A 57671-nucleotide genomic window follows, 5' to 3' on the forward strand; every position below is an offset into this window, starting at 1 on the left:
GTGAAATCTGTTAAAAACACTAAAAACACCATAAAAAAGAATAAAGTCAACACGAAGTTCATAAAATAAAACTTCCCTTTGACCTTTATTCCATCAACTTTTTTGATTGAGGGGAAAATTCAATAATTTTTTTTACAGTTATATATCTAAATCCCGATAAATAGAGACTAAATGAATGTATAACACTATTTTTAATATATCTTCAAAGAAATCACGATTTAAAATGAATTTAGTAAAGGGATTGATTTTAAATACAAATTAATTCTGAAAGTTAAAAAAAGGACATAATGTTGTGTGTTATTTACTATAAATCGATCCCAAAAGGTCAAGGGCAAGTCTAGAGGCTACCTGTGATGTAATATTCCCTGCATCATAGAGCGGATTAACTTCTACAACATCAAATCCGATGATATTCCCTTTTACAGGCAAATTCTGCAATATTTCTCTCATTTGCAGGTAATTTAAACCTCCTGGCTCTGGAGTACCTGTTCCAGGCACTGCAGAGATATCAAGGGCATCAATATCAAGGGTTACATAGATATTTTCGGTTTCAGGTATTTTTCCGAGTGTCCATTGGATTCCATTTTTAAAGACATCGGAAGCAGTTATAATTTTGGAGTTGTATTTTTTGGCTTCGTCATAATTTGCTTTTCTATCGGTAAATCCACGAATCCCAATTTGTGTGATGTTATTAACTGTCTTAAGACCAGATGCGCGTTTAATTGGGCTTGCATGGGAAAATTTAACATTTGATACATTGTCTGTAAAATCGAGGTGAGTATCAAAATGAACTATGTCAAAGTCGACATCGAATGCTTCAAGAATTGGAAAAGTAATTGAATGATCACCGCCAAAACCTACAGGAAAAACATTGCTTTCTATAACTTTTTTGAAGGTATCATAGATCATCTTCATATTGGTGGCTGTGGATGTAGGTAGGATAGGTACATCTCCATAATCTATGAGAGTTACATCATGGAGAATATGCTTTTTTTGCTCTAGATCATAGGCACCTTCATCAGAATGCATGTAAATTCCATAATTTTGGGATGCAATACGGACTGCACGAGGTCCAAAGCGTGTTCCAGATCGATTTGTAGTGCCCTGGTCAAATGGGATTCCAATTAGAGCCACATCCACGTTTTTTAAGTTAGTTGTGTGCTGGAGTTTGTAGAATGTTGGAATTCCTGAATAGGGGAATTTATTTTCAATTTCTTTGGGATTCATCTTATTTCTCCAGCAATTTAACCACAAATGTATAATAAAATTAGTAAAATACGGATTTTAAATTTAATAAGGTAATTAAGGGGAATCAGGGATAAGATTGCAAAATTAGATTTTATTTTATGTGTTCTATAAAATGAATTCCATTTTCGTTGATTGCATATTTTTTATTCCTTTTAACCTCAACATCTATTAAACCCATATTCTCTAATTCTTGAAGGTACTGGTAAACTGTTGATTCAGAATATTTTTTCCTTTTACCTTTAGATTTAGAATATGAACGACTTAGGAGAGTTAGAAGATGGTTAAATGTAATGCCATTATTTTTACTTAAAACTTCAAGTATTCTTATCTTTGTACTACCAAAACGATGAGCAGGATTTACAGGAAGGAAAACAGGCCCACCTTCGTCTAAAACATATAACGGCGTGGATGCCTGGAATTGTGTTAAATAATAAGCTACGTAGAGATCAAGTTTATCTTCGCTAGCTATGAAATAGGGGTCTTCAACTTCTTCAAAAACATTTTTAATTTCGCCTACAACTTCATGGAAGTCGCCTTGTAAATTAATAACTTTATAACCATCTTTTTCTCTTTCAGCGTCTTTCGACAACATTATAACTTCATCGGCCTGAAAATCTTCCTTTTTAAGGATGTTTTGGATAATTTCAGGCCTTTTGATTGTTGTTATAAGACTTGGCATTTAAAACCTCCGTGTTTTTATTATATTATGATATTATGTTTTTTCATTAATATTAAATTTATAGTTTTTATTACTCATTGTGAATTCAGTCACCATAATAATGAACTCATATAAAAAAGTTTTTAGGCATATAACTAAAACAAAAAAATTTAGTAGAATTCGGTTGTTTAAAAATAGGAATTTATTTCTGGCATTTTTTAGATTAAAGAGATAATTTGAGATTTTTAAAGAGAATAATTTTTTTAAAGAGATTATATACACCCCAAACTTTGTAATGTGGCTTAAAATCACTTTTAAATGAAGATATGCCCAGACTTTAAATACAAATTGGCTTAAAAGCTTCATAAAACGGGCACCGTTATTATTCGGGTAATACAATCCTTCTTTTGTGAATATTATGGCTTTATCTATTGTATTCTCATTTGCTCAAGAATATAATCGATATTTTCAGAATGTCTTATTATTGTTGCAATGCCAGTCGTATAAAACACACTATAATGTAATATGTATTATTTAGTATTACTAAATATATAACATTTATTATTAACAGGGGGATCAGTTACAATAGAAATAATTTTATTTAAAAGGTATTTAATCACTGTAAAATAGGTAAAGAATGTAAAGAATTTATAAATACAGGAATAATTAATTGTCATAGCTCCCAAATTCAAATAATAATTTAAATTTTATTTATTAAACTGTAAATACAACTGAAAATTATAATAAAATTTAAATTTTAAAGAAAAAGAGTAAGTTTTACTTACCATGGTGGTGGTGTTTTTCAACGATTCTAATGCTAATTTCTAAAAAGTCGTCAACATCTACATCTGCAACCTCTAAAAGAACTTCGGTACAATTACATCTTTTTCTGTCCTTTTAACTATTGATTTGTAGCCTTTCATATGGTGCCGGTGGTATCTTCCGTGACGTCCTCGGTGATGGTTACAACCACAGTTTCTATCCTCACACATATAGAATCACATTCATTTTTAAGTTGCTCATGTCTGGAGTATTGTGCAAATATTATTGAATTACTAGGTAATTTTTGGTTAAATAAATGGATTTTTTTTTAAACAAGTTCAATTTAAATTAATCAGTATGGAAAAATTTTTTTATTTTTCCGATTGAAAAAAAAACTTTCAAATCCAAAGGTTCTCAAAATCTAGGATTTTGAGACCTGGAAAATAAAGCTTACAAACATGAAACTTACAAAAAACCACAGGTTTTTTGTTGCATCAAAATCGTAGATTTTGACAGTGTTTGTGCATTCGAAAATCAATGATTTTCGAAAGTTTTCCAAGGATTTGAATGCACAAAAATCTTAAAAAATCATAGATTTTTTATGTTTGAAAATCGCAGCTTTTCAACTGTAAAAAATTAAAAATTTTTTACATGCCTGCAAAAACCCGAGGTTTTTGCGGTCGAGGAAACAAGTTTCCTCCGATATAGAAAAATGAAATGCATTTTTCTCTAACTTTGATTTTTGTTAGCCTGCAGAACTTCAAAAAATCATAGGTTTTTTGAGCCTACAAAAACCAAAGGTTTTTGTGGCCGAGGAAATTTAATTTCCTCAGGCAAAGAAAATGTTGCACATTTTCTTAAGCTTCGTTCTGCGGCTGCAAAAACATAGTTTTTGCAAGCTTTGTTTTTTCAATATAACCTAAATGAAGTATAAACCATGCACATAATAATGGACAGGAGCGTTTTAGTTAAGGTGTATTATGCTGTTTAAAAAATAAATTTTTTTTGTAAAAATTTGTTAGATAGATTAACGGTTTTTGTTTTGGATTCTAACCTAATGGGCGGTTATTTTAACATATTTGCCAGATTAGTGCCCATTCCCTTATTTCGCCCCAATCTCGGTAATCGATACGTTTATTAGTATCTATCCCTTGTTTATCCAGTCTTTTTTTGATAATGAACCTGGTGGCTAATTTATACATTAAACCGTGGCTGGCATTTGGGTCATATATGCTTCCAAAAAGTCCTGTAGCTACAGGTTCACCCGATAAATATTTTAGAGCCACTTCATCCAGGTATTTTTCCTGTCCTTCTGTTATGGTTTCTTCCATGTTGGCGGCACTGCATGTGACAAAAAGTGCCACCTTTTTATCTGAAAGGGTAGATTTATTATCTTCCATGAATTTAAGCGGTCCTTTGGTCCATTTGCCTATTTTGATCCCACTTCCTATAATTACCATGTCATAAGGTGGAATATCGTAGTTTTTAATGCCCCCTAGAATCTACTAAATCAACTTCAATACCTTCCCTTTCTATAACTTTTCTTATTTCTTCTGCAATTTCGGCAGCTGTGCCGTATCTTGTCCCATAAACGATTAACACTTTCATTTTAATTACCTTGTAATATTATTCTTTATTTTTACAGGTCAGTAGCTGCTTCTCTATTTTTATTAGATTCAGTGTACCTATTTTTGTATGGTGGGGTTATCTTGCTGTAGAATATAACTGAGATTAAAATTCCTGTAACGGTTATTATTGCAAAGATAACAACCTGTCCGATTGCTGGACTTACTCCATTTTGTGCCATGAAGAATATCATGGAAAGCAGGGCAGTTCCCATAAGCGATGCTTTTATTAGGAGTATAGATACCAGAGCATATCCCCATTCTTTACCTTTTATAATTAATATGCCTGCAATTAGCATGGCAGGGAAAACCACTCCTATGTCCAGGGCTTGAATAACCAGTGTAGTGTAACTTTCCAGTGCGGCTGGACTAATACCTGTTAATAATGAATCAACTATCATTTTTATCCACATTAAGGCTACCATTGCTCCTGAAAATATTAGGAACGCACCTGCTATTTTGCTGGTCTTTCCATGGGTTATACTTTCCTTGATAGTTTTTACATTCAGTGATAACAGCCCATAAATGAAAGTGTACAGTGATAGAGAAAACAAAGCCACGTAAACCAGGAATAACTGATTATATGATGCTAAAAATGACATTGATGCGTAAGAATAAAGGAAGTAAAACAGAGTTCCCATCCAGATTAAATTGCCTTTAAGCGAATTCTTTTGGATTAAATAAAGAGATCCCATAAGTACTGGAATACCTATTATCAGTGTAATTAAGTCCTGGCCCATAGCTTGAGCTGTCATGGAAATTGTTTCGTGTTTATACAGTCCTTTCCAGAATAAGCCGGATAGAGTTGCTATGCCTGCAAGAACAGCGATAAAAATTGAATTTATATATACTACTTTTTTGTCCATTTTTTCCCTCCAAAGGTAATATATTACTTGTATAGGTAATATATTACCAAAGTATATAAAGGTTGTGGTTATGATTTAAATACTATAAATAAAGACTTTAAAATGAATATAAACATAAAATAAGAGGTATGGTATCTTATATTTATTGAAAATGCGCATATTTTTGTATTTTTTAGATTTAAAATTAAAATTTTAGTTAGAATTAAAAATCAAAAATATAATGCTCTCAACAGAGCATTATTTCCTTTATAACCCAATTAACTTTCTTGATGTATTGATCCTGTTAAATAACCACCTAAAGCAATTACACCAAGAATAACTGGATAGACAATAAGTCTTTCAGCTCCACCTGTACCAAATACCATAAAAGGGCTCGAGTCCTGCAGAATAATCACAAGCAGAATATCAATAAAGGCAACTGCACCAAGAATTATAAGAACATATTTGAGAAGTGAATCCCGTAAAATAGTGAAAGACGTCAACATGGCTAAGCTTCCAAAGATAAAGGATGTCATTGCAAAAATAACATGTGCATTTCCACTGTATCCTGGGAATATGCCTACTCCCATAGCCCCAATTCCAAGAATGCCCAAAAATGCAGGGAAAATTCTGCTCTGATATCGTTTATATATAAAGTAAGCAGCTATAAAAACCAGTAAACCTGCTATAAATACCGTTACATTGAAAATAGTTGCTGAAGGTTCATGTATGGGTAAATCAGCCAGGGAACTGAGATCATATTTTGCTGTATTATAGCCAGGATACAAAGTTTCAGCAACACTTACAAGTAACATAAACTGAATACCGCTAATAACCATTAATAAACCGGCTGTTTTTTGGTAACGAATTGATTTTGCTTCAGTTTTAGATATCATTTTTATGCTCCATTAACGTAATTACATCACGCGACACATTTTAGCTGTGACCTAGACCATATTGAAATTAAGTCAGCCCTGTCCTAGCAAAGCGTTTACAAATTCATTAGCCTTTTGATTGATGGTGTTTGTATCTACAAACTTCATTACATCATCTACCTGGTATATATTGGTATTATTCAAAGCTATTTCTTTTTTGATGAATGCAGTATTATTACTGTTTGCAGTTACTGATCCTGTGGTAAATATGCCAATTTTTGCTTCTTTAGGCGGAGTTATATCTGATAAATAGGACTGTAATGAACTTGCAGGTTGTCCAGCATAAACCGGCCCTCCAATAACAATAACGTTGTATCCTGCCGTGTTCATGACGTTTGAACTTTTGATCCCTGCTAAAGTGACTGTATACCCTTTTGACTGTAAATCACCCGCAATTACTGCGGCCGCGTTTTTCGCTGTTCCTGTAATTCCTGGATCGTAAACTACTAATGCTTTTCCAGCTGAGGTTCCGTTGGGATTTAAAGTTTGTGAACCTGTTGCTGTATAGCTCATAACATCTCCCATTACAAGACCTATAGATGCGAAAGCTATCAGAACGATTAAAACTATTCCTAGTCCAACATATTTTGCTACTTTCTTCTTTTCCATTTTGATCCCCTTTTTCTAATATGGTATGGAGTTGTAGCGATGCTCTATTTATAGTTCACTGGATTAAATTTTTAAAAATGATATAAATATTTTAAAACTTAGTAATGATGTTTAAAATTAATCACATGAACCATAGCTTTGGTTAAAATATTAAAAAATAGTTAAACAATTGTTATTTTAAAAATAAAAAGAGTTTAATTTTAAGATGTTACCTTAGAATTTCCATGAATCTGGAGCCTTTATCGTTGAGTGAGTATTTGTTACCTTCACTGTTAATTAAATCAGCGCTTTCAAGCTCATGCAAATACTGGTTGATGGTTAATTTTGAATATGTATCTTTCCTGCCCCTGGCTCCTGATTCTCTGGTTAAATGGCTTACAACGTCGTCAGGCTTGGACGGGTTATGGTCATGTAAATATTCCATTATCTGCTTTTTAACGTGAGTAAATGCATGTGAAGTACTCACTGGCAATAATATAAGTTTATTATTATCTAAAACGTAGAATGGAATTGTTTTTTGGAGTTGAGCTAGATAATAAGTCACATAAATGTCGAGTTCATTTTCGCCTGCAATGAAGCATGGCTCTGGGGCAAGGTTAAAAACACATTTAATATCCTGCAGTATTTCGAAGAAGTCTCCTTCTAAAAATTTGATAGTGTATCCCTCTCTTTCAACATTTAAGAGCCCGTGAATATCGCCTTTGGTTAAAATTATCACGTTTTCAGCTTCAATTTCTTTCTTTTTAAGAATAAAATGAATATCTTCAGGATCTTTAATTGTTGTTATAATATCTGGCATGGAAAACACCTCGCGTTTAATATTATGTTAACTTAATGTAATAAAATTATAGTTTTTATTACTACTTTAAACTGAATATATGAATATAATGGTCCGTTGCAAATTAAAAGGGAGTATAAGAGTTTAAAAGGAAGTGAATACATGTTTTAATAGTTTAATTAAGTTAACAGGCTAGAAACTGCCAAAATTTAAATCCAATTAAATAAACATGAATCCTCTAATAAGGAAGAAAAAGCCCAGAATTAGATATACTATAGTTGTAAAATAGTCACTGTAATTAATTATCCAGTTACGGGCAGGAGTTAATATTTTCCTTGCTTTACTTGCAAATATTAAATAAATAATGAACGATATTTCGGCCACTAAAAGTGTAATAATACCTAATATGATAACTGTTTCTGCAGCTAGCGCAAATCCTGGATTCGAAAGCCCAATAAGAGTGCCTGCCTGAAGTACAAGAATATCTGTAACGAAACTGGCCAGGAAAGCGATAAATCCAAAGTAGAAAAATTTTATGAAGGTTGAAGAATTCCTATCTTCTCGAAGTGAACTTATAAATCCAATAAGCCCCCCTTCTCGAGATTCTTCACGGATACAAATACTTTTCAACGCTATAATAACCAGAATACTGCCTAAAACAACTTCTGTTATGGCACCGATGTGGATTGTACCCAGGGCTACAGCAGAAAGGCCACTGCCAATATACATGCCTGAAAATGCCACAATAAGGAAAAATATAATCGCGCCAAACAAATAGGAGAATGAAGCTAAGCGCGGGCTTCTTGTGGGAGAAACAGTAGTTAATATTGTGGCTAAGATAACAGGGCTTACTGCTGCACCTAGGGCATAGGGTAGAATGCTGGCAATTAAGGAGTTCAGTTCAGGCATTAGTTATATTATGTTCTTTGATAGTAATAAATTTGTATGTTTTATTACTAAGGTGTAGGCATATGTCATGATCCGGATAAATTAAAATTAGTTGAATATGTTAATCTGGAATAAATACAAATGTGAGCATTATAAAATTTTAATCAAAAATAGAATTAGGCGCCGGCTCCTTTCCAACTTGTTAATTATATGGGGCACAGCGGGATGAATTATAAATAACTACTTTTAGAACAAGATTTGAGACATAAATTATTATAATCCAATTAATTTTTAAAATTAGATTAATATTTAGCTTATATGTAAAAATAAGTGTTTTAAAGTATTTAAAATATATAAAATTAGTTTTGGTTTCTTTCTAACTTGTTAGTTATATGGGACACAGCAAAGGAATATAAGCTAAAGAAGATCCATTTAAAATAAAATCATAATCCACTAATTGAGAATATCTATTAAAACTCAAAAATAGGCATGTAAAAATATCAGAAATAGACTTGATTGGGTATGTTTCCAACTTGTTAGTTATGTGGGACACAGTGGATTAAATGTATCAGATAATATTATAGTTTATGATCTAATTTTGAAAAATCAAGTAAATATTCATCTAAAATGTAAAATTAGACATTATAAAATTTTAATTAAAACTAGAATTAATTGTTGGTATGTTCCAACTTATTGTTTATATGGGACACAGCGAGATTTTTTGGTGTACAAATTTTAATAGATAAGTTTCTTTAAAATAAGAATTTGAAGCTATGACGGATTGTAATTCCGCTAATCTTTAAAACAAGATAAAAGTTTACTTAAAATATAAAATTAATGTATTAAATCATTATTAGAAAAAGAAATAATCAACTGCTGGCTTCTCTCCAACTTGTTAGTTATATGGGACACAGCGGGACTATTCTCCATCCATAATGTATCCTGCATTAAACTTTAATTTAAAGGTTTTTTCATAATATTGCTCTGCTCTAGGCGATATAGTACTAATTGACCTGTCAGTGAGTTTTCCTGAGCAGTAGTCATCTAGATTAGAGCGTAAATCAGGATTAAGTGATGCATTATTTTTAGTAAATGCAGTGTAAAGGCATATGGAGGATAGAATTACTTCTATTTTACAGTTACCGCAGAGATTTTTCATGGCCCTGTCCTGGTTCATGATGTATATGACCATTTCTTTGGCATCTATAATTGAGTAGGGATCCATTTTAATTAAACTGCCGATAATATCGATATATGAATGATATTTTTCTGTTCTTTGCTTTCTTTTCTTCTCGGCCTCATAGTTTCTGTCGTATTTTCCGTAAGATTTTTTTGAAAGCTGTTTAATGTGGTTCCAGGTTTTATATTCATCTTTAGATGGGTTGATAAAAGAAGGGTCTTTATATTTGTTGTCCTGGTTTAAATCAATGGAATCTCTAAAAGAAACGTAGCTCTGAGTTTTAGCTAATTCCGACACGTGTTTGGTATATCCGCATGCAATACATTTATAGGAATCACTGTATGGATTAAAACATGTTTTAATGCCGCATTTTGGGCATTTTGGGGCATTCCCCATGGTAGAGTACTGTTCGAAAGAGTCTAGCTCAAGTGTTTTGATCATGCTGTTAACGCTCCAAATACCATGCTTTTTTCAGTTAAGGTATAAGTAACTGGAATTATCCTTTTTCCATAATTTAGAAAAGGGGGATTATAATAGCTTAAATCAACTTATCTAGATTCAAATTATACATTTTCAGTTTAAAAAACTTTTGCACTTCCTATAAATGTAAATATATATTAGCTAGTGATACTTTCAAAAATGAAAAGACAGTATAAACACGATTAAAATAAAGTATCTGCTAAAATTATTTTTGCATAAATAAAATTATCTTAAAGTTTCAGCCTTTATAACCTTTACTTACAAATGCATTTCCCCGGAGCAAAAATCTCCATAATTTATCCCTGTATTCCTCAGCATAATCAATATTAACTCTGGGTGCAGTTATAACCTCTTCGTCACTCCTTAAACCAGTTTGATCTGTAATAAAAATTTCATCTTCACATAAATCAATTCCATTAAGAGAAGTATTGATATTCATGGCCTGGCAGAGCTTTGAGGGACCGTTAGTCAGATTTTTAAGATTACTTTTCCTGCTATCTGAAATATCAATTTTCCGCCGTTTTGCCATTAATTCCAGACCTTCCACAGGTTCTAATGCCCGGATAAGCACTGCTTGAGGTATTCCTTCTTTCTGCGTTACCACGTTAATGCAGTAATTATAACCGTGCAGCTGGTAAATATAGGCAAATCCTCCTGTTTTATACAGAGGGTCCATTCTCGGTGTATGCCTGCCTCTGTAAGAATGTGCACCTTTATCTTCGGGGCCAATATAAGCTTCTGTTTCTACAATTCTACCTTTAGTTATGTTTTCGGGAGTTATATGTACTAAAACACAGCCTAAGAGTTCTCTGGCCACAATCAACGTGTTTCTTTCATAAAATGATCTCTCAAGCTTCATTTACATCAGCTATTTATATTTCGTTTAAAAGAGAATAATGTAACGGATATTATTAATGGAAATGTTATTTAACATTTAAAATGGAGAATTTTTATGAATATAACTGAAATGTTTTCTGATTCGTATATCTCGTATCCTTTTTCTAATTCCAAGAGGATACTGGGATTGGGGCTTTTATTTTGTTCTGGCGTATTTCTAATTGTACCTGCGGTATTTGCAGGCGGGTACCTTATGAGGATAATTGAAAACACAATAGAAGGCAACTATGAGCTGCCCCCATTTGAAAACTGGAAAGGTATGTTTATTGATGGTTTGAAAGTCGCTGCAGTGGTAATATTTTTCATGTTACCGGGATTGATTTCTGAATTTGCATTGTTTGTGCTCGTAAAAATTGGATATGCAACTTTGAATCCGGGGCTCATGATCGGACTTTTTATGCTTACATCGTTGTTTTATACTTCAGCTTATATCTTAAGTATTACAGCAATACCCCGTATGGTTTATAAAAATCAATTAAGAGCAGCTTTTGATTTTAAAATGGTGTTCAAGGATATAAAATGCATTGGTTTGAAAAAATATGCCCTTTCATTAACAGGGCTTTCAATAATGGCTGCTTATTTAATATTGTTTGCTGGATTTCTCCACATGATATTTTACAGTGTAGGTGCAATGATTTCTCTTAATATATACATCACTGATTTTGCTGCTAATTTACTGATTTACCCTCTAATTATCGCATCTCAAGGGAGATTTATGGGATTAATCTATTTAGAAAGGTTCCAAGTACATGATTAAGTTTTTTTAGGTCATTTAACATATCACTATCTTTTTATATGCTTGAAAACAGCCATGAATTAGGTTATATCTTATATCTTATAACTTATAAGTTATAATGAAGAGAATGCTAATTGATAGTTAGATACAAATTGTTTTTATAATTTAAAAAGTAGAATAAGAAATTTTCAACCTTTTATCCTGTTATTTTATGAATTTTACCATTTATTCCTTCTTTCTTTCGTGTTATCTACGTTCTTCACATTCTCTATGTTTCATATCTCTTCGACTTTTTGTTATTGTATATTTTCCTACTCATTTTTTTGTATCTTGAGTCATGGCCAGCAATATTCTGTCGGAGTAGTGGATATCGTAGTATCTGAAATTGTCAAAAAAGGCTTTCAGATGTTTTCCACCTTTTTCAGTTATAACATACTCTTCAATTTCCTCAATTAAAAGTTCATGTTCTTTTAATGGATGTATGAGGATTTCAAACTGGCCTTCAAAGTCATAATATTCATTACAGGTTGCATTTAGTTCGCTGAGTACTGGAATGTAGTTATCTGGATGAAAAGCCCTTTTAAGGGATGCTACAATTTCAGGCTGTGTTTTTAGCTCTTCTGCCCATATTGCATATAATATCCAGTTTCTGAAGGCCATTAATTTATTCTCTTCCCAGCATTCTTCCAGTGGTAGTTTATATTCCTGTGAATAATCTTCTTCTTCACCTTTTTGAGCTGAAATAGCTTCCCTGAGCAATCCAACAGCATCTCTGAAAATACCTGCCCCTACAAATAAGCCTATAACTGCATCCACGAAGTAAACACCATATATAGCAAAAATAGCACCTATAATAACTGATGTACCAATGAATATATGGTTTTTAGAGTCCACAGACTGTGATATCAATGTCAAACTGTTGGAGACTTTTCCAACGAAACGCTGATAATAGAATAAAAAGACCGCTGCCAATATGGCTATTCCTTCAACAGCTATAACCAGAAATGGCAAAGTCATGGGTTCTGAAGTACCGGCTAATGTTCCTAAAATATGGGTAATGGAATCAAATAGAACGCTGATAGAAGCCACAAATAACCCTAAAATAACCAGAATAGTACTTAAATTCTCTTTGTGATATTTAATTCCTAGCCAAACTAAAATAGCTTCAATTGTGTCCATAGTGGCATCTGTACCGTCGGCAATTAGACCGACACTGCCGCTTATTAAACCACTGCCCAGTTTAAGCACTGCAAGGAAGGCATCTAAAAAAGTGGTGTTTTTGGCAGTACTGGACGGTGTTAATTCACCCTCTGCTGATGAAGCACTTTTCTCCATGTGCTCTCTGAATATTTTGGCATTTTTCAGACCTTCAGGGGTCAATTCATATTTGTTTGCATCGTTTAATTTAACCCAGTCTTTCTCAATCAGCTTTTTCATTTCCTCTTCAGGGGAACCTGTGGCTTTACTTGCTCTTCCGTCCTCTATTTTGGAGCGTATACTGGCAACTTTAAAGAACAAGTGTTGAGTTAACGGCTGGCCTTTACCAGGTAACTGCTGGTACCAGATCAGGGATAAAAATAAGATGGTTTTTTCCAATAGTTCCTCTTTACTTAATGGGCCGTCCTTTAAAAGTGCCATCATCAGGAATTTATCGAAACCTAATACTGGTTTTTCATCTTTCATATTATCGTCTCGGTCTTTTCATTGCAAATAATATTACCTTAAGTCTAATGACATGTTACTTGAATGTTTTTAAATATAATTTCATCTATAATTAGATATAGGTAGAATTATTAAAGTTAATTACTGATAATACCTGTGATTATCTGATGAATATGATTTGTATCAACTAAAATTTATAATTTTAAAATAGGAGTTTATAATAATGGAATATAGAGATTCTGATTTATTTATGCCAACTAGTCGGATTGAAACATTAGTAGATGGAATATTTGCCATTGCAATGACTATACTGGTTTTAAATTTGGCTGTTCCTTCTATTAACGGCCCGGTAACTAGTGCTTCCTTCCAAAGTGCTGTTTATTCTATATGGCCTGATGTTTTATCATTTGTCCTTAGTTTTGTCCTTTTAGGGGTGTTTTGGAACATACACCACCGTACTTTTCACCAGATAGAAAAGGTGGATAAAATTCTGCTCTGGATAAATATGATATGGCTGCTTTTCATCGTTCTTGTCCCATTTTCTAACACTTTAACTGGGGGAGATTACGGTCAATTTCCGCTGGCTCACTTCATTTTCAATTTAAACATGCTGGGAATTGCGGTATTTCTTTCTTTAAACTGGTTTTATGCTGTTAGAAGGGGGTTGATCCATAAAAAAGTAGATCCTGTCAGAATATCTATCTATAAATGGGTTTATATGTCATTTATACTCATTACTCTGCTAGCTATGGGGTTCTCTTTTATAATCCCTCATTGGAGTTCTATTGTGTATATTTTGATAATTCCCACAGAATATTTGATAGAAAGACAAATGAAGAGTTAGTTCTGTTAGGTTAAATAATATTATTTAACCAATTGTAATCTAATTCCGGACAGATAAAATAGATAATTATCATTCTTTTAATTTTTAGCATATCTATTCAATGGATTATATTTAAATGAAAAAATTGTAATTGAATGTTCTATATATAAATAAAATGATCCTATGCAAGCTAAATGGAAATTTAGATTGGGAATTTTATCCTGCATAATTGGCATGATTATACTATTAACCAGTTTATTAATTGGTAGATTTGTACCTGGCGGGCTTGTTTTACTGGCATTAGGGTTTATTCTGATATCAGAATCAAGAAAAGAATGAAAATATTTTAAATCTTCACATTTTAGTGGAAAGTTTAGGATTCTATTCAGTTAGTCTTTAAATTATATTTTCAATTTCTGAGTACCTGAAACAATCTACAACATGGTCATTAACCATTCCCACGGCCTGCATGAACGCGTAGCAAATGGTAGGTCCCACAAATTTGAAACCTCTTTTTTTCAAATCCTTGCTCATATTTTCAGATTCTGTGGTAAATGAGGGTAAATCTTCGGCATTTTCCCATTTATTTTGAATAGGTTTTTCGCCTACAAACTGCCAGATATACCTATCAAATGAGCCCCACTCTTGCTGAATATTTAAAACAGCCTTTGCATTGGTGACAGCAGACAAAATCTTACGGCGGTTGCGAATTATGCCGGGATTATCCATTAGTTCTTCAATCTTGTTATTGTTATAGCATGCCATCTTGGCAGGATCGAAATTATCAAATGCGTCACGGTAATTTTCTCGTTTTTTAAGCACAGTAATCCAGCTTAATCCAGCTTGCGCTCCTTCTAATACTAGAAACTCGAAAAGAAGACTATCCTTATGGACTGGACTGCCCCATTCCTGGTCATGATATTTCATAAGTAAAGGGTCTTTTTCAGCCCAGGGGCAGCGGATTTTCATGTTTATTATTTTTAATTTAGAGGTTCAAAAATTTTTTGAATTTTAGATTATATCCTGTTGTTGTAGAGTTTAATACTCATGACTCATGTCTAGACCTTGAACAGAGAATATTTGCATTATGTTATCTTTTAAAGCTTAAAAACATTTATAACAAACTTGTTTATTATATTAAAACAATAGAAATAGTTGTGATTTAAAATGTTTATTGGACATTTTGCTGCTGCTTTCCTGATAGGATATATGTTTTCAGGAGTTCCAATTATCATTCCTCTTCTTGGGGTTTCATTTCCAGACATTCTCTGGTCAATTTTGGTTATATCAGGTGTTGAAAAGGCCAAATTTGATAAAAATAAGCCGTTAATGTCGGATATTGTATTTGAAAGTTACCCTATATCCCATTCTCTGGTACTTACAAGTATTTTGGCATTGATAATAGGTTTAGTTCTTGCATTGTTTTTGAAAAATCCATTTATAGCAGTGATTTTTGTTATAGCTTCAATATCCCATTGGATCCTGGATGTTATGGTGCACATTAAAGATTTACCCGTGTTTGGATTTAGCAGTAATGATATTAAGTTTGGATTTGGATTGTGGAGAAGGGGGCCGCTAGCTTTTGTAGCTGAATATTTGTTTTATATAATTATAGCTACAATTACAGTTCCCATGCCTTATTTACTACTCATTTTATTTTTAGGAACAGTTTTTCATTTCATCAACATCAATGCATTTTTTGGATTTAAAAATGAAGACATTACAGGGGGATCTTCAAAGAGATATGCAATAGTAATTTTAGCTATCTTTGTTCTTTTTATACTGTTTTCTCAGATAATTTTAGGTTAAAATAGAAGGGTAATTTATTTAGAAGTATGAAAATCTCACGATTTTCATGTTGGGAAATTCGTAATTTCCTTAATCTTAAGGTGTTTTATTTAATGATATGGAACATAAACAGGCTTCCAGATGTTTTCATTAACTAATTCAATAATATCTCTATTTGGGTTAATTTTGGCAGTTCCATCTTCAATAGCTTTCTTAACCACTGCTACTGCGATTTTTTTGCTCACTTCCTGCAATCTTGAGACTTCAGGAAGTAATCTGGAGTGGTGATCATCTTGCAGGTTAACAGAATTGCTCAGTTCTTTAACCGCTGCATCAATCATTCCTGATGTCACTCTTTTTGCATGAGCACATATTATTCCTAGGCCCAGCCCTGGAAATATCAATGCATTATTACATTGGGCCACTGATATGGACTTACCATTTAATATAACATCCGCGTAAGGACTTCCCGTGGCTACAAGGGCATTTCCATCTGTCCAGCGGAGTATATTTTCAGGAGTTGCCTCTGCCATTATGGGAGGGTTGGAAAGCGGGAAAATGATAGGATATTCCACACCCGAAGCCATGGCTTTAATTACTTCTATATCAAAGGCACTATTCACTGCACTGGTACCAATAAGGATAGTGGGCTTTACATTGCAAGCTACATCCAAAAGAGATGTAGTTTTGCTCTTTTTATCCCAGTTTTGAGATTCTTCCTGTGGTCTGGCATATGAAGCTTTGAAATAATCGAGGTTTTCTCTATCATTTGTTACAAGCCCTTGACTGTCCATAAGCCAGAACTTTGAACGGGCCTCTTCAGAACTCAGCCCTTCTTTTATCATCCATTCACAGATCCTGTCTGCAATACCGCAGCCAGCTGTTCCAGCACCGAAAATCACTATTCTGTGATCTGATAGTTTGGTATGGGTTAACTTTGAAGCATTGATGATAGCAGCCATGGCAACGGCGCCAGTACCCTGTATGTCATCATTAAATGTGCATATCTTATCCTGATACTGGTCCAGGTTGCATCGAGCTTTTGTCTTTCCGAAATCTTCCCATTGGAGAAACACATCTGAAAATTTTTGTTTGATGGCTTTTACTACCTTACTTACAAATTGATCGTATTCTTCTCCCTGGATCCTGGAATGACGCCAGCCTATATAAAGAGGGTCACGAAGTAACTGGGGATTATTGGTTCCAACATCAATCATCACTGGAAGCATTTTTTTGGGATTAATGCCGGCACATAGGGTGTAAATTACAATTTTAGCTACTGAAATTCCGATTCCATTGGCTCCCTGGTCGCCTATTCCAAGTATTTGTTCAGAATCAGTTAGAACTATCAGATCAATATCGTTGCTTAGATTATTCAGGATCTCGTCAATATTGTCCTGATCAGGATAAGAAATATAAATACCGCGGGGTGTTCTAAATTCACTACTGTAATGCTGGATAGCTAGCCCTGCAGTTGGGGTGTAAATTATGGGCATCATCTCTTCAATATACTCTGAGATAAGCCTGAAAAAGAGGGTTTCATTGGTATTGTAAAGATTATTCAAAAATATATTCTTCTGAAGGTCATTTGTCTGCAGAGAATATTGATGATAAGCTCTTTGCATCTGATCCTCTATAGTTTCTATAACCGGCGGCAGCAGGCCCTTTAAGAAAAATTTTTTTCGTTCTGTATCACTAAAAGCAGTGCCCTTATTTAATTGAGCTGATCTTAGGAGTTGAATACCTTTAAGATCAGTTTCGATGTATTTGATTCCATTTTTTTCCATATTTTCAGCTATAAATCTAACTAAAAACCCTCCCTTTTTAGGAAATATTGTTACATATAATATTAATATTATTTAATAATATCATATATATTTTATGGGTTTATGTTGGTCTGTTCTTCCTAGTTTCCTAATTTAGAGTCCTAATTTATTTTAAGGATATATGTGGCTGAAATTAAATGTAATATTGTTATAAATAGTTTTTAATGGAAAATAAATTAATTTTTACTAAAAACGTTTTAACATACTCCTTGCTTAGGCGTTAAACCAATTATTAATTTTTATTTTCAAGTAATAGATATAACAGCTGCTGTTCTAATTATTTCTTATCTTTTCAACAGCTTCTTCTACGCTACATCTTACATATTTATTTTCATCTTCTAAAACTAGAGTTAAAGGTTTTATGGCCCTTTTATCTCCTATTTCTCCCAGACTCCAAACAGCGTTATTCCTGACAATAAACTCTTTATCTTTCAATGCTTCAATTAAAGGTTTTACCGCCTTTTTGTCTCTGGAAATGCCCAGGTATTTAGCTGCTTTCCATCTGATATTCATATCTCTATTTTTTAAAGCATTGATTATTATTGGTAACGCATCTTTATTTTTAATAGTAAATACATTTTCCAGGGCGAGTGCTCGTTTAATTGGATTGTTCCCATTCAAATTTTTAATTAAAGAATTAAAATCAGCTGATTCTTTATTATGTGATTTATAAAGTTCTATATCGTGGGATGAATTTTTCAGGATTTGAATTTCCATATTTCTTTTATACTCGTTATAACAGGAAGTACAGAAATAACTGTAATTTCCTTCCGGAATGAATTCTTTTCCACATTTGATACACTCTTTAGATAATGTATTTATGCATGATGGGCAAATAAAAGAATTTTCGTCTTCAAAAACGAATTCTGTGTTGCAGCATTCGCAGGTGCGAATTCTTTCTGCACAATCTGGACAGTATTTTAATTTATAGAGCTGGGAAATAGGAAAAGGGTTATTGCATTCAATACACGTACCATAAGGCTTGTTTTTTGCAGATTTAATCACATCTGCGCAATATTTACAGTATTTATGGTCGTAAATTTCCCAGGGAGCTATAATTTTACCACATATAATACATCTATTAAAGGATATATTTTCCATTACTTCAAAATTAGATTCATTTTCATATTTTTCTAGTTCACAAACCGTCACATCTGAACTTAAACTGACTCTATCGTATAGATCATGCTCTCCTTTCATTTAACTCACATTCCCGCAATTTTGCCTCATATAATATTTTTAGTTAATACTGTGATATGAATAATATAACTTTTAAATTTTCCTATATATTAATAATAACTTATTAACAGATTATAGCTAAAAAAAAGACTAAAAGACACTTTAAATATAATATTTAATCTAATAACATTTTAAAAATATTATAAAATATTATTCATTTTATTTAATCCATAAAATAGAATATTAAACTTAATTATATATTTTTAAATGTCTATAATTAGTAAAAGTACAAAATAAATAATATTTGCCTTTAATTTTAAATTATTAATTAATTAACATGTATTTAGATTTTCATAAGTTAAAATTAACTTTTAATTTGTATTAAAAGGTACTTTTAAGCAGGTTATCTACAAATTTGAGAAATGATCTGAAATATCTAAATTCTAAACTAGATCTATGGATATTTTAAGGGATTACTCAAAATTTAATTTTTTTTAAAGAGCATAATTAAATTCCTCCTGACAATTATAGTCTGACAGGAATTCTTCTTTTCTTTAAATATTCCTTGACAGAACCTACAGAATACTCTTTAAAGTGAAAGATACTGGCAGCTAAAGCGGCATCTGCTTTGCCTTGTGTAAACGCATCGTAAATATGTTCTGGATTACCTACACCACCCGATGCAATGACTGGAATATTTACAGCCTCACTTATGGCTTTGTTAAGATAATTATCGTACCCATCTTTGGTTCCATCGCGGTCCATGGATGTTAACAGGATTTCACCGGCTCCACGTTCTTCGCATTCAATAGCCCATGCAATTGCATCGATTCCAGTGAATTCGCGCCCTCCATATATGCTGCAGTCAAACCAGCAGTAACCTTTATCTGTTTCAACTGTGATCTTATCTTCACTTTCTTTTGGGTTTTCAACGTAGCGGCGCTTTGCATCTATCCCGATTACACATGCCTGTGAACCTACAACTTTTGAAGCTTCGTTAATAAGATCTGGATTGTGAATAGCGGCAGTATTTGTAGAACATTTGTCAGCACCGGCTTTTAGCATGTTAACATAGTCTTCTGGCTTTCTTATCCCCCCGCCCACACAAATGGGGACGAATACATTTTCTGTGGTGGCTTTAATAACATCAGTCATGGTCTCTCGACGTTCGTGAGATGCAGTAATATCTAAAAATACAATTTCATCTGCACCTTCTTCATAGTAACGAGTTGCAAGGTCTACAGGTTCTCCAGCATAGCGGATCTGTTTAAATTCAACACCTTTCACAACACGCCCGTGCGGCACGTTTAAATCACAGTCAAGGCATGGTATAATTCTTTTTGCAAGCATTAATTTACCTCTTTTATTTATTTTTAAGGTTATTTGGTGTAATTCGTCTTATTTTTTAATTCCTGATAAAATATTATTTTTATTAATTTAATTGGTTATGTGGTAATTTATATTCTGCGGTATACAAAAATTAATTTTTAAGCTTAAAAATCTTTATTTTAATTTTAAAATCTGTAAATTTATTTATTTTACTGAATAAGCCAACATTTTAGTTAAATAAGGTAATAAATTTCAGCTGAACTTTGCTAAATTAGTAATACTATTTAATAAGAAGCTAATATTTATATAGGTTAAAATTCAAGGAATAACGGTGGTAATATGATATTAGAAAATTTTAAGAGAGAGTCGCTGATACCATTGCCTGTATCATTTATTTCTACAGTTAGTGAAGATGGCGTTAGAAACATAGCACCTTATTCATGTGTAATGCCTATTTTACGCCCATTTGATCTGGTGTGTGTAGCTTCAGCGAAAATGAGAGATACATTTGTTAACATTAAAAGTACAGAAGAATTTGTTATTAACATGCCTGGTGCCAATATGGCTGATAAAGTGATGCCAACGGCTATGCATGTTCCTTTTGATGTTAATGAATTTGAACTGGCAGATTTAAAAGAAAAACCTTCCACAAAAGTTCAAGCACCTGGAATTGATGGATGTTATGCATGGATGGAATGTAAACTGCACAGCATGCATGAAGAAGAGTATAATGGTGTCCCTTATTTGCTTATTATGGGTAAAGTAGTACATCTGGAGATAGATGATGATGTTTACAACCCTGAAGATGGTTCATGGGATCTAGAAAAGGCTAAACCATTAATGATGACTGAATCGGACAGGGGAATGCATTTCTGCACTGTTAAGAGCATCGATAAATTCGAACCTTATGGGGCTATGTTTGAAGATGGTAAAGACCCATTATCCTGGATGTATGAGAAAAAAGAGGTACCGGATACAGGTAAATGAATGGGAAGTATTGTCATGCCAAAGATAGTTATTAGTGGAAGAGGCGGCTGCGGAAAAAGTACTTTAGTGACTTTAATGGCCAAAGAGCTTAAAGAACAGGGAAAAACAGTTTTAGTAATAGATTCAGATGAATCTAATTTGGGGTTGGCGGCAATGATTGGAGTTAAACCAGCAGAAAAGACTCTTATGGACTATTTGGGGGGTAAACCTGCTGTAATGGATAAGTTGATGGCCCAGATTAGGGGAGAAGAAAACGAGCGGGCAGAGTTTTTCATGGAAAATTCTGGCTTGAGTAGTTTATCACCCGAATTTGTGAACTGGAATGGGTCCCTGGCTTTAATGCAGATAGGAAAAATTGAGCACACCCTTGAAGGGTGTGCATGCCCTATGGGGGCTATAGCACGGGATTTCCTGAACCACCTGACGGTAGAAGAAGACCAATGGGTTTTAATAGATACTGAAGCTGGAGTAGAACATTTTGGAAGGGGAATAGTGGAAGGTGCAGATTCAGTTTTGATGGTGGTTGATCCTTCTAACGATGCTGTTTTATTGACTGAAAAGGCAGCCGAGTTAACTGAAGAAGCAGGAAAAAATTTTGGTGCTGTTTTAAATAAAGTTGATGAGAAAACAAGGCTAATTTTAGAAGAGATGCTGGCTGCAAAAAACATAATGATTAAAGGTATTTTACCTTATTCGTCTACCCTTGCCCAGATAAACCTTCAAGGTGAATCTTTAGATATGCCTTCTGCCATAGAAGAGCTGGATAAGCTGATAACTGTCATTACGTAACTTATGGTGCATAGGACTTAAATGTTCTTTAACTGTTATACCTGTTCTTCTATTTTTTTACTTAATCGGCAAATTTATAAAGTAGCCGGGAATATATTCTTTTTTCAATAATCTAAAAAATAAAAGTATTACAGGTGATAATATGGGAGAGTCAATACAGATATTACCATTTTCAGAAGTAACTAAGTTTCATGGTCATGTTTGTCCAGGGACAGCTATAGGGTACCGTGCATCAGAAATAGCCATAAAAGAGCTTGGTTCAGATAGAGCAATAGATGAAGAGTTCCTTGCTATCGTGGAAAACGACAGCTGCAGTGTTGATGCAATACAGGTTGTAACAGGATGTACCATTGGTAAAGGAAATTTAATATTTAAAGATCATGGAAAAAATGTGTATTCATTTGTAAACAGGAAAACGGGGGATACTTTGCGTCTGTCTTTAAAGATGAGTATAGATGAAATGGACCCTGAATTTGCTGAAATTAGAGAAAAAGCTTTTTCTGGATCTGCCAGTGAAGAAGAAAAATCAAAATTTGAAGAAAAAAAGGATAAAGCATCTTTTGATATCCTTGACATGCCAGATGCGAAATTATTCAAAATAGAACATGTAAAGATTGAAATTCCTGAAGAAGCCAGAATATTCCAGTCAGTTAAATGTGCTAAATGCGGTGAAATGGTAGCAGAGCACAGGGCACGAGTAGAAAATGGTAAAATCGTGTGTATCCCATGTTTCAATGATTATTCAAGGACTTAAATCTCTTTTTTTCTTTTTTTATCAATTAACGTTCATTAGATACTGCAAATTTGTTAATAACATTGGTAGTGGCATGAAAGTAAAAGATGAAGTTCATTAAAATATTTAAAATTTTTACTTCAGTTTAATACTCATTTTTAAAAATATTACTTAAATTAGATTTTTTGCTCTTTTAGTATTACAAAATAGAGTTTTTTGAGTATTACATTTTTAAGTTCTGCTTATAAATGTGTTATTATTATAATCTAAATTATTACCTTTGAAAGGCCTCTTTATAAATGTATTATTACTTAGATCGAAAGTATTATAACTTGTTTTGTTTAACTTATACAAAATGGAGGTGATTTTATAAATTCAAAGGTGATAGCATGTATTATTGCGATTGTAGTATTATTAAGTGCTACATTGATCTATGCTTTAGGTTCAGGTAATTTAAGTTCAAGTAGTGGAAATACTGTTTCTATAACTGATGTTGCAGGTAGGACTGTTCAGGTCCCTGTACAGGTAAATAAAGTTATAGGGACAGGGTGTTCAGCTAGAGAAATAGTGTACCTGAATGCCAGTGATAAACTGGTTGGAATAGAACAGATAGAGACTAATTCAACAGGGGGATGGGGAACTCAGCTGCCGTACACCATTGCGCATCCTGAACTGATGAAGTTACCTGTGGTTGGAAATGCAAAGACTGATACTGTAAATTATGAAAAAATAGCAGAACTCAAGCCAGATGTGGTATTTGCTGGAACTGCAGAACAAGCGGATGAAATTCAATCTAAAACCGGTATTCCGACTCTTGTTGCATATGTAGGTGCAGTTGGAACATCTGATCAGATGAATTCGTATAAAGAATCTTTAAAAATGATGGGAAAAGTTTTAGGTAAGGAAGATAGGGCAGAAGAACTTACTAGTTACATTGATTCCACCCAGGAAGACCTTGCAAAACGTACTAGTAATATCAATAGTAATAAAACAGTTTATCTTGCAGGGCAGGCTTTCTATGGAACTCATGGTATTACATCTACAAACCCATACTACCCGCCGTTTGTAATGTTAAATGCTTCAAATGTTGCAGGTGGAATTAACAATACAAATGCTACTATCCACGCTATTCAAATAGATAAAGAGCAGTTGATAAATTGGAACCCTGATTTTATCTTCGTTGAAGGAGGCAGTATAGCTACAATTGAAAATGATACCGCTAAAAATATTGAGTATCAGAACATTACTGCCATTAAGAACGGAGATACTTATGGAGTGTTAACTTACTGTCTGTACAGTTATAATAAGGATGAAATGTTTGCCAATGCTTATTATATTGGAAAAGTGCTTTATCCTGAACAGTTTAAGGACGTAGATCCAGAGAAAAAAGCTGCTGAGATATTTACCGAGTTCGATTGTGGAAATGGTGAATCAGTTTACAGTACATTAAAAACGCAGTATGGTGGTTTTAAACAACTGAATCTTTAATTTACTCCTTTATTTTTTATTTTAAAAAGGTGATAACATGAATATTACAGAACGCCCGGGAATATCGTTGGAAGGACTGCAGAGCACTATTGAAGATGCTGCTAATGGTTTAAAAGTATTTAGCATCTTAAAAACTTCGATAGAGATGGGAATTTTTGATATTTTAAATAGGGATACAACATGCAGGCAGCTTTCTGAAAAACTTGAAATTGATCCAGTACTGACATATTATCTCTTGGAAATACTTGTTAAATTAGGGATGGTAGAGAAAGTAGGGGAAAATTATAAAAACACGCCTGTTTCAGAAACATATTTGAATTCTGAATCAGATTATAAGCGGATTAACTGTATATTATCTATGGAAGAACCGCTTAATCTTTGGAATAGCTTAAACCATACCTTAAAAGGTAAAACAGCAAAAAAAGATGAGAACTTTTTCCAGTTCATTATACAGGTAATGGCTGAGGATGCCTTATGTGGTGAACTGCAGGACACAGTTGAACTGGTGGCAGGTTATGATGAATTTAAGAATGCAGAGACTTTACTTGACCTTGCAGGGGGTCATGGAATGTATTCAATCGCGTTTGACCAGTTAAATCCTGATCTGCAGTGTTACGTGTTTGACTTCCCTGATGTTTTGGAAGAAACCAGGAAGTTTATTGAGAAATATGATTCCAGTGTTCAGGCTATACCTGGAAATTTTTACACCGATGATTTTGGCGGGAGTTACGATGTTATATTCTCATCGTACAATCCTGGAGGTAAAAATCCCAAAATCGCTGAAAAAGTTTACAATTCGTTAAATCATGGAGGATTATTTGTAACTAAGCAGTATTTCCCTGAAGCTGGCCCAGATTCGCTGGAAGATCTTTTAGATAATATGGAGTGGAACTTCACCAACTTTGAGAAATCCAATAAAGCAAATGAAAGGTTCACATTTAAAGATGATTTGACATTTGAAAAATATCTTTTATTTTTAGAAGATCTTGGATTTTCTATAGTGGATGTACATCGTATAGACCATTTTAACACGTCTTTTGGAAATAAAGCACAGGATAAAATGGTAATAGCTAAGAAAGTGAGTTAATCTTGATAATTCAACCATATGGGAGCGTATTTAAAAAACCATCTAAGATGATGGTTACAGTTTTTTTATTTTGCTGCTCTTGGTGTATGTTCTAATTTTAAATGTGAATCCGTGATCATGTATTACAAAATGCCCCTTTTTGAGTATTACATTTTTAAGCTCTGTTTATAAGCGTGTTATTATCATTTCGTTAAGTATTACTTTGAAAGAGTTCCTTTATAAATGTATTATTACTTAGATCGAAAGTATTATAACTGATTTTGTTTAATCTATACAAAACGGAGGCGATTTTACAAATTCAAAGTTGATAGTGGGTATTACTATTATTGCAGTAGCATTAGAATGGGCTGCTGATCTATACGTCAGTTAGTGTAAGTTCAAGTAGTGGAAGTACAATTTTCGTAACTGATGTTGCAGGTAGAATAATTTGGCTTTACTTAAGTAAATAAAGGCTTAGAGATATGTTCTGGAGATAATATACTTGAATGCAAATGATAACCTGATGAAATATTCACAAGTTCGATATTTGGTAATGATGTATCAATATACAGAGGTTGAAGGAAAATTATGGCAGATTCAAACAGTTAAATCTTTAATAAATTCTTTTTTTTTTAGTTTAGTGGGGTGAAGGAGATGAATATTACAGAACGTCCAGATGTTTCAGCAGAGGACCTACATGGAATTATTGAAAACACGTTAAACGGCTTAAAAATATACAACGTCCTGAAAACTTCCATAGAACTGGGAGTTTTTGACATTCTAGAACAGGAAATGACTTACACGCAGCTTTCTGAAAAACTTGGAATTAAACCAGTGATGGCAAATTACCTTTTAGAAATACTTTTAAACCTGAAACTGGTAGGAAAGTCGGGAGAGCTCTATAAAAATACGAGATCCTCCCAGCTATATTTAAACTCAAAATCTAGTTACAATAGGATTAGATGCATATCTGCTTTAAAAGAGAATGTTAATCTATGGAATAATTTATCTAACAGCATAAAAGGGAATATAACAAGAAAAGAAGAGGTTATTTTCCCTCTAGTTGTACAGAGAATGGCTGATGACTGCTTATGCGGTGAACTGCAGGATACAGTTGAACTGGTGGCGGGTTACGATGAATTTAAGAATGCAAAAACATTACTTGACCTTGCAGGAGGTCATGGAATGTATCCTATTGCATTTAGCCAGGTGAATCCCGACTTGCAGTGTTATGTCTTTGACCTTCCGGATGTTTTGGAAGAAACCATGAACTTTATTGAGAAATATGATTCCAGTGTTCAGACTATTCCTGGAAACTTTTATGTCGATGATTTTGGCGGGAGTTACGATGTTATATTCTCATCGTACAATCCTGGGGGTAAAAACCCTGAAATCGCTGAAAAAGTTTACAACTCTCTGAACATGGGCGGACTATTTGTAAATAAACAGTATTTCCCTGAAAACAACCCTAGTTCTTTAGAGGATGTTCTGGATGATATGGAATGGAACTTCACAAATTTTGAAAAGTCCCATAAAACAGGCAGAAAATTCACCTTTAAAGGAGATCTGCTCTTTGATGAATACCTGAAATTTTTGGAAGACCTTGGATTTTCAGTGGTGGATGTTCACCTAATAACGCGTTTTAACACTCCTTTTGGAAGAATTTCAAGGGATAAAATTGTAATAGCTAAAAAAGTGAGATAAATTGAGCTTTAAAGATAAAACAGTTACAGACTATAAGTCATATATACGGAATAAAACATATATAGGGGTTTTTTTAGTTATAGCCCTAGTTATAGCAGTAATCTGCTCCATTAAAGTAGGTGCTGCAAATTTATCCGTATATGACATAATCAATGCATTAATTAACAGGCAGGCAGACGGAGCTTTGATCATTTGGAACATCCGTATTCCAAGGATTCTGGCAGCTATAATTGCGGGCTGCTGCATGGGTATTGAAGGATGTATAATGCAAAGTGTACTTCGAAACCCTTTAGCCAGCCCTTATACAATGGGAATTACGCAGGGTGCGGCTTTTGGGGCAGCATTTGCAATTATAGTTTTGGGAGCTGGAGCTTTAAGCAGTACGCAGGCGGATGCTGTTATTATAAATAATCCATACCTTACAGTTTTTGCAGCATTTTTAGGAGCGATGGGTGGTGTTAGTGTAATTCTTTTGCTGGCCAAAGCGCGGGGCGTAACATCTGAAGTGATGATACTTGCAGGAATGGCCATGACTTATCTATTTCTTGCAGGAATACATTTCTTACAATATTTTGCATCTGACACTCAGGTTGCAGCTACTGTATTCTGGACATTTGGAGATGTTGGAAAGGCAATGTGGAACGACGTCTGGATCATGTTCGTGCTTCTGATACCTGCTTTAGTATATTTTATGTATCATGCATGGGATTACAACAGCCTTGAAAGTGGAGAAGAGACTGCAAAAGGATTAGGTGTCAATACCGAGCGTATAAGGCTGCATGGAATGCTGATCTCTTCATTTACATCGGCAGTAGTGGTGGCGTTTCTAGGAGTTATTGGTTTTGTGAGCTTAATAGCTCCACATATTATGAGGAGGATCATTGGAAATGATCACCGGTTTTTAATCCCAACATCGGCTATTCTCGGTGCTTTAATACTTTTAGTATCCGATACTGTTGCAAGGGTTATATTATCTCCAATTGTGTTACCAGTAGGTATTATAACTTCATTTTTAGGGGCACCGTTGTTCTTTTACATAATAATGAAAATGAGGCGATAAAATGGTTCTTTCAGTAGATAAAGTTGAATTTTCTTATGGGAATGCAACAGTACTCAAAGATGTAAACTTTAAGGTTAAAAAAGGCGATTTCGTTTCAATACTGGGAGTTAACGGCTCTGGAAAATCTACCTTGATGAGATGTATAAACAGAATTTTGAAGTTTAAAGACGGTATGATCTTCGTTGAAGATAGGGATATAAAAAAAATGAAAGACATCGAAATTGCAAGAAAAATTGGTTATGTACCTCAAAGTTCAGAAACAGGCTTTGTCACCGTTTTTGACGCAGTTTTACTTGGTAGAAAACCTTACATAAAATGGGATGTTTCCAGGAAGGACATAGAATTAACAGAGAAAATACTGAAGGTCATGAACCTCGAAGAATACGCACTCAGGTACATAAATGAACTGAGCGGTGGAGAACTTCAGAAAGTTGTTATAGCACGTGCATTAGTTCAGGAACCTCAGATTTTACTTTTAGATGAGCCTACCAGTGACCTTGACTTAAAAAATCAGTTAGAAGTGATGAGAATTATAAGGGAAGTATCAGATACCCACAATATCGCTTCAATTGTGGTTATGCATGATATAAACCTTGCTTTAAGATATTCTGATAAATTTATAATATTAAAAGAGGGGCAGGTGTTCACTACTGGGGGAAAAGAGGTTATAACCTCCGAAATTATAAAAGAAACTTATGGGGTTGATGTGCATGTTAAAAACTTTGAAGGTGTTCCAATGATCATCCCAAAATCCCAATAAGTCAACTTCAATATCTCTTTAATTTAGGGGGGATAATATTCTATTCAATTTGAGATTTAATGAATGAGAAATACTATGAAAAGTGAAAGTTTAGGGCGTGGAAAGTTTTATATCATTGGAACTGGTCCACTTGGACTAATATGGCCACATTGCAGGCTTTAAACACAATTAAACAAATCAATGTCATTGTAGTTCCAGATGAAGATGTAGAACTATTTGCAGAATACATAGGGAAAAAGCCAGTTTTTTAACCCATGGGAATGATTTTGGGACTATAATGGGAAACATTTTTTAGAATTGAGTAAAGATGAATTAGAGAAATTTCGTGTGGAACGGTTTGATTTGAGAGATGAATGGGTGAACGTAATCAAGGAGATTTTGGTCCAGGAAAGGATGTTGCACTGCTTGATTCGGACAATACTTGTTTGGCCCAAACCATTGGTATGTAGAACAGTTTCATCAGGAGAATATCATTATTATCCCGGGTATGGGATGTGAGGCGGCAGGTTTAACAGCCCTGGAAAAAAGTATAATCCCTCATATGACATCCGTTTTGTAATGCAGGCGGTTCCACTTTATATGATGGATTGGGATCAGATATTAAAAGATGTGAGTCAGTATCCAGTTAGCATGGTTACATATATGACTTTGAGTATCCGAAGAAGCTATTTGAAAGCCTTAAAATGTTTGTTCTGTTGATATGCCATGTGCTGTTGTATATTGGGCAGGATATCCTGATAAACAGCGTGTCATAAGGGAACTGTGGCAGATATGGAGCAAAAGCTTTCAAAAGAGAATGAAGATCATATGGGTATTTTATTTATAGGGTGTTTTCTTGACGGAAAACCTTATGAAGCAGCTATGAAACAACAGTAATTGAGATTTACGACTAATGAGAGAAATTACTGGTTAAAATGAAATATGAGAATTTTATCTTCTTTGATTTTAAACTACTAATTTTAATTAACTTTAACTTTTTATAGTGAATGACATGTGAAAATTCATAGAATTTTCACGGTTACGGAACTTCGTTCCGTAAACATAACTTTTAAACTTATAAATTTTAGATAACTTGATCAAATTTACATTTGTATTCAAAAATGTGAAAATGTTTTGATTGCCCTAAAATTTTTGTTTCATGGGTTTTGTTTCTCTACGAAAATTTAAAATTTTGACAACCGTCAAAAGATTTACGATTTTTTTGGGCTACAAAAATGAAGCTGACAAAATTCTTTGAGCTTTGACAGTTTGGTTAAATTTACTTCCTTAAATTCAAAGCGCATGAACAATTTATTATATGTTTAGTCAAATATTTGGTTATTCACCATAAAACGTAATTTAAGTTGGATTTTGAGATCATCTATTAATATCAATTTTAATCAAAAATTTTTTATATCTATTAATTCAATTTTAGTTTAATTTTATTCAAACAATGTTGAATTAAGTGGTGGCGATATTATTAATCAAAAAGTAATTATAAGTGTTATTATAGGGATTTTGTGCCTTGGATATATTTTATATTTTTTTTCAGGATTGGGAGAAGCAAATTCGAGTAAAGGTACAGTTTCGATAACAGATGCAGCAGGTAGGACAATTCAAGTTCCAGTCCAAGTCAATAGGGTAATAGGAGTAGGCACTTCAAATAGAAATATAGTGTATTTGAATGCCAGTGATAAACTGGTTGGAATAGAACAGGTTGAAACCAATTCAACAAGTGGCTGGGGAAATCAATTACCTTATATAATTGCACATCCTGAATTAATGAGCCTTCCTGTTATTGGTGATGCACGTAAAAATGAAGTAAATTATGAAAAAATAATAGAACTTAAGCCAGACGTGATATTTGCCGGAAATTCACAACAAGCAGATGTTATACAGAATAAAACAGGTATTCCAACAATTGTTGTATATGTGGGCGCGGTTGAAACATCTGAACAAATGGATACTTACAAAAAGACTTTAAAAATAATGGGTAAAGTGTTAGGTAAGGAAGAAAGGGCAAAAAAACTTGTTAATTACATTAATTCATGTGAATCAGATCTTGACAACCGAACCAAAAATGTTTCCAGCAATAAAACTGTTTATGTTGGCGGACAAGTTTACTATGGTGCGCATGATATCACGTCTACAAATCCTTATTATCCTCCATTTGTATTATTAAACGCCTCAAATGTTGCAAGTGTTGTCAATACTGCTGCAAATACTACTTCACATGCTCAAATTGATAGAGAACAGCTGATAAAATGGAATCCTGATATGATCTTCATTGAATCTGGAAGCTTAACTTCAGTGATGAATGATACCAGCGAACATTCGGAGTATAATGATCTTAAAGCTATACAAAACGGAAATGTATATGAAGTAATATCCTGCTGTTATGATAAGGATATAATGTTTGTAGATGCATATTACATTGGAAAAATTCTTTATCCTGAGCAGTTTAAAGATGTGGATCCTGAGGCGAAGGCTAATGAAATATTTGAAGAGTTTAGTGGTGGATCTGGTGGATCGGTTTACAGTACTATGAAAGTACATTATGGAGAATTCAAGAAGCTGAATTTTTAATATATTTTTTTTAATTTTTCAGGTGATAAAAAATGAACTTTAAAGACAGGCCAAACATTTCGTCGGAAGAACTACATGACATTGTTGAAAATGCATTATATGGTTTAAAAAGATTTAATCTTTTAAAAACTTCCATAGAACTTGAAATTTTTAACAATTTAAACCAAAAAATGACATGCAAACAGATCTCTGAAAAACTTGGAATTGAACATGTGTTAGTTTACTACCTTCTGGAGGCACTGGTAAAACTTGGATTATTGCAAAAATTAGGGGAATTTTATAAAAATACATTAATATCTGAAATATATCTAAACTCAGAGTCGGAGCATAATCAGAATAATTGTATGTTATTTTTAAAAAATAAAGCTGATTTATGGAATAATTTAGAATATGCATTGAAAAGAGAATTATATCCCGAAAGTAATGTTTCATATCCTTTTCTTATACAGGCAGTAGCAGAAGATTGTCTATCTGGTGAGTTACAGGATACAGTTGAAATAGTGACAGGTTATGATGAATTTATAAGTTCAAATACTCTGCTTGATTTAGGTGGAGGTCATGGACTGTATTCTATAGCATTGAGTCAGATGAATCCTGACCTGCAGTGCTATGTCTTTGACCTCCCTGATGTTTTAGAGGAAACCAAGAAATTTATCAAAAAGTATGATTCCAGTGTCCAGACTATTCCTGGAAACTTTTACACTGATAATTTTGGCGGAACTTACGATGTCATCTTTTCATCTTATAATCCCGGGGGTAAAAATCCTGAAATTGCTGAAAAAGTTTATAATTCACTGAATATAAGTGGACTATTTATAAACAAACAGTATTTTCTGGAAAAAAAGGAAGCTACATTAGAAGATGATTTAGATAGCTTGGAATGGAACTTTACCAACTTTGATAAAACAATGAATGGTAAAACAAGGTTTAGTTTTAAAGAAGATCTATCATTTGAGGATTATTTAAGATTTTTAAAACAACTAGGATTTACTATAATTGATATTCACAATATAAACCATTTCAGTTCACCATTTGGACCTAAAGCAGTGAATAAACTTATAGTAGCTAAAAAAATAAGTTAATAATTCAATATGCACAAGTACCTCTTGAAATTAGGTTAAAGTTAATATTTTATAAAAAGGTATTCATATATTTCCTGAACTTTGAATATATGTTAGTAAATATCCTTTTTCCTTTATTTTTTGAGATTAAAATTACAATAAATTTATAATGAATGAAGTTATAAGCTATAATGTACCATTTTTATTTTGATCATAATTTGAAAATTATTTAAATGGGCCTGTAGTCTAGCCAGGAATATGACGTGGGACTTCGGATCCCAAGGTCGGGGGTTCAAATCCCCCCAGGTCCGCTAAAGCACTCAAAAATGCGAAGCATTTTTGGTGCTCACAAAATTTTCAATTTTGTGGCAGTGAAATTAAAAATTTTCACATGCCCCGAAAATCTCTGATTTTCGAGGGTTTTTTAAAAAATCTTTAATCCAAAATCCTACAAAATCTTCGATTTTGTGGCCCGAAAAATTTTCAATTTTTTGACGGCCTCGCAAAAAACTGCGTTTTTTGCTCCGGAAATCCAAAATCAAGACGAATTCTAATTTTAATCAACATTTAATTCAATAAATTCATTTGAATTCCTTAATTAAATTCCAAAATGATTTCAAAACAAGTGGATTTGCCTCGCATTCGCTCGGAGATCGAGAATCACTACAAATTCTATTAAGTCCTCTAAAGGTTTCAATACTATTTAATCATGCCTGCAGGACATTGCTATGGCTCTGAAAAGTAGAATTAATCCATTATAAATCTCTCTAAAATTATTCAATCCAACAAATTCTAATTTCAAATTTTTTTCATTATCCCTTTAATTTTACTCCACAATTTGGAACATGGTAATACTTATATGCTTAAAATATACATTTAAAACCAAGTAATGAGTAGTAGGGGGTTCAAAAATAGATCTTCAAGAAATAGTTTTAGATTCGTTGAAATTTCCTTTTTCTAACGTAGGGAGAGCAGTAGGATTACTTCTTCTTTTTTTAGGCAGTATTCTTATTATTCCTATAATCCTGGCTTTAGGATATATCTTTAGAATAATAGAGCACACCATCAATGGTTCTAATGAACTTCCGCCGCTTGGTGAATGGGGGAATATGTTCGTGGATGGTATAAAATATTTAGTAGCGACTGCAATCTACCTTATAGTTCCTAATATCTTGACATTTGTACTATTCAAGGGAATGCTAGCCTCAATTTATGCTGGAGATTCCCAAATTAGCCTGCTACTGGTAAGCGTTGTTGGGCTGATATTTGTTTTACCATTTGATTTAGTATACATTATGGCTTTAGGTAATATGGTCCATGAAGATAGATTTGAGGCGGCATTTGATTTCAGTAAAATATTTGAGTTAATTGGAAAAATGGGGTGGCCAAAATATGCCTTATATATCATCGTATTTGCTATAATTGGGTTTATATTGGGCATAATATCCAATTTAGGCACATTCATGCACATTTCCTTTGGATTAGGATGGGCTGCAGGTATACTTATTTCTTTATTAGTTCAAGTTTATCTGGTTATGTACCAAGGCAGATATATTGGGCTTATATGCCGTAAAGGGAACCTTATGGCAAAAGGTGACGGAGAAGTTGAAGGCAACTTTGAAGTTGAGGAAAATAAGGGCACTGAAGCAGGTTAAGTACAAAATAATCCCAAAATATTTTTTTATTTTTGTCTGCGAAATTATTAAATGTTAATCAATCAATAATTATTACTACTTCTGGTTTATTTACATATGAAAATAGTACAAATTACTCTTTAACCGCGTGATAAAGAATAATTTGAGTTTATAAATAACTAAATAGCATATAAACTATTATAATTTCATTTTTTTATTGAATATACCTTTAATCAGTTGTTATTTTTAAAATAGGCTTTAGAGGTGATAGAATTAGTTTTGTTGAAGTTGCTAAAATGGATGAAGTACCTGAAGGAAGCATGAAACATGTTGAGGAAGGGGATACTGAAATTCTTTTAGTAAATGTTGAGGGAAAAATTTATGCTGTAAGCGACAGGTGTGGCCATATGAATGCGAGGCTTTCCATGGGTAGACTGCAGGGGACTACTGTCATATGTCCATTGCATGCGTCTCAATTTGACGTTACCACTGGAAAGAATATTAAAGAGCCCGTCCTTACATCAATTCCTGGAGAGGAAAAAGTTCCGGCACTCAAGAAATATTCAGAACGTCTGGAAAAAATTATTGCACCTGTAAAAACTTATGATCTACCTACCTTCCAGGTAAAAATTGAGGGTGAGAATATACTGGTTAATATTCACTGAACACTCAATTTAGATAGTTTTAGATGTTAAGGGCTTTAAATCAGTAATTATCTAAAATATCGAAAATGACAAGTCTGATAAGTCATGTTAATCTTAATATAAAGTTATACGTCAACATTCAGTATCTTTCATTTTGCAGAGACTCCATTAAGTTTATAATGAAACATAAAACACTTTAAATCTACCAATATGGCATTATTAGCTTATAAATTTTAATTTATCATTTTTTTAAGGCGTAAATTCAGTTTTATTTAAAAAGAAGGAGATAGAATGTCAGATGGAATACCTGGAAAAGCAAAAAGCTTCTGGATAGATAGTACTCCTGAGACTAATTTTTCCAAACTGGAAAATGGACTTAAAATAGATGTCGCTGTACTTGGCGGGGGTATAGCGGGCCTTACAACTGCAATAATGCTTAAAGAGGCAGGTAAATCAGTTGCAGTAATTGAAGCGAGGCGTATAGTGGAAGATATAACTGCCACCACTACTGCAAAGATCAGTGCACACGCATTTTTTTACAGCACGATGCTGGATAATTTAGGCAAAGAAAAGACCCAAATGTTTGCTGAAGCTAATTTAAAAGCTGTAGAATCTGTTTCTAATTTAGTATCTAAATATGGTATAGATTGTGATTTCCACAGGACTCCTTGTTATATTTACACGGAAGCTGAAGAGGAGGGAGGTATATATAAATCTGAAGCAGAAGTAGCGCATGAGCTTGGACTTCCAGTATCATATGTTGAAAATATTTCTTTCGCGCCCAATGCAAAAGCAGGCGTAGTCTACCAAAACCAGGCAGAATTTCATCCACGTAAATATCTTCTTGGGCTGTCAAAAGAAATAGCAGGCGAAGGAAGTTACATATTTGAAAATACAAGAGTTCTTAAGATAAAAGAAGGGACTCCTTATGAAATTGAAACTAATAACGGCTCCATTAAAGCAGATAATGTTGTAATGGCCACTCATTTCCCGATATATGATCCAGATAATCTTTACACTCAGTTAAAAATAACAAGGTCATATATAATGGCATATTATGCTAGAAAAACATTACCTGATGGGATGTACGTGTGTCTCAACCCGTTTCACACATATCGATCAATTCCAACTGATAGAGGTAAAATGATTATGATTGCAGGTGAACACCAAATTGTTGGGACTCCTATTGATACCAGAAAGTGTTATAATCGGTTAGAAGAATATGCGGAGGATAATTGGGAAATTGAATCGATTGAATATCACTGGTCTAATCAGGATAATGCCGCTCCTGACGGACTGCCTATTATTGGAGAAACTTCTAAGCCTGGAGTTTATGTTGCAACTGCTTTTGGAGGTTGGGGAATGACTCACGCTACGACTGCGGCTTACTTAATTACAGATCTTATAACTGGCAAAGAAAATCATTTAGTAGAGTTATTTGATCCATTACGATTTAAAAATTCAAAACCAGTTGTATCTTCTGATGATGAAAAATTAGAAATCTCCAGGAAGTTCCAGAAAAATGAAATACTATGGCCATCAAACAGTGGAGTCCTTGATTTATCCAGGGATGAGGCTCGTGTGATGGGCAAAGGGAAAGAGAAATTTTCGATATATCTCGATGAAAAAGGGCATATGCATCGTTTACAGGCAGTTTGTAACCATAGGGGATGCACTCTAGTTTGGAACACCGCAGAAAAAACATGGGACTGCCCATGTCACGGGTCCCGTTATAATTACTATGGGCGGGTTATACATGGCCCGGCATTGGTAGACCTTAAAAAATATCCGGAAAATAGATAAATTAAGTTAATTTAAAAGAATTTTTCATTTTAAGCAGTGTTTTTTAATTCCTGTTCTTAATTTTATATAACCCTGAAAAGCAGTTCAGATGCGCGATAGGTTTAATTGACAATTTACAAAATAAACAATACCCAGTTAAGGCATAAAACTTTTAAAATAAATATCTAGAAAAATCTATTTCTTAAATTCCTCTTTAAACTGATTATAAGCTGTTTTAAAGTCGTTTAATCTTTCTCTAAGTAATTTTTCCTCTTCAATAAGCTTTTCTTCAGGTAATTCTGGGTTCATATATTTGGCAATGCCTATTTTCATGATATTTTTAGGGATCTCGTAGTTTATTTCATATTCAAAATTAGAAGTGAAATTAATATCTATGTATTTCGCCATTTTACTGCTTAAATGGGAGTATTCTTCTTTGCTAATTTCTGCATCTTCCATTTTTACTTGTCGACATATAGAACCTGAAATTCTATCTATCACCGTTTCATCACTGACTGTTTCTAACATTAAAATCACCAGTTCATAATTGGTTTTTGTAACAGATAAACTTTGATAAAAACTATTTTTGTTATGGAAATGGGTAAATATCCAACTGTTAAAGGTGATTTAATTGTCAATATGTATTTACAGTAATGTTTAATAAAAACGGCCTGTAGAAGACTCTAGAAAAAATTAAATTTTTTTTTATTTGGATATATGGATTATATTAAATCTAACAGATATTCCACAAATTTCAGAATTTTTACAAAGCTAAAAAACAGTTGATTACAAATTAACTTTAAAAACGATTACGTTGTTTTACCAATTTACCTGAAATCCTTTTTTGCCTCTGAAGATAAGTTCATTATAAAATAGTTTTTAAATTACAACTTAATTGCAACGGCTTTTTATCAATTTATACTTGAAAATAAACAGTATATTTAATACTAGTTTGATATGTGTATCTATTTGATAATTTTGGATGTTATCATCATTTATAATATATTAAAGCTTTCAATTATTTTTTATCAGGACATAGGGGCGTGGATTATGGATTTGGATTATAACAGATCATATTAAAAATCAATTACATAATACAAACCAGAAATATTTTCTCAACTTGGAATATTTAAAATTGAAATATTTTTAAAGGAGGTTTGTTATGGCATTGAATTTAGGAGATCTCCACATTAGAAGTCCTGCTTTTGGTTCCCTGGAGCGTATTCCAGAACGTTATGTATATGATGGGGATAATATTTCTCCTCCAGTAGACTGGAGCGGTGCTCCACCAGACACAAAAGAATTTGCATTAATTTGCCATGATCCAGATGCTCCACTTCCTTATGGATTTACCCATTGGGTTGTATATGGTATACCTGCAGATATCGCAGGTATTGGTGAAGGTGAAGGAAAAAAGGCCTTCACAGAAGGCACCACGGGATATGGGGAACAGGGGTGGGGAGGTCCAGCTCCGCCTCCAGGACACGGACCCCATCATTATTACTTCTGGTTATATGCTCTTGACACGGTTCTTAACTTAAAACCGGGATTAACTCGTGAACAGCTGTTAGATGCTATCGCTGACCATGTCACTGTACAGGCTCGCCTCGTTGGAATTTACGAGTTGTAAATGTGTTTATTAAATGGGATAAAATGAATGAAGAACTTCCTCAAGGATTTGTGGCAACTAATGTCCAAGCTGTTGGATACAGTGATCTAGATGAGAGACCCGCCTTTAAAATGTCAATAGGGGAACATGATGGGCGGTGGTATCTTTATACTGGGCATTTCTGGCATTCTGGATGGAGTATTATAGATGTTACAGATCCAACAGAGCCTAAATTGGTTAAGTTCATTTCAGGTCCAGAAAATACTTTTACTCTTCAAATGGAAGTATCAGATAACATAATGATCACTGCACTGGAGAAGATATTTCCGAACTTTGGAGGAAATCCTAATGAGCCCTTTGATGAAGGTGTACTCATATGGGATATCAGTGATCCTGTTAATCCAAGAAAATTAGGGCAATTTCGCACCGGAGGAACTGGTACCCATCGGAATTTTTATTCGGGAGGTAATTATGTACATTTAGCGGCAGGAATGCCAGGATATAATGGAAACATTTATGTGATCATTAATATCAATGATCCCGCTCAACCAGTCGAAGATGGAAGGTGGTGGGTGCCGGGACAGCATACAGCGAGTGGAGAAAAGCCACATAAGCCTTATATATCATTACACGGCCCCCCATATGTAGTGGATAACCGGGCATACTTACCTTATGGATCGGAGGGCATGATTATACTTGATATCAGTGACGTATCTAAACCTGTGGAAGTAAGCCGTTTGAGTTTTAGTCCACCATTCCACTCGCAGTTCGGCATACACAGTGTGCTTCCTTTACCTGAAAAAGGGCTTGCATATGTTAATTCGGAGGATACGTCATATGGTAAAGGGCCGTTACACCATGCATCAATTGTGGATATTTCAGACTTATCAAATCCGATGTTGCTGTCATTGTTTCCTGAACCAATTCCACCTGCAAATGCACTATACCGCGATTTTTTCCAAAAAGGAGGGTGGTCAGGCCCGCATAACATTAATATATTGCAGCACAACAAGGATGTGCAAAAACAGGGTAAATTATTTTATATTGCCCATTTCAATGCTGGTTTGAGGGTCTATAATGTCAAAGATCCACGTTTGCCAGTTGAGGTTGGATATTTTATGCCTCCTGAGCCAAGAAAACGTTATGGTCCAATGCCTGAGGGGGAACTGGTCACACAAACTGAAGATGTACTGGTTGACAGGCGGGGCTTTATTTATATTACAGATAAAAATCAGGGGTTATGGATTTTAAAATATGAAAAATAAGTTATCTAAAATGTAAAGAATGGATTGGTAAAGGTTTAGCTAGTATTCTTCCTCAAAATTGTCAGTAATTAGCCATTCTTCCTCCAGGGCAATAGCTTCTTTAAATGATCGTGGGACAAGTGCCTTATAAAGTGGATTGTTAAACAGCATTTTAATATTCCTGTCTAAAATATAAGTTGCACAGAAATCATCTTCTGCTCTCATTCCTCGCCCATAAGCTTGAATAAGAGTCATAATGGTCTTATAAGCATACCATTTGGGGTCATGTTTCTTCCTGCTGTTTACCTGTTTATCTCCAAGATAAGGGAATGGTATTTTATAAATCACCTGAAACTGACATTTTTCGTAGGGAAGGTCTACACCTTCACTCATTGATGGGCTTACAAGTACCATTGCTTTATCTGTTTTTTCGAACTGCTGCAGTTTCATTTCTCTATTTATGTAAGTGTGACCCATTAACCGTGGATCTTTTAGATTAGCCATTATATATTTCTGACATTTATAATTATGTGTGTGAATCAACCCTTTTTCATGTTTGTGATGATCCATAATCTTTTTAAGGATTGGAAGTGTTTTAGGTGCTGTGAATTTAATTGATCTCTGGGACATGTTCCCGACGGGTTTTATATAAACCGGCCGTCCTGATGCTGGAAAATTACTTTTGATTTTAAGGGGATAGGCCTCTTTATAGTCAATTCCGAGCCATTTGCAGAATAAACGGTGATCCAGGATAGTTGCACTCATAAAAAGGCAAATATCTGCATGTTTAAACAGCATATTCTGTGCATATAAATCAATTTTCAATGGTTTAAAGGACACTCCACCAGGAGTAGGATCTACAACCCAGTTTTCAGCGTGTTCTTCTAGATTAGTTAAGAGTTCGCGCAGTCTAAAACGGGTACTGACTATCCTATCGCCCTTATTTTTGGGAAGTTTTTTAGTATTGATTTCTTTGTAGGCATCATGGAGAATTTCAACGAAAAGTATCCACTCTTCGGGGTCTTCAAAATTCAGCATTTGAGGAGGTATTGTTTTTTTAATATCCTTTTCAAGACTTTGATTCAGTAAATTAACCTCTAACCTGCGCATGAGTTTATCTTCGATGTTGTGGGCTTCATCAAGCACCATGAAATTCCTTTTGGGGAAATGCCTTACATAGTTGAGCTCAAGGAGTGCATAATCATAATTCATCAGGGTTATGTCGCTGTTTGCGGCATCTGCTTTCTGCTGCCAGTAGCTGCATTTGTCCATGGATTTGAAGTAGTATGGAAATCCGCCTGCATCTTCAAATGCAAAATGAGCTTCATCACCTTCAGTTTTGGTTACACCAAAGTCACAGGAAAATTTCTGTGATCTGGGGGTTGTCTGGCACATTCCATTATCACAGCTTATCTCTAAATCTCCAGATTTGCATGAAAAATTGCCTCTTCCTTTAACTAGAGGATAGCTGAATTCATTCGCGTACTGACTTTGGAGCTGTTTTGTCATGGTGAGGATATAAGATGGTTCATACATCCTTGCAAGTGTGGTTGCTATCGCTGATTTTCCAGTTCCAGTCCCTGCTTCAAGGATTATATATTTGTATCCTTCCTCGATTGCACTATCAATTTTTGATATTATCTCCAGCTGCCCTTCCCTTGGTTCTTCAAATGGAAAATTATTTAATATTCTATTTTTTACACCGGGATTTTCCAGTTTAAGATTAGCCATGTGATCTCTTGGAATTCCTGTTGATTTATTTTCCTTTAATTTCTTTGTAGAGCAAATGCATCGCTGTTTTATCATCTTACATTCACTGCAAAAAAAGCCATTATCCATAATCATTTATATTTGGGTAATGCTATAAATAGATAAACCGCTCGAAAATTCAAAGAATTTTCGGGGCCTGAAAATCAAAGCTGACAAAGCTTTGTTTTGTTTGCGTCAAAATCTTCGATTTTGGCAGATTTTCGAGGCCTATTAGTATTATAAAGAAAACCCAGTCTTTATTACTAAAAAGTAAAATAACTAACTATAAACAGTTTTTATCTTAAGAAACTGAAATAAAATTGAAAACACGTAGAATAACATTAATTTATCACGAGGCTTAATATGAAAAAAGGCAAATTTATAGGCATAGGTGTAGGGCCTGGAGACCCTGATCTTTTAACAGTTAAGGCGGTAAAGACACTGAATGAAGTTGATGTAATATGCGCGCCTAAATCTTCAAAATCAAAGCCAAGTGTGGCATTATCAATTATAGATCCAGTTTTAAATGACCGCAAAAGTGAGTATGAAACTTTAGAACCTCTTTTTCCAATGATTGAAAATAAAAAAGAGCTTCAAAAGTACTGGGCCGATGCCGCACAGGTTATAATTGAGAAATTGAATGAGGGACTGGATGTTGCATTTATAACATTAGGGGACCCTTCTGTTTACAGTACTTTCTCTTACGTATTCAAGATAATTGAAGGCATGGACTTTGAAACCATGGTGATTCCAGGTATCACATCGTTTACGGGGTGCGCAGCAAGTGCAAAAATGCAGCTTGCAGAAAAAGATGAAATCATGGTTATAGTACCAAAGGTAGACGAAAGATTATCCCAGATTATGGCATGTGGAGATACATTTGTTATAATGAAAACATCAAGACATTCTGATATGCTTGAAGATATTATAAATCAGGATAAAAGGGATAAAGAAATAATATCGGTTCAAAACTGCAGCATGAATGATGAGAAGATATTCGATGGTTTTGTAGAGGATAAGAAGTATTTATCAACCACTATTGTTAAATTTAAAAATAAGAAGTAGTGTATGATTTCACTATTTTACGATGTCAAACTTTTATAATGGGGATTTCCAAGTTCCTTTTCTTTTATTACAAAACAGCAGTAGTCATCGCCTTTAGCGTAGCATTTGACTTCATCAGCGTTAACTTCATGGCCGAAGTGTTTTGAAAAAATCGCTTCCAGTATTCCTGAATCAAATGCACACGCAGATCTTCCAATCTGGGGTAAATCTTCACATTCAAAGCAGTCGTAGGCATTTATAACTATGGGTTCCGTACTTTCAATTTTAACCCGCCCTAATTTATTTCTTTCCCAAAATTCTGCAATATTTTTAACGAATTCTTCTGTATCTGCCGATTTTAAATCATTATAAACTGTTTCCCCAACTTTTATACCTGCTTGGTGCAGTAAAGGATCTATATTTATGCCTTCTTTTAATAGGGCAACCCTGATGGTTCGAAACATTAATCTGAAGAATTCAAAGGGATCCTTGTAATCGGAAACTCCTGCAAAGTAATGTTCTGCACCTTCTTCAAGCTCTTTTATAGAAGATACATCTCCTAGGTGGCGTGATTTAATATAAAATATTTTTCTCCGGCGGTCTTCTGGATCTGGCCTGTAATCAATTATTCCGTCATCTACCAGGGCTTGAAGATGTTCTGAAACTGTTGATTTGGATTTACCTGTGTGCTCTACAATGCGGTCAAAACTCATTTCACTTTTCTCAAGTAGAGATAATATTTGAGCTTTCATAGGGCTTTTAATGACATTTATTCCCTCTTCAGTTGAGAATAGTTTCACGCCCGTGTTTTTCTGTTTCTTCTGATTTTTTTTAGCCATTACCAATCACATTTAGTGAATATGATTTTCATTATATATAACTAGTTCGGGTATATCAATACGTTCGGGAAAAACCAAACAGAAAAACTTATATAGAATTAGTTCGCATAGTACCATACAGTCAGAATAAAACCAAACTATAATATTAAAACGGAGGACAAAAATATGAAAGCAGAGTCAATAAAAATTAAGGAAGGAGTATACTGGGTTGGAGTATTAGACTGGGATTTAAGAACATATCATGGTTACACACTTGATGGGACCAGTTATAATGCTTACATGGTCTTTGGGGAAGATAAAGCAGCTTTAATAGATAATTCTTACCCTGGAACATTCCCTGAGTTAATAGCACGTGTTGAAGACGCTTGCAAGAAAGAAGGTAGAGAATTTAAAGTTGATGTGATAGTGCAGAACCACGTTGAAAAAGATCACAGTGGAGTCTTAACAGACCTGCATAAAAAATTCCCGGAAGCACCTGTTTACTGTACTGAAATTGCAGTTGAAGGGCTTAAAAAACACTTCCCTGGTGTTTCAGATGTTAATTTCGTCACAGTAGGAACTGGCGATGCTCTAGACTTAGGAGGAAAGACTCTTGCTTTCTTAGATGCATTTTTATTACACTGGCCTGACAGCATGTTTACACTGTATGCAGAAGAAGGTATTTTGTTCCCTAACGACGCATTCGGACAGCACTTATGCTTCCCACAGCTTTACGATAATGAAATACCAGATTACGTGCTTATGGATGCTACTAAAAAGTTTTATGCCAATTTAATAACTCCAATATCAAAACTGGTACTTAAAAAATTCCAGGAAGTCACAGATTTAGGTCTTCTGGAACAAATCAAAATGATAGCCCCTGCACACGGGCAGATATGGACAGATCCAATGAAAGTAATAGGTGCATACAGCGACTGGGCCACTGGAAAGTGCGAAGACAAAATAACTATTATATACGACACCATGCACTATTCAACCCAGCAAATGGCCCACGCTATGGCAAATGGGGTTATGAGTGAAGGAGTAGATGTAAAAGTATATTACCTCCACGAAGATGAAAGGAGCGAAATTGTGAAAGATATTCTCGACAGTAAAGCGATAGCTCTGGGAGCCCCAACAATTTATGATGAACCGTTCCCAAGTGTAGGAGATTTAATATTTTACCTCCGCGGTCTTAAGTTCAACAGAACAGGTAGAGAACGCCTTGCTGTGACATTTGGATCAATGGGTGGTGAAGGTGGAGCACCTGAAAAATTAGCTGAAGAGCTTAAAAACTGCGGATTCGATGTAAAAGATCAATATGAAGTGTACTATGTACCTGATGCAGACGAACTGGAAAAATGCTTCCAGACAGGTAAAAAACTTGCTCAGGAGATAAAAGGGCTTTAATAAATCGAAATAGAGGAGATTAAAATGGAAATAATAAACGAACACGAAATTGGAATTTGTAAAAACACAGATATAGAAGAAGCAGTTCAGGCCAATTTTAACGGGGAATGCCAGGAAGTAGGAATGTACCTCGCTATGGCCCGCCAGGCACAAAGAGACGGTCTTCCAGAAGTAGGCGAAGTCTTAACAAGAATTGCACTGGATGAAGCTAACCATGCTTCTCATTTTGCAGAACTTGGAGGAATTATTAAGTCATCACTTAAAGAAAACATTGAAATGATGTTAAATGGGGAAACAATGGCTAACAATGAAAAGAAAGCCGCAGCTAAAAAAGCTAAAGAGTGTGATATAGATCCTGCACATGATTTCTTTGATGAAAGCTCAAGGGATGAAGGACGTCACGCTAAAATGTTAGAGGGAATTTTAGAAAGATATTTTAAATAAACTATGTGCTTTATCATCAATTCCCTCATGCCAAGATTTGGGAGAGACTCTTAAAGATCACCTATCTCTCCCACTTGAATTAACTTTATGGAGAGACATTAAATGATATTAACCTACCAACCTTCATCTGAGTTCTCTCCTCTGCTTAATTCATTGAAAGATTAAGTTGAGAGTATATTGTCTTGACTTAATCTTTATCACCTAATTAAAGTTATGGAGAGATATTAATGAGGACAATACCGCCTCCGTTCCTTGTTCCTGTCTCTCCTTACACAATTTCAAATTTATGGGGAGAATAACAAATGAGATTACCGCCTCTGTCTTATTCCCTCCTTTCTCCAAACAGGTGACAAAATGGTTTACAAATGTGATGTATGTAATTATATTTGTGATCCAAATAATGGAGACCCTGAAAATGGAATTAAAGCAGGAACTGATTTAAAAAATCTTCCTTCAAACTGGGTCTGCCCTATATGCGGTATAGAAAAAGATTATTTTTATTTACTGAAAAATGAAGACACATGTTATCCTGAAAGAAGCAGGATTTTATCTATGGCAAATCATGTTTTTGCTCACTAATTAAAAGCAGGGGTATAATATATGGATGAGTTTTAAAACATGATTTAGGTAATATTATAAACTAATTTAGAAATTTTTAGATTTTCTTATGATTAACTATTTTTAACTAAAATTTTTCATCTTTTTTTAATATGATAAAATCTTATTAATTATTTTCAAACAAAACTTGTCGGATTATATAAATCAGCAAATTTCCTTTGGTCGGATTTGCTTTTAATATCCTATATTTTTAGTAGTATCTGGTTAATTATCAAAAAGGGGCTTTAAACAATTACATTTAAAAGATGAATAAAATGTTAGTTGACTATATTAAGTTGAAAATCATAATTCATCTCGGAAGTTAAAGAATTATAGGGGATAACAATGGTTCAAAATAATGTTTTAATGTTATTTGATATTGACGGTACATTGGTTCAGGGAGCCAAATGTCATTATCAGGCTTATATAGAAGGAGTTAAGAAGTTTTACGGTATGGAAGAGTATGTGCACAGTGTAAACGCCGCGGGTAAAAGTGATAAATTAATTTTGCGTGAAATATTAGCATTAGGAGGCTTAACTACAGATGAAATTCAGAAAGATTTCCAGAGCTGTTTGGATTTCATGACGGATTATTACCTGAAAAATGTGCAGTATGAGAATATACATGTATTTGATGGGACTATAGAACTTCTAGATGAGCTTCAACGCAAAAATGTACTTTTAGGGTTAGTAACAGGGAATTTAGAACCTATAGCTTACGCTAAACTTGGAAGAGCAGGTTTAAATGGTTACTTTTCATTTGGAGGCTTTGGAAGTGACAATGCGGACCGTTCTTTAATGGTTAAAAAGGCTCTAAGCATTGCAAAAAACCAGCTTGGATTTAATGGTGATAAAATATTTGTTGTGGGAGATACTCCTCGTGATGTAGAGGCAGCTAAAGCGTATAACCTTAAGACTATAGCAGTAGCTACTGGAATGTACAGTGTTAAAGAATTAAAAGATTGCGGGGCAGATTACGTTGTAGAAAACTTTAAAAACAGGGATAAAATCCTGGAAATTCTTTATGAATGATATAATAATCGACCCTTTTAATTTTTAAAGCATTTTATTAAATGCTATTTTTTTAACAGTTTTATAATCTATTTGTTAAATAAATTCTAAGCTTATTTTTTTTTAGATGTATAAAAGGAAATGTTTAAATGGAAGCTTGAGAATTTATATTTGTCTATAAAATTAATTTAATTAATAAAATAGTGTGCTTGGGTTTACACCTTAACTTAGGAGGTTAGTCCTTTGAATTCTAAAGAAATAGTTAAACCAGTGCTAAATGTAAAAATAAACATTCCTTTATCAGATAAAGTAGAAGATCCATCTATCATTGATCCTACAGGAAAATTAAATATAGTATTCAGCGAGAATTTAGATATGAATACCGTTTCAGATGGAATAAAACTTTATAAAGTTGAATCTAATGGGAAAGAAATAGAAGAAGATATTGTAATAAGTTCTGATGAAAATTCACCTCCTGTTCTTTGTATCAGTAAATCTGATAATGCAGACTTTACGGAAGGTGAGGAATATAAACTTCACATAACTGATGAACTAAAGTCTGTAAGTGGGACATCTTTAGAAGAAGAATTTACAAATTACTTTGCTGTAGATTACTCATTTAATCTGGATTCAAAGGGTATTTCGGATCTAAATAATCAAAGAACGTTGATATTATGTATAAGTGATCTCCATATGGGTGCAAATGACAGCTATGCTGAAATTAACAGAAACAGAGAGGCCCTGGTTAAGTTCTTAGATCAAGTTAGAACTTCACCAAATGTCAAAGAACTGGTTATAGCCGGCGATTTCATAGATGAATGGTTTATTCCAATGAATATGGATACATTTAATGGAAAAACACAGAGGGACTTTGTAAAAGCGGTGGCTGTTAACAACAAACCTGTAATAGATGCTTTTAATTGCATAATAACAGATGGTAAAATAAAAGTAACATACGTACCTGGAAATCATGATTTATTGATAAATTCCGAAGATATTCAAAGTATAATGCCAGGAATACATGAAGCCCGTGATGTTAAAGGTTTGGGAGCATATACTCCTGTAGATTTCCCAGAAATAGTCATTGAACATGGACATAGATATAATTTCTATTGCGCACCTGATTTTTCAAACAGATCTATAACCAAAACAGATTCCATACTGCCTCCAGGATATATCTTTACAAGAATGGCAACAAGTTCAGTTATTCAGGGCCGCCCTAAAAGAGATGATCCATTACCAGTTGTTAGTAAAAATGAACTTGGAGAAGTTCAATATCTTTATTTCCTCTACTGGAATGTCTGGAAAGACCTTATTACGGATTTCCCTGTAAAAGAAGGGCTCGATGAAAATGTCATAAACACAAATATAGATGGATTTACTGGTTTTTATTCCATAAGTGATGTATTACCATATCAAGACCCAGATAATGGTTATATTGATGTTAAATTACATAATGGAGTTATTGAAGGTTGGGATGAAAGGCAAACTAATAATTTAGTCCCTGTTAAAATACCTACAGCAGAGGCAGTTTTGAAAGGAGATTTAGCCAGTCATCTTGATGATCAATCAGCTGTCCAGTACTTTAATAACCCTGATTCTGATAAGCGAATTGTTGTATTTGGACATTCCCATGAGGCACGTGTCATAACATCTTTCAATGAAAAACAGGAAAAGAATGTCTATATAAATTCAGGTACATGGATAGATAAGAATGAGTGTACCATGACATTTGCTGTTATTATACCTCCAAAAAGTGAAGATTCAGTTCCAGCATATGCTGGTCTTTATCAATATTCTCAAAGTGGAGATATTAAAAAATTAGGTTCTGAGGTGCTTACAAATTTGAAATAGTCTTTATTGATTATTTATTTTTGTCTATAACAAAGCAGCAGTATTTATCGCCCATAGCATAGCATTTTGTTTCAGTAACAGCTCGTTTATCGTTATAATAAGACGAAAAAAGAGATTCTAATATTCCTGCATCGAATGCACATGCAGGTCTTCCAAGATAAGGTAAATGCCTGCATTCATAGCATTCACTGACGTTAATTATCAATGGTTCAAGATTTTTAACTTCAACATTACCTAGATAGTGGGTTTCCCAGAACTGGGCGATATTTCCGAGGAATTTGCTCATTTCAGGGTCAGCTACTCTTTCATATAGTGCTTTTCCTACTTTGATTCCTGCATCGTGAAGTATGGGGTCAATGTTAATGCCCTGGTTTATTAGGCCTACACGTATAGTCTTAAACATTAATCTGAAAAATTCGAATGGATCTCCGTCGCTTAAAACATAGCTGGAGACGTAACTCTCTAAATTGTCTTCCTGTTTTTTATCTCGTGCCAATTCGCCGATATATTCTGATTTTATAAAAAATATCTTTTTACGTGCATCTTGAGGATCAGGCTTTGAACCGATTATTCCATCATCTACCAGTTTTTTGAGGTGTACTGATACCGTTGATTTGGCCTTTCCAGATGAAGTTACTATCTGATCAAAGCTTAACTCTCCTTTTCTAAGCATTGATAATATTTTAGACTTTACGGGGCTATCTATGGCCCGTATACCCTTTGATGTTGCAAATAATCCGATTTGGGTATCGTGGGATTTTTTTTGATTCGTGTCTTTCATAAAGATAGCCTCTCTTTAAGGTTTATATCTAGTTCTACGTTAGTCATAGATAAAATGATATGTTTAAATATTAACTTTTTTGATAATCATATTTTTTGAATAAGATAACTTTTCTTGTTTACAAAATATGTTGGTGTTCTTTATATACTTTGTTCGTGCACCATGAAACAAAACCGAAAATTATATATGCTATTGTTCGTAGATAATGAAACATTCGTATGCAGACGAACACAGTAAGATGGAGGAAAAACATGAAATTTGAACTATTTGGTAGGAAAAGTTCTGAATCATCAGGAGGGGGATGCTGTCCACCTGTAAAAGAAGACTTAAATATGTTTTGTTACCAGTGCTCTCAAACTGCTAGAGGAACTGGTTGTACAGTAAAAGGTGGTTGTGGAAAAGAAGCAACAGTAGCAAGGCTTCATGACAATCTGTTGTTTTCAATTAAAGGGATATCTGCATATCTGTACCATGCAAGAGAATTAGGATATACAGATCCAGAAGTGGATGGATTTTTAGAAAGAGGATTTTACTCTACACTAACAAATGTTAACCAGGATACAGGAGATTTTGTAAAGCTTGCCATTGAATCTGGGGAAATGAACATAAAAACAATGCAGCTTTTAAAGAAAGCTCTTATAGAAAAATACGGTGAACCTGAACCAACAGAAGTAAAAACTGGAACTGTAAAAGGTCACGGGATCGTTGCTACAGGCCACAGCATTAAAGCATTATATGAACTGCTTAAACAAACAGAAGGAACTGGAATAAATGTTTATACACATTCAGAGCTTCTCCCTGCACATGGATATCCTGAATTTAAAAAATTCGACCACCTTGTAGGGCAACTTGGAGGCCCATGGTTCGATCAAAGGAAAACATTTTCAAAGTACCCTGTCGCAATTCTTGGAACATCAAACTGTGTGCTAACACCAACAGATGCTTATAAAGAAAGAATATTCACATCAGGAGTTGCACAGTTACCTGGGGTCCAGCATATTGACGGTTATGATTTTACTCCAGTAATTGAGAAATCAAAATCCTTACCTGAACTTTCAGATGAAACTGGAGAAAAGGTATTTACGACAGGATTTGGAGCTTCCACAGTCCTTTCACTTGCCCCAAAAATTAAAGAATTAGTAGAAGCGGGAAAAATAAGGAGATTCTTTGTAGTTGGAGGATGTGATTCCCCAATGCCAAAAACTAGTTATTACAGAGAATTTGTGAAAAATTTACCTGAGGATACAGTTGTATTAACACTTGCATGTGGTAAATACAGGTTCAACGACCTTCAGCTTGGTGATATCGAAGGAATTCCAAGATTAATAGACCTTGGTCAATGTAACGATGCAATAGTTGGAATTGATATTGTAGCTGCACTCTCAGAATTATTTGGTCTTGAGATAAACGAGCTTCCACTCACATTTGTTTTAAGCTGGATGGAGCAGAAAGCCGTTGCAATCCTCTGGAGCTTGCTTGCACTTGGAGTTAAAGGTATTTACATTGGTCCAATTATACCTGCATGGCTAAATGAAGATATTCTAAATGTGCTGGTCGAAAATTACGATATAAAACCAATTGGAGACCCAAAAGAAGATATAAAAGCTATTTTAGGATAAGGTATTTAAGGTTCTCAATTCACACCCTTGAAAATGTATAATTTTCAAGGGTCTACATTTTTTTATTGTTGGTAGTGTTTTATTAGGCATATCCTGTAATTAACGGGTTATTATTTCATTTGAGACCATAATTTGCATTTTTATGGATTTTTAGATTATCTCCTCTGTATTAACTTTAAGTTACTTTTAATTACGATTTTAGATGGAATAACAACATTTATATGCATTATTTTAGATAATATATAAATAGTTCGGGTGAAACCAAACAATGAACTGGGATATATAAAAATTTTTTAAAACTTTAAATTCAGTAAAAAGTGTCAATTGGTGAATAAAATGAAGTACAAGTGTGATATATGCAGTTATATTTACGATTCAGACGCCGGGGACCCTGAAAATGGGATTGAAGCAGGGACTGATTTAAAAGATCTTCCTTCAGATTGGGTTTGTCCAATATGTGGTATAGAAAAGGATCAGTTCTTCCCCCTTGAAGATGAAAGGGTAGGTTCAGAAGGAGAGGGCCCGATGGCCTTGATGATATTAGCTTTAACACATGGTCTCTGGACTATATCTGGAAGAGGTTCATACTCTGTAACCAGGGAAATAGGCCGCGCATTTATCAATGAATTAAAAAAAGATGGTGTTAAGTTTACAGATGCTAAATCTGCTCTTGAGTCTGTAAAAGAATACTTTATTAAACATAAATTTGCAAGAGATATGGAATATGCCATTAGGGATGGAGAAGCAGAACTTGAAATAAAAAACTGCCGCTTCTTTGGATTGTGCAGGCAGCTTGAGAACCAGGGAGTTTTAATAACAACATGTCCATATACCAATACTTCAGCAATGGCCCTTGAAGAGTCTACAGGCTACAGATATAGAATCAGTAAGGAACAGAAAGGATATGGTCATAAAATACATTTGAAAAAGGTTTCAAAAATTTAAGAAGAGGAAAATATTTAAATTTTCATAAAAATTTATAATAATTCCTCAAAATTCAAATATTCCTATTTTAATACTTTTAATTCTGTAGACTGTACGGTCTAGACCATCAGGTTTATATATCATATATGCAATACACTTAAAACCAGTGATATTGAGAGTGTATGTATTGAAGATTTAAAGGATATATTACTTTCATTTATAAGTTGCTTGATGGAGGATAAATTAGATGGAACAAAAGTCATTTAAAAGGAAAAATGAACTTATTGAAGCAGCTCTAGATGAATTCACGGCGAAAAATTATGAAAATGCTTCATTAAATGTTATCCTTAAAAATGCAGGCATCAGCAAAGGTACCTTTTATTATCATTTTCAAGATAAACAGGCACTCTACGCGTTTTTACTTGAATCTGCCCACAACACTGAGTGTAAATTCATAACTAATCGTATGAAAGAACGTATAGGAGATTTTAAAGGGAAAGATGTCTTTGAAAGATTTAAACTGCAGGTCCAAATAGCTTATGAATTCGCGGTCGCTTTTCCCAAATACTTTAAGTTAGGTATAATGTTCCAGAAAGAAAGGGGAAATGAAATTTACGAATATGCAAAAAATATCATTGAAAGAAATAAGGAAGTATGGCTTGAGGAACGAATCAAAAAAGCTATTAACGATGGAGATTTTAATAATAGATTTTCTGAGGATTTCATCCTAAAAATATTGAATTATATAGTATTCCATTTTAACGAAATATTTGATGAAGAGGAAGACTATAAAATGGAAAAAATGCTTGAAAATGCAAGTAATCTTGTAGATTTTTTAAAATATGGATTTGGCAATAATAAAGTATGTTATTGAAGATAAGTTGTATACTAAGAGGTGAAACGTAAAAGGGGATATAATACGCTTCAAAAGGGATACAACCTATACAAATTATTTAATTTTAATTTTTAAAAGTCAATTGGATGCTGGAGGTATAATAATGGTTATAAAAAAGACTAAGAGTTTATGTCCGGAATGTCTTCAAATTATCGATGCTGAAGTTGATGAAGATAAAGACATGGTTAAGATAGTAAAAGAATGCGACGAGCATGGAAAGTTTGAAAATACCTACTGGAGCAGCGATGAACTTTACAAAAACGTGGTGAAATATGATTATAAAGGAGAAGGAATTGAAAATCCTCAAACTGCTTTAAATGGTGAATGCCCTTCAAACTGCGGATTATGTCATGAACATGAAAGCCACACTATTCTGGGTCTTATCGATGTTACAAACAGGTGTAATATGAAATGTCCAGTATGTTTTGCAAATGCTGCTGTTTCAAAAAGTCTCTATGAACCAACATATGAAGAGATAAGGGGTATGCTTCAGAATTTAAGGAATAATCAGCCTGTTTCAACTCCTGCAATACAGTATGCTGGAGGGGAACCAACCGTCAGGAAAGATATAGTTGATCTAATTAAGCTTGCCAAGGAAGAAGATTTTACACATACGCAGATAGCTACAAATGGTATAAAACTTGCAAAAAATCCAAACCTTGCAAGAGAGCTTAAAGAAGCAGGATTAAATACTGTTTATCTACAATTTGATGGAGTTACAGAGGAGCCATATATCAAAATAAGGAACAGAGATTTACTTTCAACTAAATTAGAGGCAATTGAAAACTGTAGAAAAGTAGATTTAGGAATTGTTTTAGTTCCAACACTTATAAAAGGGATAAATGATCAGCAAGTAGGGAATATAATAAGATTTGCAATCGATAATATTGATATTATAAGGGGAATTAACTTCCAGCCTGTTTCATTTGCAGGTAGAACACCGGCAGATGAAGTAGAAGAACAGCGTGTAACAATCCCTGATTTTGAGGAATTAGTTGAGGAGCAGACTGAATCTAAAATTAAAGTAGAAGATTTTTACCCTGCATCATCTGTTGTCCCAATTTCTGAGTTTGTCGCGGCTATAGAAGGTAAAGAGCAGGTTACATTTACATGCCATCCTCATTGTGGTGCTGCTACTTATATTTTTATTGATAACGGTAAAATTATTCCAGTTACCCAGTTTATAGATGTAGATAGATTATTCGGCCTTTTAACAAAAAGTGCTGAAGATATTGAAAAAGGAGGATTAACTGGCAAAGCTAAAACTATAGCAAGGGCAACAGTCGGACTTCCCAAAACTATAGACACGTCAAAAGCACCAGAATCCGTTGATATAAAGAAAATATTGACCTCAGTATTTAAAGAAAGGTCATATTCTGCACTTGGAGATTTTCATAAAAAGTCACTGCTTATTGCATGCATGCACTTCATGGATCCATGGAATTTTGATCAGGATAGAGTTAGAAGATGTGTAATACACTATGCAGTTCCAGACGGAAGGATTATACCTTTCTGCTCCATGAACACGCTTTACAGGCAGGAAATTGAGAAAAAATTCGCGGTTCCTTTTAAAAATGAGCAAGAAAGTGAATAAGTTTAGATAGCTTAATTGGATAATTAAGTCAATTATAATTTTTTTAGCGTTAAAAATTTAAATAAAAAAGTTTTAGGAGAACTAATCTTGTTCTTCCTTATTAACGGATTTTAATTTACTGCAAGCATCTTCTGCAGCCAGAATAATTGGATCTGTGACCATTGAAACTGGAGGGGCATAGGAAAATTCTGTAGTTGCAAGTTCAGAGCAGGTAACGCCCTTTATTATAGCGAGTGACATTATATCTACTCTCTCTGCAACTCGTTCTTCCCCAATCAACTGACATCCAATAATCCGTCCTTTAAGATTATTTATAATTTTAACATCAATTCTTTTTGCCCCCGGATAATAACGGGCTTTGGTAAGAGCTCTAATTTTACCATATGCCGCATATATCCCGTTTTGCCGTGCTGATGCAACTGTTAGGCCTACAGCACCAAATTCAAGTTCTCCAACTTTGGAAACATTGGAATTTAGGACTGGTTTAAATTCAGCAGTTATTCCTGCGATATTTTTGGCTGCGATTTTCCCCTGTCTTACAGCAGTTGTTCCTAACATGGATTGAGTGCTCTCTCCAGTTATCGCGTCGAATACTTCTACACAATCTCCAACTGCATATATGTTTGGTATGGATGTCTGCATCTTTTCATTGACCACTACTGCCCATTTTCCAAGTTCACACCCTGCCATTTCAGCTAATTTTGTTTTAGGCCGGACTCCAGTAGCCATTATGACCAGATCAGCATCTATAACATTGTCTTCAAAGACAGTCCCTTCTACATGTTCATCGCCTATGATTTTGTCAATTCCCTGCCCTAAAATCACGTTTATGCCATGTTTTTCCAGGTAATCCTGAACTATTGTTGCCATATCCGGATCCAGTGACCTTGGAATGATTTGAGGTAGCATCTCCATCATTGTAACATTAAGGCCCTTTTGTCGGAGTGCATATGATACTTCTACACCTATTAGACTCGCCCCTACAATCACTGCATTTTGGCTTTTTTCAGCCCATTCATTGATTTTAAGACCGTCTTCAAGGGTTCTAAGCTTGAAAACACCATTTAGATTAGTACCTTCAATTGGAGGGATGAATGAACTTGCCCCGGTTGCTATAACGAGATAGTCATAGGATAATTCATATTCTTCTGTTTTTTCGTTTATGAGACGGTATTTTATTTTATTTTCGCTGCTTGATATATCAAAAACTTCTGCTTGAGTTATGATCTTTATGTTCTTTTCAAGGTAATCTTCTGCTTCATGCATAATGATATCCTTAAAATTCTCTACTTCCCCACCTAAAACATAGGGGATAGCACAAGGAGAATAAGCAATATGTTTCCCCATGGTAATTACAGTTATTTCCGCATCTTTATTGTATTTTCTTATGTTAGAGGCTGTTGAAAGCCCACCGGCTCCAGCACCTACTATTGCTATTTTCATTTATTTTTTCACCTTTCGGAATTAGACACTATGAATTTTGTAAGTTCAAAGTATATAAGCTTGAATTTTTGTTGTTTTTTTTATATGAAAAATCAATAATTTTATATTTAATATATCCATATATTTGGATATATAGAATTAAACTTATTGAAATGGTGCATATAATGGACGGAAAAGAAATTAAGGAGTTTGTAAAGGGTAGATACTCAAAAATAGCGACAAAAGAAGAATCTTATTGTTCTTGCTGCTCTGGAGTTGATTTAACAATTGAACAGGCTAAAGCTGCAGGGTATACCATGGAAGATATTAAAAGTATACCTGAAGAAGCTGTTTTTGGGCTCGGATGCGGCAATCCTACTGCACTTGCAGACCTTAAAGAAGGAGAAACAGTATTGGATCTTGGGTCTGGCGGGGGAATAGATGTTTTTCTTGCAGCAAATAAGGTCGGCGAATCGGGTAAAGTCATTGGAGTAGATATGACTGAAGAAATGGTAGAAACTGCCGTTAAAAATGCGGAAGAAGGTAAATATGAAAATGTTGAATTTAAACTGGGAGAAATAGAAAATTTACCCGTTAACGATGATTCTATAGATGTTATTATAAGTAATTGCGTAATTAACCTTACACCGGATAAATTGGCAGCTTATAAAGAAGCTTTTAGAGTTTTAAGGCCGGGAGGGCATATTTTAGTATCAGATCTGGTGACAGAGGGAAATATTCCTGAAGAGATTAAACACAGTTTTGACGCATGGTCTAACTGCATTGCAGGAGCTATGGAAAAGCAAGCTTATTTGGATACAATAAAAGAAGCAGGATTTAAAGATATCCAAACTGTGGAACAGCACTATTTCACAGAGCCAAACATGGACGAACGGCTGGTAGGAAAAATCACCAGTGTTCAAATTAAAGCGTTAAAGTAGGGGTAAATCATGAAAACTTGTCAGATAAACGGTAAAGGTGAACCATGCAGTGAGCAAATTGAGAATTTAAATGAAATTTTATCTAAAATTCCTTCAGATGAAATTTTTGAGGATATATCGGATAGATTCAAGGCAATTTCAGATCCTACACGGCTTAAAATATTATATCTCTTGCAGGAAGGGGAATTATGTGCATGTGAAATAATTATTGCTCTTGAAAAGCCCCAATCAACTATTTCACATCATTTAAATGTACTTAAAAATGCAGGGTTTATAAAAGGACGTAAAGAAGGGGTATGGATACATTATAAACTTATTAATCCAGAAATTGTTTGTTTAATTGAAAATTTAGTAAAATAACTTGAATTTATATAAATAAAGACTGTTTTAGGAGATTGAAAAGATGTTAAAAGTTGCAATAGCTACAGATGGCCCGTATGGAGAACGAGCATATGAATATATAAGTAAAGAATTCGATACAGATTTTGTTGAGCTTGAACCACCTGTATCTATGTTTGTAGATGAAATTGAGATTCCTGAGGATGCATTAAAACGACTGGAAGGTGTAGACATACTGATAACTTATGTTCTTCATCCAGATCTTGCCCTTGATCTTGTTGAAATGATCCATGATAATGTGGGATGGGTAATCGTGGCTGCCTGGAGAGGGGAAGGGTTTAAAAATCAGCTTGAAAGATTGGGAAATGTTACATGCCCTGAAAACATGTGTGATCTTCAAGAAAATGGGAATCCGATATTTGATGAGTTTGTATCCAAATTTGGAAGGCCAATTGTTAAGGTAAACTGCCAGGGAGACAAAATTGTCGATATAGAAGTTTTGAGGTCTTCTCCATGTGGATCAACGTATTTTGTGGCTGAAGAAATGATAGGGCAGGATTTAAAAGATTTACCTGTTAAAGCAGGCCTTAAATTGCAGCACTATCCTTGTAGGGCACCAAAAATGAGATTATTTGCTGATGACGAGTGTAAGAAAGAAATGGCTGCCAATTTCCATAAAGAAGCCTTTGAAGAGGGGATAAAACATGAAAAGAATAAATGATAGGAATTGCAGTGATTTATACTTTTAAGCTTTAAATAACAATTTTAAGGTTTCTACACATCTGCTGTAGCTACTTTGGGGATAATCCAGGGAGTTGCACCTGCTGCTGTAGACCCTTAAAATTTTCCAGTGAT

At 34.1% G+C, this 57671-nt stretch carries 53 protein-coding genes and 1 tRNA gene; 32 read left to right on the forward strand and 22 right to left on the reverse strand.

Annotated elements, in window-relative coordinates; all coding sequences use genetic code 11:
• Positions 1-297 precede the first annotated feature (297 nt).
• The 12 genes from speB to ASJ80_RS15100 form a co-directional block, all read right to left on the reverse strand.
• Complete coding sequence (gene speB / locus ASJ80_RS15050) at positions 298-1227, reverse strand: agmatinase (RefSeq protein ID WP_069584532.1); 930 nt, start codon at positions 1225-1227, stop codon at positions 298-300.
• 112 nt (positions 1228-1339) lie between these two features.
• Positions 1340-1927 carry a hypothetical protein gene (locus ASJ80_RS15055; RefSeq protein ID WP_069584531.1) on the reverse strand — a complete coding sequence of 196 codons (588 nt, stop codon included), beginning with the start codon at positions 1925-1927 and terminating at the stop codon, positions 1340-1342.
• Positions 1928-2763: 836 nt separating this feature from the next.
• The gene (locus ASJ80_RS17750) at positions 2764-2898 is read right to left on the reverse strand and encodes a hypothetical protein (RefSeq protein WP_255360709.1); all 135 of its coding nucleotides are present in this window, start codon (positions 2896-2898) and stop codon (positions 2764-2766) included.
• An 840-nt stretch (positions 2899-3738) separates the two neighbouring features.
• Positions 3739-4128 (reverse strand): flavodoxin domain-containing protein, encoded by a 390-nt coding sequence (locus ASJ80_RS15065; RefSeq protein WP_245837600.1) that lies wholly within the window; start codon positions 4126-4128, stop codon positions 3739-3741.
• 25 nt (positions 4129-4153) lie between these two features.
• On the reverse strand, positions 4154-4276 hold the full coding sequence (locus tag ASJ80_RS17755; RefSeq protein WP_255360695.1) for a flavodoxin domain-containing protein: 123 nt from the start codon (positions 4274-4276) through the stop codon (positions 4154-4156).
• Between the two features lie 31 nt (positions 4277-4307).
• A complete protein-coding gene (locus tag ASJ80_RS15070) occupies positions 4308-5159 on the reverse strand; it encodes a hypothetical protein (protein WP_069583925.1) in 852 nt (283 codons plus the stop codon).
• Positions 5160-5416: 257 nt separating this feature from the next.
• The gene (locus tag ASJ80_RS15075) at positions 5417-6034 is read right to left on the reverse strand and encodes a DUF998 domain-containing protein (protein WP_069583926.1); all 618 of its coding nucleotides are present in this window, start codon (positions 6032-6034) and stop codon (positions 5417-5419) included.
• Positions 6035-6106: 72 nt separating this feature from the next.
• Complete coding sequence (locus ASJ80_RS15080; protein WP_069583927.1) at positions 6107-6682, reverse strand: flavodoxin family protein; 576 nt, start codon at positions 6680-6682, stop codon at positions 6107-6109.
• Between the two features lie 208 nt (positions 6683-6890).
• Positions 6891-7481 carry a helix-turn-helix domain-containing protein gene (locus tag ASJ80_RS15085; RefSeq protein WP_069583928.1) on the reverse strand — a complete coding sequence of 197 codons (591 nt, stop codon included), beginning with the start codon at positions 7479-7481 and terminating at the stop codon, positions 6891-6893.
• Positions 7482-7679: 198 nt separating this feature from the next.
• On the reverse strand, positions 7680-8369 hold the full coding sequence (locus ASJ80_RS15090) for a GAP family protein (protein ID WP_069583929.1): 690 nt from the start codon (positions 8367-8369) through the stop codon (positions 7680-7682).
• A gap of 898 nt (positions 8370-9267) precedes the next feature.
• Positions 9268-9969 (reverse strand): hypothetical protein, encoded by a 702-nt coding sequence (locus ASJ80_RS15095; RefSeq protein WP_069583930.1) that lies wholly within the window; start codon positions 9967-9969, stop codon positions 9268-9270.
• 277 nt (positions 9970-10246) lie between these two features.
• Positions 10247-10867, reverse strand: a complete 621-nt coding sequence (locus ASJ80_RS15100; protein WP_069583931.1) for a DNA-3-methyladenine glycosylase — start codon at positions 10865-10867, stop codon at positions 10247-10249.
• A gap of 93 nt (positions 10868-10960) precedes the next feature.
• Here ASJ80_RS15100 and ASJ80_RS15105 point away from each other — a divergent pair, with 93 nt between their 5' ends.
• Positions 10961-11662 carry a DUF4013 domain-containing protein gene (locus ASJ80_RS15105; RefSeq protein WP_069583932.1) on the forward strand — a complete coding sequence of 234 codons (702 nt, stop codon included), beginning with the start codon at positions 10961-10963 and terminating at the stop codon, positions 11660-11662.
• A 294-nt stretch (positions 11663-11956) separates the two neighbouring features.
• Here the strand turns inward: ASJ80_RS15105 and ASJ80_RS15110 are convergent, their stop codons facing one another.
• Entirely contained in the window at positions 11957-13324 is a 1368-nt protein-coding gene (locus ASJ80_RS15110; RefSeq protein WP_069583933.1) for a cation diffusion facilitator family transporter, read from the reverse strand.
• A gap of 202 nt (positions 13325-13526) precedes the next feature.
• Here ASJ80_RS15110 and ASJ80_RS15115 point away from each other — a divergent pair, with 202 nt between their 5' ends.
• Positions 13527-14147, forward strand: coding sequence for a TMEM175 family protein (locus ASJ80_RS15115; protein WP_069583934.1), 621 nt, complete (start codon positions 13527-13529; stop codon positions 14145-14147).
• A gap of 375 nt (positions 14148-14522) precedes the next feature.
• On the opposite strand, the gene ASJ80_RS15120 is transcribed toward ASJ80_RS15115, so the two are convergent.
• Positions 14523-15095 carry a DNA-3-methyladenine glycosylase I gene (locus ASJ80_RS15120; protein ID WP_069583935.1) on the reverse strand — a complete coding sequence of 191 codons (573 nt, stop codon included), beginning with the start codon at positions 15093-15095 and terminating at the stop codon, positions 14523-14525.
• Between the two features lie 198 nt (positions 15096-15293).
• Between ASJ80_RS15120 and ASJ80_RS15125 the strand changes: the two genes are divergently transcribed.
• Entirely contained in the window at positions 15294-15935 is a 642-nt protein-coding gene (locus tag ASJ80_RS15125; protein WP_069583936.1) for a hypothetical protein, read from the forward strand.
• Between the two features lie 89 nt (positions 15936-16024).
• Here the strand turns inward: ASJ80_RS15125 and ASJ80_RS15130 are convergent, their stop codons facing one another.
• From ASJ80_RS15130 to hisF, 3 genes are all read right to left on the reverse strand, one after another.
• On the reverse strand, positions 16025-17701 hold the full coding sequence (locus ASJ80_RS15130) for an NAD-dependent malic enzyme (RefSeq protein ID WP_069583937.1): 1677 nt from the start codon (positions 17699-17701) through the stop codon (positions 16025-16027).
• Positions 17702-18013: 312 nt separating this feature from the next.
• On the reverse strand, positions 18014-18940 hold the full coding sequence (locus tag ASJ80_RS15135; protein ID WP_069583938.1) for a HEAT repeat domain-containing protein: 927 nt from the start codon (positions 18938-18940) through the stop codon (positions 18014-18016).
• A gap of 504 nt (positions 18941-19444) precedes the next feature.
• Positions 19445-20269: an imidazole glycerol phosphate synthase subunit HisF gene (hisF, locus tag ASJ80_RS15140; RefSeq protein WP_069583939.1), complete on the reverse strand. Its 825-nt coding sequence runs from the start codon at positions 20267-20269 to the stop codon at positions 19445-19447.
• A 318-nt stretch (positions 20270-20587) separates the two neighbouring features.
• Between hisF and ASJ80_RS15145 the strand changes: the two genes are divergently transcribed.
• The 14 genes from ASJ80_RS15145 (at position 20588) to ASJ80_RS15210 (ending at position 36542) form a co-directional block, all read left to right on the forward strand.
• Positions 20588-21235 (forward strand): flavin reductase family protein, encoded by a 648-nt coding sequence (locus ASJ80_RS15145; protein ID WP_069583940.1) that lies wholly within the window; start codon positions 20588-20590, stop codon positions 21233-21235.
• Positions 21236-21250: 15 nt separating this feature from the next.
• On the forward strand, positions 21251-22024 hold the full coding sequence (locus tag ASJ80_RS15150) for an ATP-binding protein (protein ID WP_069583980.1): 774 nt from the start codon (positions 21251-21253) through the stop codon (positions 22022-22024).
• 142 nt (positions 22025-22166) lie between these two features.
• Positions 22167-22778, forward strand: a complete 612-nt coding sequence (locus ASJ80_RS15155) for an FmdE family protein (RefSeq protein WP_069583941.1) — start codon at positions 22167-22169, stop codon at positions 22776-22778.
• A gap of 360 nt (positions 22779-23138) precedes the next feature.
• Positions 23139-24245 carry an ABC transporter substrate-binding protein gene (locus tag ASJ80_RS15160; RefSeq protein ID WP_176720253.1) on the forward strand — a complete coding sequence of 369 codons (1107 nt, stop codon included), beginning with the start codon at positions 23139-23141 and terminating at the stop codon, positions 24243-24245.
• A gap of 37 nt (positions 24246-24282) precedes the next feature.
• Positions 24283-25332, forward strand: coding sequence for a class I SAM-dependent methyltransferase (locus ASJ80_RS15165; RefSeq protein WP_069583943.1), 1050 nt, complete (start codon positions 24283-24285; stop codon positions 25330-25332).
• 633 nt (positions 25333-25965) lie between these two features.
• Positions 25966-27015, forward strand: coding sequence for a methyltransferase family protein (locus tag ASJ80_RS15170; protein WP_069583944.1), 1050 nt, complete (start codon positions 25966-25968; stop codon positions 27013-27015).
• 1 nt (position 27016) lies between these two features.
• Entirely contained in the window at positions 27017-28075 is a 1059-nt protein-coding gene (locus tag ASJ80_RS15175; protein WP_069583945.1) for a FecCD family ABC transporter permease, read from the forward strand.
• Position 28076: 1 nt separating this feature from the next.
• A complete protein-coding gene (locus ASJ80_RS15180; protein ID WP_069583946.1) occupies positions 28077-28835 on the forward strand; it encodes an ABC transporter ATP-binding protein in 759 nt (252 codons plus the stop codon).
• 1533 nt (positions 28836-30368) lie between these two features.
• Entirely contained in the window at positions 30369-31400 is a 1032-nt protein-coding gene (locus ASJ80_RS15185) for an iron ABC transporter substrate-binding protein (protein ID WP_176720254.1), read from the forward strand.
• A 32-nt stretch (positions 31401-31432) separates the two neighbouring features.
• Positions 31433-32482 (forward strand): methyltransferase family protein, encoded by a 1050-nt coding sequence (locus tag ASJ80_RS15190; protein WP_069583948.1) that lies wholly within the window; start codon positions 31433-31435, stop codon positions 32480-32482.
• Between the two features lie 214 nt (positions 32483-32696).
• Positions 32697-32772, forward strand: a tRNA-Arg gene (locus tag ASJ80_RS15195).
• A gap of 630 nt (positions 32773-33402) precedes the next feature.
• Positions 33403-34116, forward strand: a complete 714-nt coding sequence (locus ASJ80_RS15200; RefSeq protein WP_069583949.1) for a DUF4013 domain-containing protein — start codon at positions 33403-33405, stop codon at positions 34114-34116.
• Between the two features lie 251 nt (positions 34117-34367).
• Complete coding sequence (locus ASJ80_RS15205; RefSeq protein ID WP_069583950.1) at positions 34368-34760, forward strand: Rieske (2Fe-2S) protein; 393 nt, start codon at positions 34368-34370, stop codon at positions 34758-34760.
• A 270-nt stretch (positions 34761-35030) separates the two neighbouring features.
• Entirely contained in the window at positions 35031-36542 is a 1512-nt protein-coding gene (locus ASJ80_RS15210; RefSeq protein WP_069583951.1) for an FAD-dependent oxidoreductase, read from the forward strand.
• A 174-nt stretch (positions 36543-36716) separates the two neighbouring features.
• Here the strand turns inward: ASJ80_RS15210 and ASJ80_RS15215 are convergent, their stop codons facing one another.
• Entirely contained in the window at positions 36717-37049 is a 333-nt protein-coding gene (locus tag ASJ80_RS15215) for a hypothetical protein (protein WP_069583952.1), read from the reverse strand.
• Between the two features lie 634 nt (positions 37050-37683).
• Between ASJ80_RS15215 and ASJ80_RS15220 the strand changes: the two genes are divergently transcribed.
• The gene (locus ASJ80_RS15220; RefSeq protein WP_069583953.1) at positions 37684-38151 is read left to right on the forward strand and encodes a YbhB/YbcL family Raf kinase inhibitor-like protein; all 468 of its coding nucleotides are present in this window, start codon (positions 37684-37686) and stop codon (positions 38149-38151) included.
• A gap of 23 nt (positions 38152-38174) precedes the next feature.
• On the forward strand, positions 38175-39395 hold the full coding sequence (locus tag ASJ80_RS15225; protein ID WP_141705184.1) for an LVIVD repeat-containing protein: 1221 nt from the start codon (positions 38175-38177) through the stop codon (positions 39393-39395).
• A gap of 39 nt (positions 39396-39434) precedes the next feature.
• Here the strand turns inward: ASJ80_RS15225 and ASJ80_RS15230 are convergent, their stop codons facing one another.
• Positions 39435-41213 (reverse strand): helicase C-terminal domain-containing protein, encoded by a 1779-nt coding sequence (locus ASJ80_RS15230; protein ID WP_069583982.1) that lies wholly within the window; start codon positions 41211-41213, stop codon positions 39435-39437.
• Between the two features lie 273 nt (positions 41214-41486).
• Between ASJ80_RS15230 and cobI the strand changes: the two genes are divergently transcribed.
• The gene (cobI, locus tag ASJ80_RS15235; RefSeq protein WP_069583954.1) at positions 41487-42188 is read left to right on the forward strand and encodes a precorrin-2 C(20)-methyltransferase; all 702 of its coding nucleotides are present in this window, start codon (positions 41487-41489) and stop codon (positions 42186-42188) included.
• 17 nt (positions 42189-42205) lie between these two features.
• Here the strand turns inward: cobI and ASJ80_RS15240 are convergent, their stop codons facing one another.
• The gene (locus ASJ80_RS15240; protein ID WP_069583955.1) at positions 42206-43006 is read right to left on the reverse strand and encodes a V4R domain-containing protein; all 801 of its coding nucleotides are present in this window, start codon (positions 43004-43006) and stop codon (positions 42206-42208) included.
• A 165-nt stretch (positions 43007-43171) separates the two neighbouring features.
• On the opposite strand from ASJ80_RS15240, the gene ASJ80_RS15245 reads away from it, so the two are divergent.
• The 5 genes from ASJ80_RS15245 (at position 43172) to ASJ80_RS15265 (ending at position 48301) form a co-directional block, all read left to right on the forward strand.
• Positions 43172-44395 carry an FprA family A-type flavoprotein gene (locus tag ASJ80_RS15245; RefSeq protein WP_069583956.1) on the forward strand — a complete coding sequence of 408 codons (1224 nt, stop codon included), beginning with the start codon at positions 43172-43174 and terminating at the stop codon, positions 44393-44395.
• Between the two features lie 24 nt (positions 44396-44419).
• On the forward strand, positions 44420-44839 hold the full coding sequence (locus ASJ80_RS15250; protein WP_176720255.1) for a ferritin-like domain-containing protein: 420 nt from the start codon (positions 44420-44422) through the stop codon (positions 44837-44839).
• A gap of 354 nt (positions 44840-45193) precedes the next feature.
• Positions 45194-45418 carry a rubredoxin gene (locus ASJ80_RS15255; RefSeq protein ID WP_069583958.1) on the forward strand — a complete coding sequence of 75 codons (225 nt, stop codon included), beginning with the start codon at positions 45194-45196 and terminating at the stop codon, positions 45416-45418.
• A gap of 363 nt (positions 45419-45781) precedes the next feature.
• Positions 45782-46468, forward strand: coding sequence for an HAD family hydrolase (locus ASJ80_RS15260; RefSeq protein ID WP_069583959.1), 687 nt, complete (start codon positions 45782-45784; stop codon positions 46466-46468).
• 222 nt (positions 46469-46690) lie between these two features.
• Positions 46691-48301, forward strand: a complete 1611-nt coding sequence (locus ASJ80_RS15265; RefSeq protein ID WP_069583960.1) for a metallophosphoesterase — start codon at positions 46691-46693, stop codon at positions 48299-48301.
• A 10-nt stretch (positions 48302-48311) separates the two neighbouring features.
• Here ASJ80_RS15265 and ASJ80_RS15270 read toward each other — a convergent pair whose 3' ends face one another.
• Positions 48312-49082, reverse strand: a complete 771-nt coding sequence (locus tag ASJ80_RS15270; protein WP_069583961.1) for a V4R domain-containing protein — start codon at positions 49080-49082, stop codon at positions 48312-48314.
• Positions 49083-49414: 332 nt separating this feature from the next.
• Between ASJ80_RS15270 and hcp the strand changes: the two genes are divergently transcribed.
• The 4 genes from hcp to tes all read left to right on the forward strand — a co-directional run bounded on the left by hcp (position 49415) and on the right by tes (position 54114).
• Positions 49415-50701 carry a hydroxylamine reductase gene (gene hcp / locus ASJ80_RS15275; RefSeq protein ID WP_069583983.1) on the forward strand — a complete coding sequence of 429 codons (1287 nt, stop codon included), beginning with the start codon at positions 49415-49417 and terminating at the stop codon, positions 50699-50701.
• A 336-nt stretch (positions 50702-51037) separates the two neighbouring features.
• Positions 51038-51646: a rubredoxin gene (locus ASJ80_RS15280; RefSeq protein ID WP_069583962.1), complete on the forward strand. Its 609-nt coding sequence runs from the start codon at positions 51038-51040 to the stop codon at positions 51644-51646.
• 226 nt (positions 51647-51872) lie between these two features.
• The gene (locus ASJ80_RS15285) at positions 51873-52499 is read left to right on the forward strand and encodes a TetR/AcrR family transcriptional regulator (protein ID WP_069583963.1); all 627 of its coding nucleotides are present in this window, start codon (positions 51873-51875) and stop codon (positions 52497-52499) included.
• 124 nt (positions 52500-52623) lie between these two features.
• Positions 52624-54114 (forward strand): tetraether lipid synthase Tes, encoded by a 1491-nt coding sequence (gene tes, locus ASJ80_RS15290; RefSeq protein WP_069583964.1) that lies wholly within the window; start codon positions 52624-52626, stop codon positions 54112-54114.
• Between the two features lie 81 nt (positions 54115-54195).
• Here the strand turns inward: tes and ASJ80_RS15295 are convergent, their stop codons facing one another.
• Positions 54196-55557, reverse strand: a complete 1362-nt coding sequence (locus ASJ80_RS15295; RefSeq protein ID WP_069583965.1) for an NAD(P)/FAD-dependent oxidoreductase — start codon at positions 55555-55557, stop codon at positions 54196-54198.
• Positions 55558-55721: 164 nt separating this feature from the next.
• Here ASJ80_RS15295 and arsM point away from each other — a divergent pair, with 164 nt between their 5' ends.
• Genes arsM through ASJ80_RS15310 form a run of 3 tightly spaced genes read left to right on the forward strand, consistent with a single transcriptional unit; the run spans position 55722 to position 57537 of the window.
• On the forward strand, positions 55722-56477 hold the full coding sequence (gene arsM, locus ASJ80_RS15300) for an arsenite methyltransferase (protein ID WP_069583966.1): 756 nt from the start codon (positions 55722-55724) through the stop codon (positions 56475-56477).
• A gap of 9 nt (positions 56478-56486) precedes the next feature.
• Complete coding sequence (locus tag ASJ80_RS15305) at positions 56487-56837, forward strand: ArsR/SmtB family transcription factor (protein WP_069583967.1); 351 nt, start codon at positions 56487-56489, stop codon at positions 56835-56837.
• Positions 56838-56880: 43 nt separating this feature from the next.
• Positions 56881-57537, forward strand: coding sequence for a DUF166 domain-containing protein (locus ASJ80_RS15310; protein ID WP_069583968.1), 657 nt, complete (start codon positions 56881-56883; stop codon positions 57535-57537).
• Positions 57538-57671: the final 134 nt, after the last annotated feature.

Source organism: Methanobacterium bryantii (genome assembly GCF_002287175.1).
Taxonomy (GTDB): domain Archaea; phylum Methanobacteriota; class Methanobacteria; order Methanobacteriales; family Methanobacteriaceae; genus Methanobacterium_D; species Methanobacterium_D bryantii.

What these genes read in the sequence shown, in the direction of transcription:
- ASJ80_RS15130 (WP_069583937.1), bottom strand. Translation starts at nt 17,701, where the DNA reads ATGGAAAAAAATGGAATCAAATACATCGAAACTGATCTTAAAGGTATT.
- ASJ80_RS17755 (WP_255360695.1), bottom strand. Translation starts at nt 4,276, where the DNA reads ATGAAAGTGTTAATCGTTTATGGGACAAGATACGGCACAGCTGCCGAA.
- ASJ80_RS15295 (WP_069583965.1), bottom strand. Translation starts at nt 55,557, where the DNA reads ATGAAAATAGCAATAGTAGGTGCTGGAGCCGGTGGGCTTTCAACAGCC.
- ASJ80_RS15080 (WP_069583927.1), bottom strand. Translation starts at nt 6,682, where the DNA reads ATGGAAAAGAAGAAAGTAGCAAAATATGTTGGACTAGGAATAGTTTTA.
- ASJ80_RS15280 (WP_069583962.1), top strand. Translation starts at nt 51,038, where the DNA reads ATGAAGTACAAGTGTGATATATGCAGTTATATTTACGATTCAGACGCC.
- ASJ80_RS15255 (WP_069583958.1), top strand. Translation starts at nt 45,194, where the DNA reads ATGGTTTACAAATGTGATGTATGTAATTATATTTGTGATCCAAATAAT.
- ASJ80_RS15100 (WP_069583931.1), bottom strand. Translation starts at nt 10,867, where the DNA reads ATGAAGCTTGAGAGATCATTTTATGAAAGAAACACGTTGATTGTGGCC.
- ASJ80_RS15120 (WP_069583935.1), bottom strand. Translation starts at nt 15,095, where the DNA reads ATGAAAATCCGCTGCCCCTGGGCTGAAAAAGACCCTTTACTTATGAAA.
- ASJ80_RS15150 (WP_069583980.1), top strand. Translation starts at nt 21,251, where the DNA reads ATGCCAAAGATAGTTATTAGTGGAAGAGGCGGCTGCGGAAAAAGTACT.
- ASJ80_RS15065 (WP_245837600.1), bottom strand. Translation starts at nt 4,128, where the DNA reads ATGGTAATTATAGGAAGTGGGATCAAAATAGGCAAATGGACCAAAGGA.
- ASJ80_RS15170 (WP_069583944.1), top strand. Translation starts at nt 25,966, where the DNA reads ATGAATATTACAGAACGTCCAGATGTTTCAGCAGAGGACCTACATGGA.
- ASJ80_RS15230 (WP_069583982.1), bottom strand. Translation starts at nt 41,213, where the DNA reads ATGGATAATGGCTTTTTTTGCAGTGAATGTAAGATGATAAAACAGCGA.
- ASJ80_RS15165 (WP_069583943.1), top strand. Translation starts at nt 24,283, where the DNA reads ATGAATATTACAGAACGCCCGGGAATATCGTTGGAAGGACTGCAGAGC.
- arsM (WP_069583966.1), top strand. Translation starts at nt 55,722, where the DNA reads ATGGACGGAAAAGAAATTAAGGAGTTTGTAAAGGGTAGATACTCAAAA.
- cobI (WP_069583954.1), top strand. Translation starts at nt 41,487, where the DNA reads ATGAAAAAAGGCAAATTTATAGGCATAGGTGTAGGGCCTGGAGACCCT.
- ASJ80_RS15260 (WP_069583959.1), top strand. Translation starts at nt 45,782, where the DNA reads ATGGTTCAAAATAATGTTTTAATGTTATTTGATATTGACGGTACATTG.
- ASJ80_RS15225 (WP_141705184.1), top strand. Translation starts at nt 38,175, where the DNA reads ATGAATGAAGAACTTCCTCAAGGATTTGTGGCAACTAATGTCCAAGCT.
- ASJ80_RS15145 (WP_069583940.1), top strand. Translation starts at nt 20,588, where the DNA reads ATGATATTAGAAAATTTTAAGAGAGAGTCGCTGATACCATTGCCTGTA.
- ASJ80_RS15055 (WP_069584531.1), bottom strand. Translation starts at nt 1,927, where the DNA reads ATGCCAAGTCTTATAACAACAATCAAAAGGCCTGAAATTATCCAAAAC.
- ASJ80_RS15270 (WP_069583961.1), bottom strand. Translation starts at nt 49,082, where the DNA reads ATGAAAGACACGAATCAAAAAAAATCCCACGATACCCAAATCGGATTA.
- ASJ80_RS17750 (WP_255360709.1), bottom strand. Translation starts at nt 2,898, where the DNA reads ATGTGTGAGGATAGAAACTGTGGTTGTAACCATCACCGAGGACGTCAC.
- ASJ80_RS15105 (WP_069583932.1), top strand. Translation starts at nt 10,961, where the DNA reads ATGAATATAACTGAAATGTTTTCTGATTCGTATATCTCGTATCCTTTT.
- hcp (WP_069583983.1), top strand. Translation starts at nt 49,415, where the DNA reads ATGTTTTGTTACCAGTGCTCTCAAACTGCTAGAGGAACTGGTTGTACA.
- ASJ80_RS15310 (WP_069583968.1), top strand. Translation starts at nt 56,881, where the DNA reads ATGTTAAAAGTTGCAATAGCTACAGATGGCCCGTATGGAGAACGAGCA.
- ASJ80_RS15155 (WP_069583941.1), top strand. Translation starts at nt 22,167, where the DNA reads ATGGGAGAGTCAATACAGATATTACCATTTTCAGAAGTAACTAAGTTT.
- ASJ80_RS15240 (WP_069583955.1), bottom strand. Translation starts at nt 43,006, where the DNA reads ATGGCTAAAAAAAATCAGAAGAAACAGAAAAACACGGGCGTGAAACTA.
- ASJ80_RS15070 (WP_069583925.1), bottom strand. Translation starts at nt 5,159, where the DNA reads ATGGACAAAAAAGTAGTATATATAAATTCAATTTTTATCGCTGTTCTT.
- tes (WP_069583964.1), top strand. Translation starts at nt 52,624, where the DNA reads ATGGTTATAAAAAAGACTAAGAGTTTATGTCCGGAATGTCTTCAAATT.
- ASJ80_RS15090 (WP_069583929.1), bottom strand. Translation starts at nt 8,369, where the DNA reads ATGCCTGAACTGAACTCCTTAATTGCCAGCATTCTACCCTATGCCCTA.
- ASJ80_RS15125 (WP_069583936.1), top strand. Translation starts at nt 15,294, where the DNA reads ATGTTTATTGGACATTTTGCTGCTGCTTTCCTGATAGGATATATGTTT.
- ASJ80_RS15220 (WP_069583953.1), top strand. Translation starts at nt 37,684, where the DNA reads ATGGCATTGAATTTAGGAGATCTCCACATTAGAAGTCCTGCTTTTGGT.
- ASJ80_RS15245 (WP_069583956.1), top strand. Translation starts at nt 43,172, where the DNA reads ATGAAAGCAGAGTCAATAAAAATTAAGGAAGGAGTATACTGGGTTGGA.
- ASJ80_RS15115 (WP_069583934.1), top strand. Translation starts at nt 13,527, where the DNA reads ATGGAATATAGAGATTCTGATTTATTTATGCCAACTAGTCGGATTGAA.
- ASJ80_RS15135 (WP_069583938.1), bottom strand. Translation starts at nt 18,940, where the DNA reads ATGAAAGGAGAGCATGATCTATACGATAGAGTCAGTTTAAGTTCAGAT.
- speB (WP_069584532.1), bottom strand. Translation starts at nt 1,227, where the DNA reads ATGAATCCCAAAGAAATTGAAAATAAATTCCCCTATTCAGGAATTCCA.
- ASJ80_RS15215 (WP_069583952.1), bottom strand. Translation starts at nt 37,049, where the DNA reads ATGTTAGAAACAGTCAGTGATGAAACGGTGATAGATAGAATTTCAGGT.
- ASJ80_RS15110 (WP_069583933.1), bottom strand. Translation starts at nt 13,324, where the DNA reads ATGAAAGATGAAAAACCAGTATTAGGTTTCGATAAATTCCTGATGATG.
- ASJ80_RS15285 (WP_069583963.1), top strand. Translation starts at nt 51,873, where the DNA reads ATGGAACAAAAGTCATTTAAAAGGAAAAATGAACTTATTGAAGCAGCT.
- hisF (WP_069583939.1), bottom strand. Translation starts at nt 20,269, where the DNA reads ATGCTTGCAAAAAGAATTATACCATGCCTTGACTGTGATTTAAACGTG.
- ASJ80_RS15250 (WP_176720255.1), top strand. Translation starts at nt 44,420, where the DNA reads ATGGAAATAATAAACGAACACGAAATTGGAATTTGTAAAAACACAGAT.
- ASJ80_RS15305 (WP_069583967.1), top strand. Translation starts at nt 56,487, where the DNA reads ATGAAAACTTGTCAGATAAACGGTAAAGGTGAACCATGCAGTGAGCAA.
- ASJ80_RS15210 (WP_069583951.1), top strand. Translation starts at nt 35,031, where the DNA reads ATGTCAGATGGAATACCTGGAAAAGCAAAAAGCTTCTGGATAGATAGT.
- ASJ80_RS15190 (WP_069583948.1), top strand. Translation starts at nt 31,433, where the DNA reads ATGAACTTTAAAGACAGGCCAAACATTTCGTCGGAAGAACTACATGAC.
- ASJ80_RS15075 (WP_069583926.1), bottom strand. Translation starts at nt 6,034, where the DNA reads ATGATATCTAAAACTGAAGCAAAATCAATTCGTTACCAAAAAACAGCC.
- ASJ80_RS15180 (WP_069583946.1), top strand. Translation starts at nt 28,077, where the DNA reads ATGGTTCTTTCAGTAGATAAAGTTGAATTTTCTTATGGGAATGCAACA.
- ASJ80_RS15085 (WP_069583928.1), bottom strand. Translation starts at nt 7,481, where the DNA reads ATGCCAGATATTATAACAACAATTAAAGATCCTGAAGATATTCATTTT.
- ASJ80_RS15095 (WP_069583930.1), bottom strand. Translation starts at nt 9,969, where the DNA reads ATGATCAAAACACTTGAGCTAGACTCTTTCGAACAGTACTCTACCATG.